This window comes from Microcystis sp. 0824 (assembly GCF_003112475.1).
GTDB lineage: Bacteria > Cyanobacteriota > Cyanobacteriia > Cyanobacteriales > Microcystaceae > Microcystis > Microcystis aeruginosa_C.
The window spans coordinates 1-57,671 of record NZ_BDSM01000023.1 but is presented as its reverse complement, the minus strand read 5'-3'; the positions used below and the strand labels follow the sequence as shown (position 1 = coordinate 57,671).

The window sequence follows — 57,671 nt, the reverse complement described above, 5'->3', positions numbered from 1 at the left end:
ATTATAATCTGGCTATTTCATACCAACCCGATCTAATTGAAGGCTATTATAATCGGGCCATAGCTTTAGAAAAAATAGGCGACAAAAGAGAAGCTTTTAAGGATTACAAAATCGTTTTAAAATGCTCACCTAACTTATTTTTAGCCAAGAATGCTCCTAGCAGTTATCAAAACCGTGCCAGAGTACAAATTGAAATGGCTGATGAGGAAGTAGAATTAGCCAATTTATCCAATAATTCCCTGCAAGGATATCAAAGAGCGATCGAGTATTATAATGGAGCCATCAAAGACTTAGCACTTGTCATCCGTATTAATCCCAACTACGATAAAATTCCCCATGCTAGAGCATTTCTTAAACGGGGTTATGCTCACCTAAGACTCAACAATAATCAAGGGGCAATTCAAGATTATAACCAAGCAATTTATCTGCAACCCCAAGACGCAAAAGCTTATGTATATCGGGGGTTAATGCGGGCCAATAAATATCAAGAATACGCAGGAGCTTTAGAGGATTTTACTGCGGCAGTTGCACGAAATCGTCATGATGCAGCCGCTCACTATCATCGGGGATTAGTGCTGTATAAATTGGGTCGTTATCAGGAGGCAGTAGATAATTATAATATTGCCTTAGACCAAGATGATCGGATCAATACACCTAGTTTTACTTCTCGCTCTGTCTGTAGCGAAAATATCCGAGAATCTGCCGACAGAAATTATTTTTATGACTCCAGAGAACCCGATTTTCGTCCTAATTATAACGTCTCTTGTCATGCTCAAGCGCGGGGAGATGCTTATTTTGCCTTGAAAAATTTTGCCGCGGCCGAAAGAGATTATACTACTTATATAGTTGCCCATCCTAACGATCCAGAAGGGTATCATAAACGGGCCAATGCGCGTTTTGAAAAAGGGGATAAACAGGGAGCGATCGAGGATTATAATGTATTCCTAGAAAAAGTCCGTGATGGGAGAATTTTCTATAGTCGTGGTAATAGTAGCGCTGACGTGGGAGATGACCAAGGAGCGATTACAGATTATCTGCAATCTTTGAGCATTAATCCTATCGATGTGACAGCGTATAGCAATCGGGGAAATGCACGCACTGATACCGCTACTATTCCCGATAATGTACAAGTAACACCGAGAATATCGGCCAATCCGATCGCCTATAATAATCGTGGTATTATTCGACGACAAACTGGGGATAAAGAGGGTGCTTTAGAGGATTTAGATAGGGCAATTAGATTGAATTCCAATAATCCGATCGCCTATAATAACCGGGGAGTTATTCGCTTTGATTTGGGAGATAATGCTGGTGCTTTGGAGGATTTAAATATCGCTATTGCTCTCCAGTCTAACTACGCTGAAGCTTACTATAATCGAGGTTTAGTTAAGGAAAAAATGGGCGATAAGAAGGAAGCGATCGCTGATTATCAATTAGCAATTACTTATCGACCTAATTATGGCGAAGCTTATTATAACTTGGCTCTTGCCACCTACGATGATAAAAATCCTAGTGGTCGAGTAGCGAGCCTTAACTATTTGCAAAAAGCCGCTAATGCTTTGATAAAAAACGGTAATTTAGAACTCTATGAACGGGCGGTAGAATGGATGTTAAAAATGCAGTAAGTAGTCGTGCAAAATTAATTTCCTAGTCGAGACTCCGAGACGGGAGACGGGATACAGCTATTAGGGATCGGATTTGAGTTTTCAGTTCTCTGTTTGCTCACATCATCAGAAGTCTGACAGAGTAGTGGCTTAGATGTGTAATTAATTGTGCTTAGATACTTAATTTCTCTAAAAAATAAGCTCAGGTTTGACAAAGGCTTCAAGACTTTATCATTGATTAGCTCCCTTGTATAATCAATTTTGGGGGGGTCAAAAGGCTCCCAGTCAAGAATCTGGCAATTCTCCCCCCGAAAAAGAAGGCTAGAAACTAAGTACATGAAAGCTTTTAGCTGAACAAATTAGGTTGTAGATACAGTCCTTGTTATCAGTTATCAGCTTTTTTCTCCCCCGCTCCCCGCTCCCCCACTGCCAACCCCCAACAGCTAACCCCCATTGAGGACCAGAACGGGCATATTAAAAAAAAACCTGTCCAGTGTTCCTGAGAAACGTTAACATAAATTAACAACCCCTTAACAACCGATAAGATCATCCTCAATTTATCAGGAGTTCGACAGCGTGAACAAAAACGGTAATAACAAAAAATGGCGCAATGCGGGACTATATGCCCTATTGTTAATCGTAGTCCTTGCCTTGGCCTCAGCTTTCTTCGATCGCCAGCCAGCAGTGCAACAGACTTGGAAGTATAGTGAATTTTTACAGGAAGTGCGGGAAGGTAAAGTAGAAACCGTGCGCTTAAGTGCCGACCGGCAACGGGCGATCGTACCCACCCAAGACGGTACAAATGTATTGGTCAACCTGCCCAACGATCCGCAATTAATCAACATCTTGGCAGAAAATAACGTTGATATTTCCGTACTGCCCCAAAGAGAAGAAGGAGTATGGGTAAGAGCCTTCAGTAGCCTATTTTTCCCTATATTGCTTCTTGTTGGTCTATTTTTCTTGCTCCGTCGCGCCCAAAGTGGTCCCGGTTCCCAAGCGATGAACTTCGGCAAATCGAAAGCAAGAGTACAGATGGAACCCCAAACCCAGGTTACTTTCGGTGATGTGGCTGGGATTGAAGGGGCAAAATTAGAATTAAACGAAGTGGTGGACTTCCTCAAAAATGCCGATCGCTTCACGGCAATTGGGGCAAAAATCCCCAAAGGAGTCCTTTTAGTCGGTCCTCCGGGGACAGGTAAAACCCTACTCGCTCGCGCGGTAGCCGGCGAAGCGGGAGTCCCGTTTTTTAGCATTTCCGGTTCGGAATTCGTGGAAATGTTCGTCGGGGTGGGTGCTTCTCGCGTCCGCGACCTATTTGAACAAGCGAAAGCGAATGCACCTTGTATCGTCTTTATCGATGAGATTGATGCTGTCGGTCGTCAACGGGGCGCCGGTTTAGGGGGTGGTAACGATGAAAGGGAACAAACCCTCAACCAATTATTAACGGAAATGGACGGTTTTGAAGGTAATACAGGTATTATCATTATCGCCGCCACTAACCGCCCCGATGTGCTGGATGCCGCTTTATTACGTCCGGGTCGTTTTGATCGCCAAGTGGTGGTAGATCGTCCCGATTACGCTGGCCGTAAGGAAATCCTTAATGTCCACTCTAGAGGCAAAACCTTGGCCCAAGACGTGGATCTCGATAAAATCGCCCGTCGTACCCCCGGTTTTACCGGTGCGGATCTGGCTAACTTGCTCAACGAAGCCGCAATTTTAGCGGCACGTCGCAATTTAACCGAGATTTCCATGGATGAGATCAACGATGCGATTGATCGTGTCCTAGCAGGTCCTGAGAAGAAAAATCGCGTCATGAGTGAAAAACGCAAAACTTTAGTTGCTTACCATGAAGCTGGTCACGCTTTGGTGGGTGCTTTAATGCCAGATTATGATCCCGTCCAAAAAATTAGTATTATTCCTCGCGGTCGCGCTGGGGGTTTAACTTGGTTCACTCCCAGCGAGGATCGCATGGAATCCGGGTTATATTCTCGCGCTTATCTGCAAAATCAGATGGCTGTAGCTTTGGGGGGTCGTTTAGCGGAAGAAATTATCTTCGGTGAGGAAGAAGTGACTACGGGTGCTTCTAATGACCTGCAACAGGTGGCACGAGTAGCGCGGCAAATGGTAACTCGTTTCGGCATGAGCGATCGCTTGGGTCCCGTGGCTTTAGGTCGTCAAAGTGGTAATGTTTTCCTAGGTCGTGATATCGCTTCTGATCGAGATTTCTCCGATGAAACTGCGGCAGCTATTGACGAGGAGGTGCGTAACTTAGTGGAACAGGCCTATCGTCGCGCTAAAGAGGTTTTAGTCAATAACCGCGCCATCTTGGACCAGTTAGCGCAAATGTTAGTGGAAAAAGAAACCGTGGACGCGGAGGAGTTACAAAATATCCTCGCTAATAACGATGTGAAAATGGCGGCTTTAGCTTAAGTTTTGTAACATTTTCTTGACAAACAGCATCCTTATGGGTGCTGTTTTTTTGTTAAACGAAAATTAATGACAAACTTAATAGCTGTTAATCGGGTGCATCTCAATTTTTGTCAATCCCACACAGAGAAAACGGGTTTCTCGGAGAAACCCGTTTTCTACTCATGTAATTTGGGATTTTTAAGCGGAAACTTTCTCCTAAAGTTGATTCAAGGTAGGGTTGATTCATGAATCAACCCTACCCAAACCCCGAAGCGCATTAGTTTTTCGGTGGGATGCTTACAGATAGCTGCTGATATATCTGTAATAATTTAAGAGTCACTGATAATTAATGTGGGATGCACCCCTGTTAATCAGCTTAACAATACCCAGTTTAAATGCGTCTTAGCTTAACAGTCCTGTCTTTTCACTGATTACTGTTCACTGTCATGTAGCATCGATGACTACTTCCTCTTTACCTATTTTAATTGTTATTTGTGGGGCAACTGCCACGGGAAAATCCAGTTTAGCCCTACAATTGGCCGAAAAGTTTAATTCAGTAATTCTCAGTGCCGATTCCCGACAAATCTATCGAGAATTTAATATTGGTACCGCTAAACCTAGCTTAGAAGAATGTCAGCGGATTCCCCATTATCTAATTGATATTTGTGAGCCTCAAGATAATTTTACCCTAGCACAGTACCAAGAACAAGCTGAGGATTTAATCAGCAATCTCCAGTATTCTCCTCTGTTTTTGGTTGGTGGTACGGGACTTTATATCAAGTCCATTGTCAAAGGTTTAAAAATACCGAGGGTTTCTCCTCAAGCGGATTTAAGACGGCAATTACAAGCTTTAGGACAATCCTATCTTTATCAAATTCTGATGCAGGTAGATGAGGAGGCTGCTAAAAAAATTCATCCCCATGATCAGGTCAGGACTTTACGCGCTTTAGAGGTTTTTTATCTGACAGGAAAACCTATTTCTAGTCAGCAGGGAGAAAATCCTCCCACTTATCCGATTTTACAAATTGGTTTAGATTGTTCCCCAGAAAGTTTAGACAAGCGGATCACTGTTCGTACTGATCAAATGATTGCAAAAGGATTAGTAGCAGAGGTGCAGAATTTGGGGGATAAATACGGTTGGGATTTGCCACTTTTGCAGACTTTGGGTTATGCAGAGATTAAGCAATATCTCCTCGGGGAAATTTCTTTAGAACAGGCGAACAATCTAATTATCCTCCACACCCGTCAATTTGCTAAACGTCAGCGCACTTGGTTTCGTGCCGATACTGATATTGTCTGGTTTCCCATCGATAAAGAAAATTTATTGAAATCGGTGGAACGAAAAATTATGTTGTTTCTTGAGGGGTTGTCAAGGCCCGATATAAAAACACATCATCCTGATTAAAGATTAACCGGAAGTTCTCATTTTGATTCAGTTTATTTAAGTGATCATCAATTAGTTCTGGTGAACTAGACCAACCGGGATGACGGCGATCGAGTAGGATATAATTAAATTGATTTAAATCTAGGGATTGGGAACCTTCGATCGCTAGTTTGATCATTTCTCGCTGGGTAAGATGGGGGGCAATTCTAGAAGTAGTCAAGACACTCTCACTGGTGGTAATTTGGGTGAGAGCTTTTTGGGTGGCGGACCAAGTATCGAGGGAATTTAAATACAGTGACCAAAAATAGCCGTATTTAGCTAAGGCAAAAAAGGCAATAATTGCCCAAGTAATTATCCATTTAGGCTGCTTCAACCAGTTACTATTATGGGCTAAAGTGGCGATAACCACTAGAAATAAAAAGGGTAAAATTGGCAGGGAATATTGAGTAGTTAAGTTTTTTTGTGGGGCATGATCTGCCAATAAATTTAAAGCGAGTGCGGGAATAGCGGCAATTATTGGGGCAGAATAGCGCCAGGATAAACCCCAAACTAAGGGAATAATTAATAGGATTAGGTATTCTAGATTAGGCGTTGCTGAATTAAGCTATGAATCAGTAAGGAATAGGCACTTCTTGAAACTTCAGATAATGAATTAATAAACGAATAGAGTATCCTAACATTTCTGTAGACTTAGAATAGCAGAGTGTTTGGCGATGCAATCGGGCTAGATAATGTCTTAAACGTGTGTTCTCACCCTCTACTCTGGTCATATAAGTCTTACTAATTATATGGTCGCCCTCTGCTATAAAACATGGATAAACTGACCATCCATCACTCACATAAAAATAGCATCCCCAAGACTTAACTAATTCCCATAATGGGCGAAACGTTTCGCTACTATGGTCTCCGATTACCCAACCTAAAATTCCTTTTTTAAAGTGGTCAACGGCTGTCCACACCCAGATTTTGTTTTTTTTGAGCCAACAAAGGTTTCCAATTCATCCAGTTCCCCTACTTCAGGAATTGTTTCTGGGTCATAGGCGACTGGCAATAATTCTCCCACAGATTTTACCCAATTAATTACGGTCGTATGATGAACTCCCTTTAGCCTTTCTATTCCTCTAAATCCCATCCCATTAACATAGGCAGTTAGGCATTCTCGCTTCGTTTTTTCGTCATAGCCTTTCTGTTTTTCATAGTTATTAATAAATTGACGGCCACAGGTTACACAAATATGATTTTGTTTACCTTGTTTATTGATGCCATTTTTACGGATATGGGTAGATTTACATTCAGGGCATTGCATTTTGATTTCCTCCATTCATATCTCTATTATGCAACGCCCTAGATTATTGCCAGTAAAGATTTTTCCCAAGACAAGATCGGGTTTGAGGAAAAGATTAAAGATAATTGCTGGTAAACTATCTCCTAGATAACTATATCGAGAATCAGCCATTTCAATAACTGCTGATTTTCCTGTCAGGAGAGGAATTAATAACTTCGTGGTGATAATAAACCAAAGAATGCCGCTAATCATAGCAATTATTCCGGGGATTTTTTTCTTTTCCCAGAGAAGTAACCAGATACCCATTCCCAACAATGTTAAAGAGAGAATTGCTTTACAACCGAGAATAATAATGATTCCTAGACAAAATCCCCAGAGATTATTTAATCTTGCTGCCAAAATTGTCCAAAAAATCGCTGGCACTGCGATCACTTCAGGATGAAAATCAAAGAGATTAACATTAAAAATTAGGGGATAGAGCAGATAAACTAAGGCTAATGTATAAGCTTGTTTTTCTTTTAATCCGGCTTCTATTGCCAATTGCCAGAGGGGAAAAGCGGCAAGGGAAAGGGAAAAAGCTTGTAAGAAAAGCAGCCAATAAACGCTCGGATAAATTTTATAAAGTAAGGCTATAGGATAGAGAATAAAAGCGATGTGATCGCCTAAAATATGGTAATCAACAAAAGATATAATCGGTGGTTTACCTTGAGAAATTAGGTAAACTCCTTGATCGAACCAACCAAGATCGAGAGCATTAGATTGAAATAAAATATGTCTGATAGCACTGCAAATAAACAGGGTTATTGTCGCGCAACCAATTAACCAAAATAAATCATTTTTTTTGTGCATAACCGTTAAGTTTTACTGGGATTTTTCGGGATTATTACGACAATACTGCCAGGTATGTATAAAATAGGAAGCAACTTCATTAAACCATGTTTTAAAAATATTTCTGTTCTCACTGGTGACGATAACCCCATTAATAAACTCTTGCCATTGGGGATCATTAGCGGGAAGAATAAAACCATAATAATCACAATTTAAAGGATTGCGCGGGATAAGTTGATAATCTTTTTCTAAGGATAAACCGAGAATGACAGCTTCTCCAATTAGCAGAATACCATCACTAGCAAAAGCATCTATTCTATTCCTTCTTAAACTTTGGATACCCCGCAGTCTTCCCGTCACTCCTTGAAATTCCTGATAGGTAGCAAGAGGATATTTTTGTCTTAATAATTCTTGAGTGCTGGTATCTCGCAAAACTCCAATACTTATACCTTCTAAGGACGAGGAAAAGTTAAAATTTTTCTGATTATCACTCCGAACTAAAAACTGAGTTCCGGTGACAAAAAAAGGACGAGAAAAACTGACACCATTAGGTATATTTTTTCTGATACTATTAGGACCACACTCGAAATCAACGGTTTTATTTTCCAATAACTGGAAGCGATTAAATAAAGTTGATTTATAAATTTTGACACTGATGATCTGGAGGTTTAATTTATACCTTAGTTCCTCTCTGAGCAATTGGATAAAATCTAAGCATAATCCCTGCAAATTATTATTACTATCTCGATAGCCAAACGGAATGGCATCTTCTCTCATCGCTACTTCTAATAATCCCGTGCGTTTAATTTTTTCTAGAACCGTTTCAGACTTAGCTGGGAGAGCAGCAAAAACATTAGATAAAATAACGAGAGTAATAATGATTAATTTCATGACTTTTGCCGAGATTATTTAAGATTTGTTATGGCCGTGATCCCATTGATCTAAAATGTCTTTGAATAATAATTCATCTAACCATGTTTTTACTACCACTGTCAAAGGTAAAGCCAACAATAAACCTAAGATGCCAAACATTTGAGCGAAGAAAATTTGAGCGATTAGGGTAATTGCCGGTAGTAAAGATACCTGTTTAGCCATGACAGTTGGTGTCAGCAAATAACTTTCGACATTTTGGATAATAAAATAGAGAATCAGAATAGCGACAATTTTCCAAGGCGCATCGATAACAGCAATAAGGATCGGAAAAATCACACTAGCAGTCGGTCCGATATTAGGGATAAAATTGAGCAATCCTGCTAGGATAGCATGAACGAGAACTAGATTAATTTGTAGAAGCAAAAGACCGAAACCACTTAATAATCCTACCATAGTTGAACTAATGGCAATTCCCAACAACCAATTACCCAAACCCGCTTCCGATAGGGTAAGAATTTCCTCAGCACGACGACGATAGAAGTTAGGAAATAATTTTAAGAAAGCTTGTCGATAGGGTTGGGGGTTGACTAACATCATCATTGCTAACACCAGCACGAATAATAATTGCAAAATGGCCGTAACTGAGTTAGAAAAGAAAGTAAAAAAGTTACTAAAAACAAAGGTTCCTAAAGGTTGTAACTGCTGGACTAAATCACTTAAATTAGGCAGCGATGGCAACCAATCAAATTGGAATTGTTGTCGCCATTGAATCGAGTTATTACGGACTAAATCCCAAGCTTGCGGTAAAAGTTCAATTAATTTTTGAAACTGTTCGATAAAGGGGGGAACAATAATTATAAAAAATAAAATCACAATTGCTAGACTCGTCAGCAGGGTGATTAAAATAGCCAACCCCCTTTTAATACCTAATCTCTGCAATCCTTTCACACATCTATTTAAGGCTACGGTAAACACGATCGCCATAAAAATCAATAATAACAGCTGTCGAATCTGCCACAATACATACAGAGCCATTATTAAACAGATAAACCCCAACCACTGACCAAATTTCACAACCTTGATTTATCCTATCGGGACAAGTTTTATCATACAGCAGTCAGGAGGCAGGAGGCGGTCGGCAGCTTTTTTCTCCTCACTCCCCACTTCCCACTTCATCATTCATAATTCATCATTCCCAACAGCATAAATTAAGTTTTGTATCAAAAATTTGCTAATTTTGCTGTTATGTGCTATACAGTTACACCACAAAACAGGATAGAAAAACGAGATTTTCTTAATTACCAGACATTTTCTCAAATTTTATGGCAACTCTCCCAGAGTCAAATTATCCTAAAAGAAATCCTCTCCTAGAAAATCCGACAAGACTCAGAGAAATTGTAGCCATTAATGCTTTTATCCTTGTATTAGGACTTCGATGATGAAAGAATTGGAGCGATACTATAAAGTTTTAGGGTTAGATCATGGGGCATCTCTCGATGAGATCAATCAAGCCTACAAGGATTTGGTGTTTATTTGGCATCCCGATCGCATTCCCAAAGATAATCAGCGTCTTTTGGAAAAAGCCACCGCTAAACTGCAAGAAATTAACCATGCTAGGGAACAATTGCGGCAAATTCATCAAAATTCTCCTAAACGCTCCAATTCCCCCCCTAAAACTGAAAAACAGCCCGCCCACGCTCATAAAACTGCCTCCCCCTATCAGCCTCACCCTAGCCAACCCGGCCAAAATTCACAAACCCACAGTCATAAAACCCATAGTCAACAAACCCATAGTCAACAAACCCATAGTCAACAAACCCATAGTCAACACAGCCACTCCCAGAATAACCATCAGGTCCACAATCATGGCACTGGGCGCCCTCACTATCGGGATTTAAACGGAGCCGATTTACAGGGGGCTAACCTGAAAGAAAAAGATCTCTCTAGTCGCAGTCTCATCGGAGCAGATTTAAGCCATGCCGACTTAAGCGATAGCTTCCTGCACAAAGTTAACCTAGAAAAAGCTAATCTGTATAAAGCTAATCTTTTTCGCGCCAATCTCCTCGAAGCGAACCTTAAAGGCGCAAATTTACAGGAAGCCAATCTCATCGGGGCGGATTTAAGTGGGGCGGATCTGTCGGCGGCGGATTTACGCGGGGCAAAAATTGGCTTTGGTAAGCGTATTATGGTGAAATTAACCAGGGCAATTTTAACGGGAACAATTCTCCCCGATGGTTCGATTCATCAATGAATAACCTCTTGCTAATTTGGATTTTTCTTTAATAGGAACTATCACCCGATGGGCATTTATTACACAATTGCTGCTGTTTTTCTAGGGATGCAATTAGCTGCAGGAGAAAATTTATCGGCGGCGAATCCTGATTTTTCACTGCTGCAAAAAACTTTAGAAAAACACAATTTTATCGTCAAAATTGCCCCGCCACCAGTGCGAGGAGCCTACGGTTTATTTGATAGTAAAACTAGAATTATTTGGATTCATCCCCTAGTTTTTGACTTAGGTATTGCCCGACCAACATTAATTCATGAAGCTGTCCATGCCGCTCAACTTTGTCATGGAGGCAAAACAGTTAAAGCTCTTAATTTAGGCATAGAACCCCCGGCAATGACCAGAAGATTTTTTATGAATTACGAGGGTTTTAGCAGACAAATTGAAGCGGAAGCCTATACTGTTCAAGTTCAGCCCGATGGTCTAGATTTAGTCATTTCTTTACTGCAAAAATATTGTCCTTAGAAAACCTGTTCATAAATCTACCAATCCCGTTCTAATTCTTCGGCTACACGACGATAATCGGCGCTGGCTTCTTGGGCATTTTTACCGCGCCAATTGGTAATAGCTACCCCGTCTAAAACGGCTTTTTCGTGAGCCTTATAATTTCTGACAAAAGCATGACAGGCGGGAATACCTAATTCTAATAGAGTATTTTGTGCTTCTAAAGTTTCCTTAAGACTACGGGAATCCACTTTCGTTAACAAAACCCGATAGGCAATTCCTAAGGGTTTAACTGCCGTGCGTACCGTGTCAATTAAAGCCATTAAATCCATCGGTGCGGGAGGAGTCGGTAAAATTAAATAATCTGATTCTGCTATTACTGCGGTAAGTAATTCGGAACGCAAAGCTGGTGGTGTGTCAATCACGATCAGATCATACTCGATAATTTGACGCAATTCTCCTAATTTCTCTGTATTAATTTGTTTGGCTAAATCAAATACCATACCCGCTTGATTTCTTTCTACCCACCAAGTGGAGGAACCCTGCGGATCCGCATCCACCAGCAAAACACGCTGATTCTGCCCCCAAATTGCCGCTAAATTGACCGCAGTGGTGGTTTTACCCACACCACCTTTACCGTTGACAACAGCGAGAATTTTTGGGCTATTAGGCTTTAATTGCGAGGTTGTTGGGGAATTTGGCATTTTCAGTTATCAGTTATTTTAGCTCTCAGGAGACAGGAGACAGGAGACAGGAGACAGTATTCGGGAGAGTGTTTTTATTTATTCTCCCCCCTCCCCAATTCATAATTCATGGCTCTTCGGTTTTTGTTATGCAATGGACGGGATTATAAGAAATGAAACCCTTATAGAGACAGACATTGCTGCTATTTTTGTCAACTGTTTTCGCTCTAGAGCGAACTAATCAATTAAATCTCTTGCCAGATAAGGATTGAGTCGATTTATGCCCCCCTATCGAACCATAGCAAGTAACGAAGAACCTAATTCATAATTCATAATTCATAATTCATAATTCATAATTCATAATTTCTACTGATTACTGATCACTGAATATAACTAACCAGAAAGTTTTTGATCTAAGATTTGGCTAGTTAATTTAGGATCGGCTTTACCGCCGCTTTTTTTCATGACTTGACCGACAAAAAATCCCTTAAGATTGGTTTTACCAGCACGGAATTTTTCTAACTCGCTTGGATGGGCGGCGATAATTTCCTCGATCAGTTTTTCGATGGCAGAAGTGTCAGAAATTTGTATTAATCCTTTCTTTTCCACCAGCGCTTTCGGTGAACCGCCCTGGGTGAGAAGTTCTGGTAAAATTTCCTTAGCAATTTTGCCACTAATTGTTCCCGTTTCAATCAGTTTAACTAATTCAGCCAAGTCTGACGCTTGCAGGGCAATTTCTGTGATCGTCAGCTTATTATTATTCAAATAAGCGGCGATATCTTGACTGATCCAGTTAGCGACTAATTTCGCATTTGCCCCCGCAATTACCGCAGTTTCAAAATATTCGGCCACGGTGCGATCATCGGTTAAAACCCTGGCATCGTAGGGGGAAAGACCAAATTCTTCTTCATAACGACGACGTTTACGAGCGGGTAATTCCGGTAATTCTTCCGCCCAAGCTTTTAACTGTTCGGGGGAGACTTCTAGGGGGGGTAAATCCGGTTCGGGAAAATAGCGATAATCGCTAGAACCTTCTTTTTTCCGCATACTAATCGTCCGTTGAGTAGCTTCTTCCCAAAGACGGGTTTCCTGTACGATCAATTCCCCATTTTCGATCGCTTCAATTTGTCGATCGATCTCGTATTCTATGGCTTTTTGGATAGCACTAAAGGAGTTCATATTTTTAATTTCTACCTTAGTCCCGAACTTTTCAGTGCCTTTTTTGCGAACGGAAATATTGACATCGCAGCGCAGGGAACCTTCCTGCATATTACCGTCACTGATGCCGAGATAACGCACTAAACGCCTTAATTCTTGGGCATATTCCGCCGCTTCGGCCCCAGTGCGTAAATCCGGTTCCGAGACAATTTCCAATAATGGTACACCTGTACGATTAAAATCCACGAGGGAATGGGTGGAACCGGAGAGACGTTCGCTGCCAGCATGAACCAGTTTTCCCGCGTCTTCTTCCATGTGCAGACGGGTAATGCCGATAATTTTGCGGCTAACTTCCTTAGTTTTTTTATCGACGATCTCGATTTCTAGTTGACCCTGTTCGACAATAGGGAGATCATACTGGGAAATTTGATAATTTTTCGGCAGGTCGGGATAAAAATACTGTTTGCGATCGAATTTGCTATGAGGTGTAATTTTACCATCGATAGCTAATCCCAGTTTAACGGCACTGGCTAGGACCTCTTGGTTAAGGACGGGTAATACCCCCGGATAACCCAAACAGACGGGACAGACGTTAGTATTGGGGGGACTATCGAAGTTGGTGGGACAGGGACAAAATATCTTGCTTTTGGTGTTGAGTTGACAGTGGGTTTCTAAACCGATAATTGCTTCGTATTCAGTGGCAGACATATTTTCTCGCTCTCGCCGACACAGGAATGATCTGTTTAATCATTATAGTCGCGATTCTGGAGCATTCCCTCCCTTCATAAAACTTAATACTGTAGTTACTAATCACTTTAGTCACCTTTAATATAGCTCAAAAAAGATAATTGATTCAACCAATGTCCGCCATTATTTTTAAGTTTATGGCCTAAAACAGGGAAGCTTATCGATAGTTTTTCACCGATAAACCTAGCTTTTCTAGTAGCGACCACCGACCAGCGAACCCCGAAAACCAAAACTTCCCACCTCACCATGAAGATAAACCCCATAAATCGCAGCAAAAATTAACTTCTAGAGACGGGATATTTGCTTAGTATAGAAACAGAGAGATTATACCTGAGAACTGACCCCATAACCGGCCAGAAGCAATATAAGCCGCAAAAGTGATCATTTTCTAGGCGAGTATTGCCTTAGTAATTGACGATTTTTACTTTTTACGCAATTTTATGTCTTTAACTCTCTCAGAACAACTCAAACGAGAACAATTATCCTACCCCCAAACTCTCCTCCATCATCTGCAAAGGTTACGGCATTTTGTGACAGTAGAAGGCGAGGAGAAATTGCAGCAGTGGAAAAACCTGATTGAAAAGGATAATTTTCAACCTAGCACCCGTAATTTAGCCTATTATCTCGCCCTTAGACAAGAAGATATCCGGGATTTACAATTAGCTTTAATGCCCTGGGGATTATCTTCCCTCGGCCGGATTGAATCGAAAGTTTTACCGACCCTCGATGCGGTAATTGCCACTTTAGGGGCGGTTTGTCATCAAGAAGCCTCATTATTGCCAAAACATCCCCCTTTAGAGGCATTTTTCCAAGGAGATAAACTTTTAGCCTCCCATAGCGCCGAAGTTTTCGGTCTGCCTTCCCCCCGGCGTCGGGTGCGAATTATGGTGACAATGCCGACGGAAGCGGCAACCGACCCCGATTTTATCGCTCAATTACTGCGTTGCGGGATGGACTGTATTCGCATTAATTGCGCCCATGATAGCCCGAAAGAGTGGCAGGGAATGATCGAAAATCTGCGCGAGGCGGTCAAAAATCCCGAAAATTTAGTCAATGGACATACCTGTAAGGTTTATATGGACTTAGCCGGCCCAAAAATCCGTTTAGAGCAGATTTTAGCCCCCCAGTCCCAAACCAGACTATATCAAGGGGATTTTCTCCTCTTAACCACCCAACCGCCCTATACTGCCCATCCTCAGTATTTTCAGGCTAATTGTTCCCAACCGGAAATTATTCCCCAAATTCCCGTCGGGGCGAAAGTTTGGATTGATGATGGTCATATCGGGGCTGAAGTTATTGCCATAATGCCGGAAGGTCTTTTACTAAAAATTACCCACGCCAGGGAGAAAGGGGAAAAACTCAAAGCAGATAAAGGACTAAATTTCCCCGATACCGTCTTAAATATCGATCCTTTGACCGCAAAAGACCGGCAAGATTTAGATTTTATTGCCGAAAATGCCGATATTATCGGTTACTCTTTTGTACAAAAAGCCAGCGATATCGAGACACTACAGCTAGAGTTACAAAGTCGTTTGGGGGATGCTTGGCGACAAAAAGCAATCGTGGCCAAAATAGAAACACCTTTAGCCGTGAAAAATCTACCGGAATTAATCATCCATGCCGCCGGTAAACAACCTTTTGGCGTGATGATTGCCCGGGGTGATTTGGCCGTAGAAATTGGCTATCAAAGACTAGCAGAAATTCAAGAGGAAATTCTCTGGTTATGCGAAGCAGCCCATATTCCAGTAATTTGGGCTACCCAAGTCCTGGAAAATCTGGTTAAGAAAAGTATTCCTTCCCGGGCCGAGATTACCGATGCCGCTATGGCCGAAAGGGCTGAATGTGTCATGCTGAATAAGGGGAAATATATCCGCGAAGCGGTGACAATTCTCGATGATGTTTTACAGAGAATGCAGACCCACCAAGCTAAAAAAACCCCCCAATTACGCGCTCTCCATTCTTGGGTTTAAGCAGTTTCAGTTATCAGTTATCAGTTATCAGTTATCAGGAGTCAGGAGTCAGGAGTCAGGAGTCAGGAGATTATTTTTATTTATTCTCCCCAGTTCATAATTCATAATTCATAATTCATAATTACTCACACCTTTTCAACAGGATTGAGAATCAGAGGCAAATTAACGCATATTATTGACCGCACCACTAACCAAACCAGCGCTAACATAGCGACCATAACCATCAAGACGGTTTTGTTGAGCGATTCGAGAGGGATTATTGACGAGATCGGCAACTCCCACACCCATCATCACCACGGAGATAACTGCGATTAAGTAGTTACGGACAAAAGTTGGATTTTGGTGGCTGACTAACATGGTTGTTACCTCTCTTTCCTGTCGATAACCTTAGAATACGAGAGGGTTTGGGGTGATGTCAGTCCCATAATTCCGGGTGACAGAAGTGGAAAAAAGTGGAATCCACAGACAAGCTATGATTTTTTGTCGATTAGAATCGGTAGATAGGGGATCGGGAACAGGAAAAGGGCAATATTCGTCATTAATGTGGTTAAATAATCAGTAAATTGCCTAAAAACTGACATATTCTCCAGAATATGACCTTAAAAACAGCGATTATGACCATAAAATTTTTCTGGCCCTTAGTTTTAGGATTATCTATTGTTATTATTGACAATGGGCAATATTTGAGAGCAGAAACGGTAACTTTGAGCGCCAGTCAACGCCAACAACTGCGATCGCTAGATGCTAAGATTATTTTACCTAACTATATTCCTCCCGGATTTCGGGCCAGCGAGATTAAAATCCTCGCAGAAGAGAGGAAAGAATACGCAATCCTTTTTGAAAATGCCGAGAATAGCTGTTTTTTGGTGGAAGGAATCGAAAACGCCAGGGGCGATGATGGTTTAGAATTAGAGGGAACCCTAGCGCTCAATTCCCCACTATTTGGAGAAGGATACTGGCTTAATTATGGTACACCCAAAGACTCGGAATTAAGGCAACAATTCCCTGAACCCGATTTGTATTCCGATTGGATGAAAATGGGAGAATATTTTTATCGTCTCAGTGGGGCATTAATTGCCCGGGAGGAGTATGATTATCCTAATTGCCGTCAAGATATTTCCCCATCGGAAGCAGTTAAAATAATCGAATCTTTTGGAGATAACAATTAAATTGAATTTATCTACAGTCATTTCTAATCTACAACAAAAAGGCAAGGAGCGGTTAGCTTGGTCTGATTTTTGTTGGTTAGGATTAGTAATAATTTTGGGACTGGTTATTAGGTTAACACAATTAACGAGCAAACCTCCCTGGACGGATGAATTTGCCACTATGGTTTTTAGTATTGGCAATAATTACCAGATAGTGCCGTTAAATCAAATAATCTCCCTAGCCACCTTATTAGCACCTCTCCAGAGTAACCATCAGGCAACTATTGCCGATGTAATTAAATTAGTTATTCAGGAGGACAATCATCCACCTTTGTATTTTATTTTCGCCTATCTCTGGAATAAATTATTCTTTGATCGGGGAGAATATGTATCTTTAGCAGGAATGCGATCGCTGGCAGTGTTTTGGGGAGTTATTTCGATTCCTCTAATTTATTTTATCAGTAAATTTGTCTTTAAATCTGGCTCGATCGCTTTTCTGGCGGCGATTTTAATGGCGGTTTCTCCCTACGCGGTTTTTATCTCCCAAGAAGCGCGTCATTATACTTTAGCGGTTGTATTTGCCCTCATATCTTTAGGCTGTTTTCTTAAGGCAAGCATCAAAATTATCGACTATAAGAGAATATCCCATACTTTGGTTTTTTTCTGGTTAATTGTCAACTGTCTAGGGTTATTAGTCCACTATTTTTTTAGTTTAACTATCCTAGCGGAAGCGATAACTTTATTATGGATTTTATTCAATCAAATCAAACAAAAAAACTTTTGGATAACTAATTGGTGGCGTTTAAGTTTAGTTTTTTTAGGTAACTTGAGCTTTATTATTATTTGGTTTATCACGTTTGTACCCAAAGATTATGGCAATCAGATGACTGGTTGGATTCAGAGAGACAATGATAGTTTTTTAGCCGTAATTAGCCCCTTTTTTCAATTACTGGGAACATTAATTACTATGCTTTCCCTGCTCCCCGTTGAATCAGAATCTTTAATAATTATCTTGACTTCTGGGGCAATAATGATCGGGTTTTTTCTCTGGATTATCCCACAATTAAAAACAGCGTGGCTAGACTCCTATAAACCAGAATTAGGCATTCTCTCGGCATTTTTTCTCAGTTCAATTGCTATTTTCTTTGTCATCACTTATCTGCTTTCGGTCGATATTACCCGGGGAGCTAGATATAGTTTTGTTTACTTTCCCTCGGTAATTTTAATTCTAGCAATTTTATTAGATAATTGTTGGCAAAGGCAGCAGCAAAAAATCGTAATTATTGTAATTATTATGGCTTTATTTAGTTCCCTAAGTGTTACTTTTAATTTAGGCTATCGTAAGTATTATCGGCCAGATAAATTAGTTACCACTATCGAAAATAATAGCCGTTATCCGTTAGTAATTGCCACCAGCTATAGGAGTTTGGTGCAGGTGGGAGAAATGATGGGAATTGCTTGGGAATTTAACCAAAGATTTCCCGATAAAAACCCTAAGTTTATCTTAGTTAACTCAGGACAAAAGCCAAATTTTAATCTGTCATCTTCTGCCCCTTTTGAATTATGGTTAATTAATTTCCATTCTTCAATAGATCGATCGGACTGTCAACTCTCAGAGTTATCCTCCAATTATGTAACAGGTTATCAATATCAAAAGTTTCTCTGTGGGCGATCGATGGATTATAATAATAAAGTTAAGTAGGGCTATTAACTATGATTATTTGGGTAAATGAACAGATTGATCCCTGTGGTTTAGTACAAGCTTGTATTGCCTGTCAAGACGAACAAGCAGCAAAAGATTGTCATCAAAGTTGGTTAACCAGTCTTACGGACGAGCAAAAACAAGCGGGGTGGGTAGCAGTTTTAAGAACCGTAGAGTCTTGGGATGATGTACCTGTAAATGCTCTGAAGTTAAGTTATTAACTAGGGTTTGCGGCAAAAAGTTTGGCGTGGGTGTGGGGTGTTTTTAAAGTTGAATAGGGAGTTAATCCCACTATTAACAACGTCAATCGATGACAAAATTTTGGCTGCCAGAGCTTTGAGAGCAAAAACAGGCGAAAAGACAGAAGAGAAAGGAGATATCTGGCTAAAATAACGTCAGTTCGGGTTAAGCAGATTGTGCCATGACTTTCAGGAAAGAATAGGACTGACTGGCTAAGGTAAAATTAGGGTTTCGGCTTATCTCGAACTGAGGTTAAAATAAAAAATATTTCAGTTATCAATAGTAAAGCCCACTAAAATGATAACTGGCCTTCATTCCTACTCAAAACAGTGGCTATTTTTCGTGAATATCAGAAAAGAAATCACTTTATTGATGATGTGCATGGCATTTTCGAGTACATTTTTCGGTGAGGTTTTCGCCGCTCCACGTCTTGACTGGCACAGTGCCGATTTTGAAGGTCTGCGAGTAATTGCCGAGTCAGCTTGGAAGACCGAATACGAAGCAAAGAAACGCGGGGAAGAACTACACTTCAAATATGGGTTTCAAAATCTGGGTATTCTTTGGATTCCCTACTATCGTAATCTATCGGGAAAATCCCTCTATCAAACAATTATCGTTCCAGAGGGCAATTGTGATCGATTTTTACAAGAGAATATTCGACGAATCAATCGCGATGCCTACTGCTTTACACCCAGTAATCGTGGTTTAGCCCCCAACCGTCGAGGTGGTCGGATTTTCTAATTTTATATCTCCACGGCCGTGGTAATTCTCAACTCAATTTTAGAGTGAGCAAGAAGGCTAAAGCCTAAAATAAAAAAGAGGGCAGGTTTTACCCCACCCTTTGGTTTTATTTTAAACGAATTACTAACCGGCGATCGGGTTCCACGCCGCGACTTTCTGTGGTTAAATCGTTTTCTTCCTGAAAAAAGGCGTGAATTTGGCGACGTTCCGCCGAAGATAGGGCTTTTAATTCTATTTCCTGTCCTGTTTGCCGCACTTGCGTCGCCGCTTGATTCACCCAGTCGAAGAGTTCTGACTGTCTTTGTTGACGATAGCCGTTGATTTCAACAATATAGAACTGATGTTCTGCCGAATCGACACCAATATTTAGAATCGTATTAGCTAGGGATTGAATCGCATCCAGTCCCTCACCCTTGTTAGCGAGGAGAAGTTCCACTTGTTGGGGACTCAATTGACTGCTATCAATAATTAACCAACAGGAGGAAGGTCCAGTTCCCAATTCCTGCACACCAATCTGGACATCTGTGGGCATGGCCATCAACTTTAGCAGTTTTTCCAGCCATTGTTTAGCTTTCTCGCTATTTTGCTCCCATATACTCATTACGATGTTTTTTCCTTTTTCTTGCTAGAACGTTTTTCAAAGGGGAGAGCATCGCGGGTTTTTTCCGTTTTTTCCTGTTCCGCTACCAATTTTTGCAGGTTTTCTGGTAACGGTTCCCGCATCAAAATCACCGTTTGAATAGTTTGGAAGATGTTCGCGGTTAAGATATACATCAATACCCCCGCCGGTAAGGGGAAAAACAGGAACATCATACTAAAAATTATCGGGGTGATTTTATTCACCGTTTGCTGTTGTTGGGCTGCTCCCCCCGAAGGCGCACCGGCGCCGGATAACTCTTGGTTAACATAGATACTAACGCCGAAAGCGATGACCATCGCCAAAATATCCCAGTGAATTTCACCATTGGCACCAGTTGCCCCAATTCTTCCCAGGGCCTCAATAAAGAGAAAACCCGTATTAGCGGCAATCCCCGGGACGATAACTTTAATACTGGCATCTCCGGGGGCTAAAGCGACGATGGAACCGTCTTCATTAACTTGCACCAGTTCTTGACCTTTAACCACCTCGTAGGTGGGTTTTAGGTTATTTTCGGGTGCTTCCGTGGCTAATTGGCCCAAAGACTTGCCCTGGTCGTTTTGCAGGTCGATTTTTAGCTGTTCTCCCGGGGCGATTTTATTGCCTTGGGGTAAAAAAGCGGTGATGGGATAGTGGAGAGACTCGTCAATATAAACGTTTTGGGGTTTGGTGCCATAGGGTTGGCGCTGCACGAGGGCGATTTGTTCGCTCGGCAACACCTGTAAATCGACGGTGTAGTTAATATCCGAGAAGGGGGAACCCCGCAGCGTCGCAAATAAAGCCAAAAGAATCGGCATTTGTAATAACAGGGGTAAACAACCGGCTAGGGGGTTGCCCAACTCCTGCATTAATTTGCCCATTTCCTCCTGTTGTTTTTGCGGGTCATTTTTGTAGCGTTGTTGAATTTCTGCCTGTCTTTCCTTCATCAAGGGTTGAGTGATTCGCATTTTTCTCATATTGCGAATCTGGCCGGCACTGAGGGGAAAGACGGCAAATCTCACCACCAGCGTTAAAGCAATGATGGCGAAACCGTAACTATGCACAATCCGAAAGAAAAAATCTAGGATTGGCAACATGATATTTGTGGAAATAAATCCGACTCCAAAATCCATGGGTTTAATCTATGCCTTCTCGTTTAATGGGGGTTCACTTGTAACAAATCTAATTTATCGAATCTCGGCGATCGATTATTTTGTTTTATTGACTTATGATCGATTCTAGGGGACGACCGGTTTTATCGGCGACTCTTTCGGCAATATAGTCATGAATTTCCCGGAATTTCGGCATCGCGCGCATTTCTAAACGACTTCTATCCTTGAGAGTTACGACAATATCCCCCCAAACACCAATTCCTCTCGGCATTTTTGCCACTTTTGCCACTTCTGAATAGATAATATCTGTGCGATCGCGTCCCATCCAACCCCCAGTGATCGAAATCCGCCGATCGGTTATCTTATATCTTAACCAGATTGCCCGTACCACTGCCCCAACGGTTAAAGGCAAACAAATCACCGTAAATCCTAGCAGGATATTGATGATTAGGTCGCCGATGTGCGGACCGCCTTCATAAAAAGTTTCTTCTTTAATGCCCATGAATTATATTCGCCTTCACTAACAACTGCTTTAATTCTCGCAAAAAATGTTCATAATTGCACTCGATCGCCTCGGGACGGATAATGATTATCCCTCGCCATCCTGCCGCTATTTCTGGCAATAACTGCCGAATTACCGCTCGTATTTGCCTTTTTAGTCGATTACGAACCACCGCTTTTTTACTAACTTTCTTGCTAATCGAGATACCAAAACGACTGGGGCCGGGGGCATCTGGGCAAGAATCCTCTAAACTAATTAAGGTTAAGTGGGAACCGTGATAACGCTTCCCTGTTCCATAGACAGCTTGAAAATCCTGTCGATGTTTTAAGCGATGAATTTGGGGTAGTCCCACGAAAATTAGTCGGTTCCCAGAATAACCTAAACACTTAAACGATAGCGCCCTCTTTTCCGACGAGCTTTAATGACTTTACGTCCGTTGACGCTACGCATTCTCGCTCTAAATCCAGAAGTGCGCTTCTGTTTGCGCGTGGTTCCTTCTAAAGTACGTTTACTCACTGCTGATTTTTCTCCTTAAGATAGAGTTACTCTATAGATATAAAGACACAATTTTCTATTATAACAAAATTACTAGGAATTGGGAAGCTCATGGTCAAGCTCCGTTTTGGTCGAGATATATGTAATTATCTTCCGGTGGCTGAAAAGCGCGAATGGTTAGTCACTAATGGTATTGGGGGTTTTGCTGCTGGAACTGTGGCTGGATTTCTAACTCGCTGTTATCATGGCCTCTTGATCGCTGCTTTGGCTCCACCGACGAAAAGAACACTTCTAGTGACTAAAATCGATGAATCGGTACAATATAACCAGAAACTTTATCATCTGGCCAGCAATCGCTGGTTAGGTGCTACGATCGAACCGCAAGGCTATATTAATATCGAAAGTTTTCATCTGGAAGGTGCGATTCCCGTCTGGACTTTTATCTGTGGGGATGCCTTACTAGAAAAGCGCATCTGGATGGAACAGGGAGAAAATACCACCTATACTCACTATACCTACCTTCGCGGTAATTCTCCCCTAACTCTCAATCTGACTGCTTTTGTCAATTATCGTGATTTTCACGGCAATACCCAGGGTTTTAACTGGCAAATGGATATTAGTCCTCTGGAAAAAGGAGTCAGAGTGATTGCCTATGACAATGCTGTACCTTTTTATCTATTAATCAGTCAGGGACAGGTTTTCCCCGCTCATATCTGGTATTATCGCTTTGATTTGGCCGTGGAACGTTATCGTGGTTTAATCGATCGAGAAAATCATCTCCATGCTGCTAGTTTTTCGGCTACTCTTAAAGTGGGAGAATCGGTGACAATTGCCGCTAGTACCCGTCCCGATCCCAGTTTAGACGGTCAATCTTCTCTAGAGTCTCGCTATCGCTACGAAAATAGTCTGATTAATCCCCAGCAGCCCGAATGGATTCAACAACTTACCCTCGCTGCCGACCAGTTTATCGTTAGTCGTCCTCTCCTGGATCAACCGGACGGCAAAACGATCATCGCGGGTTATCCTTGGTTTGGTGATTGGGGTCGCGATACGATGATCTCCCTAAGAGGATTAACTTTGACTACAGTCCGACCTGCGATCGCCCGTCAGATTTTACTAACTTTTTCCCGTTATCTAGACCGGGGTTTATTGCCGAATTTACTGCCCGATGGGGGAGAAATGCCCGAATATAACGCTGTCGATGCTATTCTTTGGTATTTTGAAGCCATTCGTTCCTATTTTAACCAAAGCCAAGATTTTGAGTTTCTCAGAACTATTTATCCCGCTTTAAAGGAAGTGATCGCTTGGTTTCGTCGCGGTACTCGCTACAATATTCACCTAGATGACGATGGTTTGATCTATGCCGGCGAAGCGGGAGTACAATTGACTTGGATGGATGCCAAAGTTGATGATCTGGTGATTACTCCCCGCATCGGCAAACCCGTAGAAATTAATGCCCTTTGGTTCAATGCCCTAAAAATAATGGTTCAATTTGCCCATTATTTGGGCATGGATGCCACTGATTACGAAAAAATGAGAAAAATGACCCTAAAAGGGTTCTCTCGCTTCTGGGATGATTCTCTGGGGTATTGTTACGATGTTTTAGATACGGACAAGGGTAATGATGCCAGTTTACGACCGAATCAACTTTTTGCCGTGTCTTTGTCGGTGGAGGAGTTATTAAATTCCCCACAGAAAAAGGCCATTGTCGATATTTGTGCTTTAAAATTGTTGACTTCTCGCGGTTTGCGATCGCTAACTGCCGATCATCCTGATTACCGTGGCGTTTACAGTGGCGATCGCTTAAAAAGAGATAGTGCCTACCATCAGGGAACAGTCTGGGGATGGTTATTAGGGGCATTTATCGAAGCCCATCTGAAAGTCTATCGCGATCCTATCCTAGCTGAGAGTTTTTTAACACCGATGATCGATCATCTTGGGGATAGCTGTATCGGTAATTTAAGCGAAATTTTCGATGGTAATGCTCCTTTTACCCCTAGGGGAGCTTTTGCCCAAGCATGGACGGTGGCAGAGGTATTAAGAGTTTGGCAAGTGATCCGAGAATTTCGGCCATAATCCTTTAAAATAAGCAATGGTTAGGTGTGTTAGGCCCCCAAAGGACCGACCCTAAAAACCTCAGTTCGACGGTTATAGACAAAACTCTCATGCAGAAACCGCAAGTTATTTTTCTCGATGCTGTGGGGACCATTTTTGGGGTAAAAGGCAGTGTCGGAGCAATTTATAGTCAAATAGCGGCGGATTTTGGGGTAGAGGTGGCGGCAGAGAGTCTAGAACAGTCTTTCTCGGCTATTTTCCCCACTTCTCCCCCCCTAGCTTTTCCTGACGTTGAACCGGCACAAATTCCTGAGTTAGAGTATCGCTGGTGGCGATCGCTGACTGGGGCAGTTTTTAATAATCTAGGTTATCTGGAACGATTTCCCGATTTTGAGGCTTTTTTTGGCGAACTTTATCATCATTTTGCCACTGCCGAGCCTTGGGTGCTGTACGAGGATGTCATTCCCGCTTTAAGACTCTGGCAGATTCAGGGGATCGAGTTGGGCATTATTTCCAATTTTGATAGTCGTATCTACCAAGTTTTGGCCGAATTAGGCTTAGAATATTTTTTTCGATCGATCACGATTTCTTCTCAGGCCGGAGCAGCTAAACCAGATGCTGAAATTTTTCAAATCGCCCTAGAAAAACATGATTGTCCCCCCGCGCAAGCTTGGCATATTGGCGATAGTAAAAAAGAAGATTACCAAGGGGCAAAAGCCTTGGGGATAGAAGCATTTTTAATTAAAAGATAAATCGGGCCTGCTGAATAAATCTAAAAACCTTGTTAGATAATATCTTTGGCTCTTGTGGGTAAAATCCTACACCCCACACCCCCACGAATAAATCGGTCAAGAGAGAAAAAGTCTCTGAGCGAGGATGAGGGATAGGAGATAGCGGGGGAATACAGACCCTACCGGCCAATACCTAACCCTCAAACCAGTTTAATCCCCATCGGGATTTTAGACTGATTCCTGGGATGGAATGGAAGTGGCTTCGGACTGATCAGCATTAGGGTCTGTCTCTTTGGGGGCGGCCACTTTTACCAAAGCATGACGCAAAACCTGTTCTCCGAGAGTGTATCCCCGTACTAACTGCTCCACCACTGTGCCTTCGGGATGTTCATCGGTGTACTCCCGCATCATCGCTTCGTGGTAGCTAGGATCAAAGGGTTGACCTTCCGGACGCATGGGGGAAACGCCTAAACGCTTGAGACTGTCCACTAAGGTTTTATAGACCCCTTGGTAGCTTTTGTGAATACCCATCTCACCATCATTAGCCGGTTTAATTTGAGTACGGGCGCGCTCAAAATTATCCACCACACCAAGAATTTCCATCAGGGTTTTGCCCTTGATTTTTGTTTCCAGTTCCTCTTTTTCTTTCTCTGTGCGTTTGCGAAAATTGTCGAACTCGGCTGCTAGAGTGATATAGCGTTTCTTGTAGGCATCAACCTGTTGGGTTTGTTCCTCTAACTGCTGTTTGAGAGTGTCGATTTCCTCTTTTAGAAAATCGATAGTCATTCCGTCTAGAAGGGAAAATCCCTCGCTAGAGGCGGCCTGGTCCGTCACCGTTTTGGCTTCATCGGTGACACTGGTTTCTGATTCGGTGGCAAGAGATTCAGGGGAATTAGAAGAGGATTCTTGGTTTTCGTCGAAAATTGCTGAGGTATTTGGTTCTGCACTCATGGTATAGGATTTTAGTGGGGAATTTGGCAATATATGACCATTTAATGCTGATTTTGGTCTTTAAGTACCAGCTAATAATCAAGGCTTAACCCTTAATGTAACATTTTGTGGACAAGATCCGTAACTGGATATAAGCGACCCCGATAGATAATCGGTGATCTAGAAAAATTTTTGCTAAGTAGCTGGTTATAATTAAATTAAGAATGGATTTTAGGTTCGATCCCCCCTGCCCCCCTTGATAAGGGGGGTGCCGATAGGCGGGGGGATATCCCCTTAATAAGGGGGCATCTGATAACTTTTAACGCCTACCTACTTAGAATGCAGTTTTCTCGGTAGAATTGGGAAGATTAAAGGGTAGTGGAGAGGTTAGGAATCGTCTATGACATTTTCTTCCAAGAAAACCCGTGCCGTTGCCCTACGCAATTACTTTTCCCCCTTTGGTAACAAGTTGGTGCAGTCGGGCTATATCGGTGCCGAGCAAATGCAACAGGCCCTGGTGGAAACACGGAAATCGGGACGATCGCTAGTAGAAATATTACAAAAACTAACCGGGCGACCTTTGCCCCCGGATTTACAGCGACAGTATAAGAAAAACCAGTTATTTGAACTAAAAATTCTCTACGGAGTCGAATCGCTCGACCCAGAATTGAGCGATGTGGATGGACTGGAAATAGCCAGATTGATCGATTCTTTGATTCCGATCGATCTTTGTCGTCGCTATCGTCTCATCCCCCTGCGTCGAATCGAAGGAGAGCCGGCTTCAATTTTGATAGCCATGGTCGATCCCGACAACCTAGAGGCTACGGACGATATTAATCGTATCCTCCGCCCCAGGGAGTTAGGTTTACAGCGTTTAGTGATTACCGGGGAAGATTACGAAAGATTACTGGAAAAATTCCACTGGGCCCAACCGGAACTAGAAAGGGAAAAAGCCAGACTCGAAAAAGAAAAAGAACTGGAAAAACTCTCGGATCTCACCGATATTGTCGCCAGTATTGAGGTAGTCTCTGGTGCTAACGATGAAGTGGCCGATGATCTCGGAGAAGGAGACGCGAATCAAGCCCCCGTCATCAACCTGGTCAATAAAATACTAGCTAAAGCTCTACAGGAAGGGACTTCCGATATTCACATCGAACCCCAAGAAGAATTCCTGAAAATTCGCTTTCGCAAAGATGGAGTTCTTCATCAAGCTTTTGATCCACTGCCGAAAAGAATTACCCCAGCGGTTACAGCCCGTTTTAAAATCATGGCCGATCTCGATATCGCTGAACGTCGTCTTCCCCAAGATGGTAAAATTCGGCGGATTTATCAAGGACGGAAAGTGGATTTTCGGGTTAATACCCTGCCCAGTCGCTACGGGGAAAAAGTCTGTTTACGGATTCTCGATAACTCCTCTACCCAGTTGGGTTTAGATAAACTAATCACCGATCAAAAAACCCTACAAATTGTCCGAGATCTGGCCAGTCGTCCCTTTGGTCTGTTGCTGGTGACGGGCCCGACCGGTTCGGGGAAATCCACCAGTTTATACTCGGTATTAGCGGAAAGAAATCACCCCGGAGTTAATATTAATACCGCCGAAGATCCGATCGAATATTCTCTACCAGGCATCACCCAGGTGCAGGTAATTCGCGAAAAAGGCATGGATTTCGCCTCGATTCTGCGGGCATTCATGCGACAAGACCCGGATGTGATTCTGGTGGGAGAAACTAGGGACAAGGAAACAGCTAAAACAGCGATCGAGGCCGCCTTAACTGGTCACTTGGTCTTAACTACCCTACACACCAACGATGCCGCAGGTGCGATCGCTCGTCTCGATGAGATGGGGGTTGAAACGTTTATGATTTCTGGTTCTCTGTTGGGAGTTTTGGCCCAGCGTCTGATGCGGCGCGTCTGTACCGAGTGTCGAGTCGCCTATCACCCCACCCAAGAGGAATTGGCCCGTTTTGGTCTTTCCGCCGCCAATGAACAGGAAGTGACCTTTTATAAGGCTAATACCCTGACCATAGAGGAAATTCAACAGGCGCGAAGAGAGGGCAATCTCTGCGTCAAGTGCAACGGCAGCGGTTATAAAGGTCGCATCGGTGTCTATGAGGTAATGCAGAATAGTGAACGACTACAGCAATTAATTAACCAAGGGGCAACCACCGATCGCATTAAGGAGGCGGCCGTCGATGAGGGCATGGTGACACTCCTAGCCTACAGTTTAAATCTGGTGCGCGAGGGTTACACCACCCTCGAAGAAGTGGAACGGGTGACATTTAGCGATTCTGGTCTGGAAGCGGAATTAAAAGCTAAACGGAAAAGCGGTTTAATCTGTAGTGGTTGTCGCGCCGAACTAAAACCAGAATGGCTCGATTGTCCCTATTGTATGAGACCGCGATTTAGTGGTTAAGACAGTTTTTCAGTGATCAGTTATCAGTTATGAGATTTGAGTTTTAAGTAAGGAGTATTAAGTGAGTAGTCTTAAATAGCACTTTCCCAATGTCTTTTCAATAGTTACTGGTTACTGTTCACTGATTTTACCTTATAGATGGAGTTTAACTTATGGACTTAATGATCGAAGATTTAATGGAACAATTGGTCGAGATGGGCGGTTCCGATATGCACATTCAGTCCAGGGCGCCGGTCTATTTTCGCATTAGTGGCAAACTCACCCCGATTAATGAAGAATCTTTAACCCCGCAAGATTGTCAGAAATTGATTTTTAGTATGCTCAATAATACTCAAATAAAAGAGTTAGAGCAGAATTGGGAATTAGACTGTTCCTACGGGGTGAAAGGATTAGCAAGATTTAGGATCAATGTTTATAAAGAAAGGGGAGCCTATGCAGCTTGTTTACGCGCTTTGTCCTCCAAAATTCCTAACTTTGAACAATTAAATTTACCAGAAGTAGTCCGAGAATTATCGGAAAGACCGAGGGGATTAATTCTCGTAACTGGACAAACAGGTTCAGGTAAGACTACCACTTTAGCATCAATTTTAGACTTAATTAATCGGACTAGGTCTGAACACATTTTAACTGTAGAAGACCCAATTGAATATGTTTTTCCTAATATAAAAAGCCTGTTTCACCAACGACAAAAAGGAGAAGATACCAAGAGTTTTGCTAACGCATTAAGAGCAGCTTTACGCGAAGATCCTGATATTATCCTTGTGGGAGAAATGCGGGATTTAGAAACAATTAGTTTGGCAATTACGGCGGCGGAAACCGGTCACTTAGTCTTCGGAACTCTGCACACTAGCTCGGCAGCGGGAACAGTCGATCGGATCATTGACGTTTTCCCCCCTAACCAACAGTCACAAATTCGCTCCATGTTATCCAATTCTTTACTAGCAGTTTTTAGTCAAACCCTAGTCAAGAAAAAAAATCCTAAACCAGGGGAATTTGGCCGGGCAATGGTACAGGAAATCATGGTGGTAACTCCAGCGATCGCTAACCTAATTCGCGAAGGAAAAGCCCCCCAAGTTTACTCAGCAATTCAAACGGGAATGAAGCTAGGAATGCAAACTATGGAACAGGGATTAGCTAATTTAGTTTTTAGCGGTGTTATATCCTTTGAAGAGGCAATTTCTAAAAGTGGTAAACCCGATGAATTACAACGTCTTGTCGCCGGATCTGGTGCTAACGTCAAAACTAAAGCCCGGATTTAATACTAAATCCTGTTTAAAAGATATAGGAGAGTGGGAAGTTTTTTGCTGTAAACAGTGAACTGATAACTAATAACTAATAACTAATAACTAATAACTAATAACTAATAACTAATTTGTCCTATGCCTACTTTTGTCGCACAAGTTAAAAGCAGATCTGGAAAAGTTTTCCAAGAGAAAGTTGAAGCTATGTCTCCCGATCATGCCCGAATGATGCTGAAGGCGAAATATGCTGCCGTCGGTAAAGTCAAAAAAGCGGGAGGAGAGATCGATCTTTCTGGTTTAGAGTTGATGTTTGCCAAGATTTCCATCAAAGATAAAGCGGTTTTTTCCCGTCAATTTTCGGTAATGATTAATGCTGGGGTGCCGATTGTGAGATGTTTGGGAGTTTTGGGGGATCAATCCGGTAATCCCAAGATGAGAAAAGCACTACAAGCGATTAGTGCTGACGTACAGCAAGGCAGTCCGTTATCGCAAGCGATGGCCAAACATACAGAATGTTTTGATGAACTTTATGTCAGTATGATCGAAGCTGGAGAGACGGGGGGGGTACTCGATGAAGTGCTGCTGCGTCTCTCGAAACTTTTGGAAGATATGGCCCGCTTGAAAAACCAGATTAAATCAGCGATGACCTATCCAGTAGCGGTGGGAATTTTGGCGGTAATTGTGTTTTTCGGGATGACGATCTTTTTAATTCCCGTGTTTGCGAAAATTTTCACCGATTTGAAGGTGCCACTACCAGCTTTAACGCAATTTATGCTCTTTTTAAGTAGTCTGATGCGTAGTTGGTTGATTTTAATTCCGATTGTCACCATTACTGCCACAGTTTTTTTACTGCGTCGCTATTACAAAACCCCGATGGGTCGTCTGCAAATTGACCAGTTTTTCCTTAAAATGCCTCTTTTTGGTGATTTGAATGAAAAATCGGCTGTGGCTAGATTTTGCCGGGTTTTTGGGACTCTGACGCGTTCTGGTGTCCCGATTTTGAGTTCCCTTGATATCGTTTGTAATACGGTGGGTAATCAGGTAATTGCCAATGCGATCATCGGTGCCAAGGCGGAAATTCAGCAGGGGGGAATGATGAGTTTAGCCATACAAAAAGCCAATGTTTTCCCAGCTTTGGCCATTCAAATGATTAGTATTGGTGAGGAAACGGGAGAATTAGATGCCATGATGATGAAAGTGGCCGATTTCTACGAAGATGAGGTGGAACAGGCTGTTAAAGCTTTAACCAGTATCATTGAACCCTTGATGATGGTCGGTATTGCCGGGATAGTGGGAACTATTCTTCTGTCCATGTACTTGCCCATGTTTAAAATCTTCGAGGCGTTAGGATAAGTTGAGACTAAATCCTATTTAAAAGGCATAGGAGAGCGGGGAGCAGGGAGAAACAATCCATAACTGGGTTTCTAGGCTTGAATTGGGAGTTAATCACACTATTAAAAACGGATTTGGCATGACGGTTGACAATGGTTAAGTCCCTAAAATCAAGCGCTGACGATGGCAATTAAGCAGCGAAATTTCCTGCCCAGAGACCCGTTCTAACATCTCGACGATATGATCGGGCTGCAGTAAAGTGCCATCATTGCGACAACTGCCCACATAGCACAAAACGGCTTGTTTGTCAACAGTTTTTAACTCTAATTCATATAATTGTTCTCGCAGATTAATCGTGACTTTTTTGCCGGATTTGGTGGTTTTTTCCCGTTCCATCACCGTTGCTTGCTTAATTGCCTCGATCCAATTTTGCCACTGTTGACAGTCAATTCCCTCACTATTAAAAGTGAGCAAATACTCGGCTTTTTCCAACAAACGGGTGGCAGCTGGAGCATTTAAGGGAATTTCTTCCACCTGATAAACTGGTAAGTCTGCGGGTAATTGTGCGGTTAATTGCTGTTTAAAAGTCTCTAAATCGATCACTTTTGTCAATTCAAAATCGACAATCTCACCGCTACTGGTTGCTCCCAAGGATAAAGCATTGGCGATCGAAATGCGCGGACCGGGGTGAAATCCACCGGTAAAGGAAATAGGAATAGCAGCCCGACGGACGACGCGATCAAATAAACGCACCAGATCCAAGTGGCTAACTAGGGCCATTTCGCCAATTTTGCCAAACCAAACCCGAATTCTTTGGGCGCGTTCTTGATTGGGTTGAAAATGTCCAGCAAAAGCGGGAATCGGGGGCGCTTCAATGACGATATTATGACCAAAATCGACGCTACAAACGCCACAATGGGAACAACCCTCAAAAGAACAATCGGGGACCGTTGCCGCGTCTAGGGCGCGTTTTAAGTCCTCCTCTAGCCATTTTTTATCGATACCGGTATCCAGATGATCCCAGGGCAAAGGACGCTCTAAAATATCTTTGTCTGCATCGGCAAAAATATTCCATTCTCCCTGTTCTACCTGACGATATTTCCAGGTTAAACCAGATTCTTCGATCGCCTGTGACCATGCTTGATAGGCTTTCTCTGTATTATCCCACCAAGCATCCATCCCGGCTCCCAATTGCCAAGCGCGCAGCACCACTTTCCCTAAACTTCTGTCACCGCGACCGATAAAATCTTCCATAGCCGAGATGCGGACATCGGTATAATTGACTTTTACCCCTCTCATGCCTTGGAATTCCTGTCTTAATAACTCCTGTTTGCGGATAAATTCGGCCGTCGAGACGGAATGCCACTGGAAGGGGGTATGGGGTTTAGGCGTAAAATTCGAGATAGTTAGGGTAAAATCCAGGGGTTTCCGCTTTGGTAAACGACATTCCCGACGCAACCAGCGCACCGTTTCCACGATACCGATGACATCCACATCGGTTTCCCCCGGCAAACCGATCATAAAATAGAGTTTGACCTTATCCCAACCCTGTTCGACAGCAGTTTTTATCCCTCTGAGTAATTCTTCGTTGGTTAACCCTTTGTTAATCACATCGCGCATTCGTTGGGTTCCCGCTTCTGGTGCAAAGGTTAAACCCGATTGACGATTGCCCCCAATTATGTTAGCAATATTTTCGTCAAAGCGATCGACTCTTTGACTGGGTAAGGATAGAGATATATTCTCATTCTGGAGACGGTTTTTAATCTCCATACCCACGGCAGGTAAAGCTAGATAATCGGAGCAACTGAGAGATAATAAAGAAAATTCGTTATATCCCGTCGCTCGCATTCCTTTTTCAATCGATTCGATTACTGCTTCCGGTTGCACATCCCGCGCGGGACGGGTTAACATCCCCGGTTGACAGAAACGACATCCCCTCGTGCAACCGCGACGAATTTCCACCACCAGGCGATCGTGAACCGTTTCCACGAAGGGAACTAAACCGATAGAATAGGCTGGGATAGGAGTAGCTACCCGGCGTAAAATTCTTTTCGGTACATCGTCACGATTGGGGATAACTGCACCGATTGGGGTGACATCGTAGAAACGCGGCACATATACCCCCGGAATTTGGGCTAAATCTAGTAATAGTTCTTCTTTGCTTAGATTAGCTAGTTTACCCTCTTCTAAAATTAAACCGATTTCTGGCAATAATTCTTCGCCATCACCAAGGGCGATAAAATCAAAAAAGTCGGCGTAGGGTTCGGGGTTAGAGGTGGCAGTTTGTCCCCCGGCAAAAATTAGCGGATAGTTACCCGAGTCTCTTTCTCTCCAAGTCAAGGGAATTGTGGCTAGGTCGAGCATTTCTAAAATATTGGTAGCTCCTAGCTCATAACTGAGACTAAAACCCAGAATATCAAAATCTGTGAGGCAACGACGGGATTCTAGGGCAAATAAGGGGGTTTTTGTCTGTTTGAGTTTTTGGGCTAAATCCGGTGCGGGTAAATAAGTGCGATCGCAGAGTTGGCGGGGTTGAGCATTGAGGATATTGTAGAGGATAATATGACCGAGATTAGATGCCCCCACTTCGTACACTTCCGGATAGGTTAACACCCAACGAACCACAGCACTTGCCCATTCTTTATGTTTAGCGCCTAACTCGTTGCCCAAATAACGCGCCGGTCGAAAAATGTCGGGGGTGAGCAGTTGGTCTAAAGCAATAGTCACGGCAATCTACCTCAGATATCGTCAGCAATGGGTGCTTTTCTACTATAGCAGCCAGAATCGAGTCGGGAGGCAGGAGACTCCGAGACAGGAGACACGAGATTATGTTTATTTGTTCTCCCCACACCCCACACCCCACACCCCACACCCCACATCCCACACCCCGCACCCCACTTCCTAATTCATAATTCATAATTCATAATTTCCACTTCCCCATCTCCCTAAAATTCCAGAGGTTATTAGGATAATTAAGCGACGATGAAAGAACCGTTAATTGAATTGAGAGGAGTATCGAAAAGATTCGGGGATAATGTTATTCTCGATGGTTTAGATTTAACCATTTATCGAGGGGAGGCCCTGGTAATTATCGGGCCGTCGGGAACGGGAAAATCAACGGTTTTACGGTTAATTGCGGGATTAACGGGGATAAATGCTGGAGAAATTCGTATTAAAGGCCAATTGCGTCAGGGATTGCTAGAAGATGGTCGGGAAGCGATGCGAACTTCCTTAGTTTTTCAACAAACGGCCCTGTTTGATTCTCTCACCGTCGGGGAAAATGTCGGTTTTTATCTCTATGAACAAACTAAGTTAAAAAAAGCCAGAATTAGGGAATTAGTGGAAAAAAGCCTGGAAATGGTCGGTTTACAGGGAATTAGTGACCTTTATCCTTCGGAACTATCGGGGGGAATGCGTAAACGGGTGGCTTTTGCCCGCGCTATTATCACTAATCCCGATAATCCGGCCGATAATCCCGAATTACTGCTGTATGATGAACCTACCGCCGGATTAGACCCGATAGCTTCCACAATTATCGAGGATCTAGTGCGGACTCTCCATGAAAAATCAGGGTCTGCGAACACTTATGTGATGGTTTCTCACCAACAAAGTACCATCCGACGCACCGCCGATCGAGTAGTATTTCTCTATCAGGGAAAAGTGCAATGGCAGGGAGTGGTGGCAGATATCGATCGTACCGATCATCCCATGATCCGGCAATTTTTTAGCGCCAGCATTGAAGGCCCGATTAGGACAATCGTTTAAGCTAGATTAAGCTAAATTAAGAACTATCGAGAATGAGAGAAAAATCATGCAGAGTTCGCGAGCTTTACGGGAAGGAAGACTAGGTTTGTTTGCCCTAGGCGGATTATTGGTCTTTGGGGCGCTCGCTATCTGGGTTCGCGGGGGGGGATTTGGTCAAAGAACTTATCAATTAATCTTCGAGTTTGCCGACGTGGAAGGGTTACAAGTCGGGGCGCCGGTACGTTTTCGCGGGGTGAGAGTGGGAAGAATTACGAGTTTTATCCCGGGGAGTAATCAAGTGGAAGTTATTGCCGAGATCGCTTCTGCTACTTTAGTTATGCCTAGGAAGGTAACTGTTACTACCAATCTTTCTGGATTAATTGGGGAGGCAGCCATCGATATCACTCCCTTAGTTTCTTTAAGTGCTGAGGCCAAAAATCTCGACCCTCTGGGTCCCGACTGTGATCAACAGTTAATTCTCTGTAATAATAGCCGTTTACAGGGGACAACAGGAACACAATTAATGTCTAGTATTGGTCGTTTAGTGGATACTTTTACCAGTCCTGAATTTGTGGGTAATCTCAATGATGTCACCAAAAATACCGCTATAGCGGCCCAAAAAATCGCCCGTTTATCCGATGATACCTCCCAGACTATTCGTAATGCCCAAAGAGAAATCTCTCGTCTATCTTTGGAATTAGCTACCACCAGTCGCTCGGTCACTAATACAGCTAATAATGCCTCCCGTTTTGTCAATACTTTAGATAGTACCGTGCAGGAAAATCGCAGTCAAATCAGCCGGACTTTTCAACAATCTTCTCAATTAGTCGCTAATCTCAATGCTGTTCTCAGCGAAAATCGCGGACAAATTGTTAATACTCTCGGTAATATTAATCGAGCTAGTTTAGGTATTGGCAGTCTTGCTAATAATCTCAATAATACCGCCCTGAGGTTGAATGCTGGTTTAGATGAAATTGATACTAAACAAGTCATGCAAAATATCGAGACTATTTTGAATAATGCGGTGGAAACATCAAATAATTTACGAGAAATTACTAAAACTATTAACGATCCTGCTACAATAGTCCTGCTGCAAAAAACTCTCGAATCCGCTAGGGTGACTTTTGAAAATACTCAAAAAATCACCTCGGATATTGATGAGTTAATCGGGGATCCCCAATTTCGCGAGAATTTAAGACGTTTAATTGATGGCTTAAGTAATCTGCTTTCTTCCGGGGAACAATTAGAATATAATTTGCGTATCGCTCAAACTTTAGATACCATGACCCAAGAGTTAGCTAAACAAAAAGTTTTGACCATCTCTCGACCTTCTTTAAATCCTCAGCAAATGCAACTCTATCCCCAATTTATTGTTCAACAACCCCCCACGAGTGAAAAATGACAAAACAGCACAATTCAAGCGATGAATTATGAATTATGAATTATGAATTAGGGAGAATAAATAAAAATCATCTCCTGTCTCCTGTCTCCTGACGGCTAAAATAACTGATAACTGATAATAATATGTCGAAATCAATTTGTATTACTCTTGGAACTCGTCCCGAAGCGATTAAATTAGCTCCCGTTATTCGTGCTTTTCAAGAATCGGAACAGTTTCAAACCCATGTAATTCTGACGGGACAGCATAAAGAAATGGTAGCGCAGGTGATGGAATTATTTGCTTTAAAAGCAGATGAAAATCTGGATATTATGCAAACCCGTCAAACCTTAACTGATATTACTTGCCGCAGTTTACGCGGTTTAGAAACAGTTTTTGAGCGCATAAAACCAGATTTAATTATTGTGCAAGGTGATACTACCACTGCTTTTGCTGCTGCTTTAGCGGCTTTTTATCAACAAATTCCTATCGCTCATGTAGAAGCAGGATTAAGAACTAATGATATCTATAATCCCTATCCCGAAGAAGCTAATCGCCGCCTAATTTCTCAACTGACTACCCTACATTTTGCTCCCACTACTTTAGCCGTGGAAAATTTACAAAAATCTGGGGTGACAGGAAATATTCACCACACCGGCAATACGGTTATTGATGCTTTATTAACCGTAGCCCAAACCGCGCCAGAATGCCAAATTGCGGGCTTAAATTGGTCAGATTATCGGGTTTTATTAGCCACGGTTCACCGCCGGGAAAATTGGGGCGAACCCTTACAGGATATTATCAAAGGATTCACTTTGTTGTTAGAAAAATATACCGATACAGCCCTATTATTACCCCTCCATCGCAATCCCACCGTCCGAGAACCAATTCAGTCTGCTTTGGGCAATCATCCCAGGGTATTTTTAACTGAACCTCTCGATTATGCCGAGTTAGTGGGGGCGATTCAACGCTGTTATTTATTATTAACTGATTCCGGGGGCATTCAAGAAGAAGCCCCCAGTTTAGGAAAACCAGTTTTAGTATTGCGAGAAACCACAGAAAGACCAGAAGCAGTAGAAGCGGGAACAGCGAAATTAATTGGGACTAATCCGGAGCAAATTTTAGCCGCAGCGGGAGAATTATTAGGGGATAAAATCGCCTATGATCGTATGGCTAATGCAATTAATCCTTTTGGAGATGGACAAGCATCCCAAAGAATCCTCCAAATCGTCCAAGATTTTTTGGCTTAATCTATGACTACTTGGTTGGGTATCGACCCCGGATTAGCGATTGTCGGTTGGGCTATTCTCCGGGATAATAGTGAGTTAATGCCGATTTTAGTCGATTACGGCACGATCGAAACTTCTAAAAATCTTTCTACTGCCCAGCGTTTGATTGAAATTGAACGGGATTTAAAGGAGTTAATCGCAGAATATAAACCGGGAGAAATTGCCGTAGAAATGCCCTTTTTTAACCGGCAAATCAAGGCAGCCGGTGGAGTCCTGCAAGCATTGGGAATTATCAATCTGGTTAGCTGCCGCGATGGGGGAATTGAACCGATTTTCCTCCATCAAGCTAGTTGGAAATGTCATCTGGGCCATGGTAGGGCCACTAAAGCTGAGGTGGCCGAACAAATTAAGTATTTATTCGGATTGACAAAAATGCCTATTAATGATGCTGTAGATGCTATAGCGATCGCCTATGCCGCTTTTAGTGGCGTTCGCAATCAAATCTCTTGAAGCAATTTGACCCAATTGGTCAAAAAATTTAGCTGACAACTAAAAGCCATCTTTGGATTTAGTATAATGGGGCTTGACAGGTGGTATCAGTTATATCACCATAAGCGAATGCGTAATACCCGTCCTATATCTTGGATTAAAGCGGCACGGAAAGATTTTCAAAAGTTTCCCAAGGAAGCCCAAGAAATTGTACTTGACGCTTTAACTATTGCAGCAGAAGGGGCAAAATCATCCCTAACCAAGCCTTTTAAGGGGATAGGTTCTGGTGTGTTCGAGATTGCTCTACCTTTCAAGGGGGATGCCTATCGAACTATTTATGCTGTCCAGTTAGGTGAGGCTATCTGGGTGATTCATGCCTTCCAGAAAAAATCCCCAAAAGGGATCAAAACACCACAGCAAGAAGTCGAAGTTATCAAAGCACGGCTCAAGCGATTGAAGGAGGAACTCTCATGAGTGAAGAACAATTTGAACTGGTACAAGGTAGCGGGAATGTGTACCGCGATTTTGGCGATGTAGATGCGGACGTGCGACAAGCGAAAGCACTGCTTGCTGCTGAAATTATCAAGGTTCTGGAGAAGGAAGACTTATCAACCCGCGATGCTCAAGTGCGAACTGGAATTAATCACAGTGAATTTGTTCAGATTCGCCATGCTAATTTGGAACGCTTTACTATTGACCGTTTGATATCAATTTTGGGTCGTCTCAATCAACAGGTTGAAATTACTATTACGACCTATCCAAGACCGACTGATTCTTCACCAATGGCATCCTAACTGTAATTGAGTGTGGGTCGATGGGAACGACCGCGCCACCAAGCTAGTAGGGTACTAGCGATAAAAATACTCGAATAGGCCCCCGCTACAAAGCCAATAATTAAAGCTAGGGCAAAATATTTTAAGGTGGTGCCACCAAAGAGAAAAATCGCCACCAGAGGCAATAAAGTGGTCAGGGTGGTATTAATTGAACGACTTAGGGTTTGACTCACCGCATTATCGACAATTTCATCCACGGATAATTCGGGGGTATTAGCAAAATTTTCCCGGACGCGATCATAAATTACCACTGTGTCGTTAACAGAAAAGCCCACAATTGTCAAGAGGGAAACCAAAAATAAACTATCCACTTCTACCCCCGCAATTAAGCCTAAAACCGCAAAGACCCCTAAAGTGATCAAAACGTCGTGCAGCAGGGCGACAATGGCAAAAAAAGCGTAATCCCGTTGAAAACGGAAGCTGAGATAGACGGCAATGCCAAAAAATGACACTAATAAAGCTAAAAATCCCGACCTAAATAATTCTTGACCGATGGTGGGCCCGACGGTATCGATTTGACCGGTTTCGGGGTCAAAGGTGCCAATTTTCTCATTTAAGGTGTCGAGTAATTTTGTTCTCTGTTCTTCTGCCAGGGTTTTAGTCCGCACCGATAAAGTATATTTATCCAATACCTGCACACTACTGTTACCCAATCCTTCCTCTTCTAAAATTGCTTGCACTTCGGCAGTAGTTAAGGGTTTCTCACAGGTATTCTTTTTAGCACAGGCTAATTCTATCTGAATTCTCGTCCCACCAACAAAATCTAAACTCGGTCGTAAAGGCGCTTGAATAGTGAACCAAGAAATCACCATGGCCAAAATACTGCCAATCGTCAGCAAGGCCGAGACTGTCCACCAAAAATTACGCTGTTTTGTAACGTTAAATGCCATATCGATTAAGTAACAAGGAACAAAGGAGACAGGAGTAGGGATATTTTTCAGTTATCAGTAAGCAGTAATCAGTGGGAGAATAACTGGTAACTGATAACCGATTAACACTGTTAACTTAAAACTCCAATCTGATAACTGGTAACTGATAACTGATAACTGATAACTGAATTATTGGTTTACCGGTAAATTAGGGCAGAAAAGTTGCGGTTTTTGACGGACGCTGGGGACGTTTAACACGGTGATTAACAGGAGAGTGCGACTACAGGTTAAAGCAGTAAACATACTCACAGCTACCCCAATGGCTAAAGTTAAAGCAAAACCCTTGACTAATCCTGAACCCAACCAAAATAAGGCAGCACAGGCGATTAAAGTAGTGACATTACTATCAAGAATACTGGAAAAAGCCCGATAAAATCCCGACTCTACTGCCCGAAATAGGGATTTTCCGGCCCTTAATTCTTCCCGGGTACGCTCAAAAATCAGTACATTTGCATCAACTGCCATACCGATACTGAGGATAAATCCAGCAATACCGGGTAACGTCATCGTGACTCCCACTAGGGCAAAAGCCCCCAGAGAGAGAATAGTATAGATAATCAGGGAAATATCGGCAATAATACCGGGTAAACGGTAATAAACCGCCATGAAGATTAAAACTAACAGTAAACCCACTAAACCAGCGTAGATACTGCGACGGATGCTATCCTGGCCTAAAGTTGCCCCAACGGTGCGAATTTCTTCCACTTTGACGGGAAAAGGTAGGGAACCACCGCGCAATTGAATCGCTAGATCGTTGGCAGTTTCGGCGGTAAAATTACCAGTAATCACGGCCCGGCCTCCTGTGATTCCCGTTTGGGCAAACTCCACACCAACTACAGGGGCGCTAATTAATTCATTATCGAGGAAAATCCCAATACTGCGACCAGTACCCGCGATCGCTTTAGTCAGTTCGGCGAATTTACTGCCCCCTTCCGAGTCGAAAGTAATGGCCACTTCCCAGTTAGTGCCTTGGGTGGAACTAATGGTGGCATTTTGCAGATTTTTTCCGGTTAAGTCCACCGATTCAAATAAATTTAAAATTGCCTCTTTAGATTTTTGCAGAGATTGTTCTAGTTCGGCAATTTTAGCGGCATTTTCGGGTTTATTCTCGGCTTTGAGGGCGGTTAATTCCGCCTTTTTTTGTTGAAAAATCGAGTATTCAGCTCGAAATTCTCCTTCTGTACCTTGTTTTTGCTGACGAAATTCTAATTGGGCCTGAACATTTAGGTTTCTCTCAGCTTCTTTGGGATCTGTGACCCCAGGTAGTTGCACGATTACCTGATTTTTACTGTCCACAGTCTGCACTAATGATTCAGAAACACCGAGGGCATTAACGCGATTTTCAATCACATTTTGTACGGCTTTTAAATCATTAGGTTGAATGGTTGTCACGGTTTCAGTGGGTTTAACCTGAATGGTTAATTGACTACCACCGCGCAGGTCTAAACCTAATTGTAGGGGCAACTTAATCAGGATAAAGATCGAGGCAACAACTAGGCCGATGATCAGTAAGAATAACCAATTTTGTCTCTGCATAACTTCAGTATCAAAAGGAGAATTTGTTAAATGCGATCACCAACCATTTTTTGGACAGCTTCGACAATTTGATTAGGTTGAATAATCGTCAATCTTTCTAGATTACCGTTATAAGGTGTGGGGATATCTTGGGAAGATAATCTTAACACGGGGGCATCCAATTCATCGAATAACTGCTCGTTAATTAAAGCAATTAACTCAGAAGCAATTCCCGCCGTTTTCATACATTCTTCCACGATAATCACCCTGTGAGTCTTGCGAATCGAAGCGGCGATCGTCTCCATATCAAAGGGTTTCAGGGAAATTAAATCGATAATTTCCGGATCATAGCCATCTTTTTCTAACTGTTTTAATGCCTGTAAACAGTGATGACGCATCCGCGAATAGGTGAGAATAGTTATATCTTCTCCCTTGCGAACGATTTCCGCTTTATCGAGGGGTAAAAGATACTCGCTATCAGGTAAATTTTCCTTGAGATTATAGAGAAGAACGTGTTCAAAGAAAAGCACGGGGTTATTATCTCTAATCGCCGATTTTAATAAACCTTTGGCATTGTAGGGAGTGGAACAAGCGACAATTTTTAGGCCGGGTACCGCGTGAAAATAGGCCTCTAAACGTTGGGAATGTTCCGCCCCTAATTGTCTCCCCACACCCCCCGGACCGCGGATAACCATGGGGATTTTAAAATTACCGCCGGAAGTATAACGTAACATCCCAGCATTGTTGGCAATTTGGTTAAAGGCAAGCAAAAGAAAACCCATATTCATGCCTTCAATAATCGGACGTAATCCCGTCATGGCTGCCCCCACTGCCATGCCCGTAAAACTATTTTCAGCGATGGGAGTATCTAAAACCCTTAAATCGCCATATTTTTTGTAGAGATCTTTGGTAACTTTGTAGGAACCACCGTAATGACCCACATCTTCACCCAAAACAAATACTGTCTGGTCGCGGCCCATTTCCTCATCGATCGCCTGTCGCAAAGCATTAAATAATAGGGTTTCTGCCATATCAAGTCCCCGCTTACAATTCGGTCATCTTATCACTAAACTTATTATCTTACCCCTTTTCTGACCCGAAGGGGGAGGGAATTATGAATTATGAATTATGAATTATGAAGTGGGGAAGTGGGGAGAGGGAATTATGAATTATGAATTATGAATTATGAATTATGAAGTGGGTAGATAGGGAGTAGGTAGGTGGAGGACGTAGGTTGGGCTTCGGCCGTGAGCTTTTGCCGAACGGTTAAAGCATGAAACCCAACGCCCGCATGGGTTACGCTACTGCTCCTACAAATAATTGTGCCTCCCTACTTCATAGATAATAGTCTATTCTGGTTCCCGACAATCGGCCAGCAAAGAACTAAGATCAAGATCAAGGAATCCCCTACCGTTAAAGCTGTTGACATCCTCGCCGCCGTAAAACGGACGGTGATTCCCAAACCTCACGATTTGGGTTTCTGCTTCTTTCTCTTGCGGGGTTCCGCACCTGCCTTAACAGATTTACTCTGTTCTGGTCTTATGGTCGCTCTACAGACTGACACCGCAAGCCCTGCGGCCAAAATGTTTTTACTAGCGTTAACATCTCGGTCATGGTGAGTCCCACAGTCTGGACAATCCCACTCTCGAATATTTAACGGCATTTTCAAGGGCAATATACCCGCAATTACTACACCTTTTAGAACTAGGAAACCATCTATCTATTTCGATGTAGTTTCTCCCATACCAACGGCATTTATAGGCTAACTGTCGAGTGATTTCTCCCCAACTAACATCAGATATTGCCTGAGATAATTTCGGGTTTTTGACTATATTCTTGACGGCTAAATTCTCAACTACAATCGTTTGGTTTTCCCGAACTAATTGAGTGGTTAGCTTATGTAAATGGTCTTTTCTGCTATCGGTGATTTGAGCGTGAATTTTGGCTACTTTGATTCTTGCTTTTTCCCGATTTTTTGACCCTTTCTGTTTTCGAGAAAGATTTTTTTGTGCCTTTCGCAACCTCTGATAATGTTTCTTAAAATGCTTAGGATTAGACACTTTATCGCCATCGCTGGTAATCACGAGGCTACTAATTCCTAAGTCAATTCCAATGGCTTTATCTGTTACTGGTAATGGCTTAATTGTTGGGTCATCAAATCTAATTGATATATGCCAACGTCCAGAAGGATGTAATCTGACTGTTACTGTGCTTGGTTCACAGCTTTCTGGTATTTGTCTTGACCATCGAATCGCTAAGGGTTCCGTGCATTTGGCTAAATAGATTTGTCTGTCTTTAAATTTAAAAGCAGATTTGGTAAATTCGGCACTTCCTCCTTGATGTTTTTTCTTGAAGTTAGGATACTTAGTACGACCAGCAAAGAAATTAGTGAAAGCTGTTTGTAGGTGTCTTAACCCTTGTTGTAAGGGTACACAGCTTACTTCATTGAGAAAGTTTAATTCTTCTTGCTTTTTCCAATCAGTTAGCATTGAAGAAGTTTGAGCGTAGCCTACTCTTTCTTGTCTTTCATACCATGCTTGTGTTCTGAGATGGAGTGCCTTATTGTAAACCAATCTTACACAGCCCAAAGTGCGCCGCAATAGCGACTCTTGTTCGGGTGTGGGGTAAAATCGGTAAGAATAGGCTTTTTCCATGTCTCACATTTTAGCATATATTTCGTAAATGTGCTAATATTTAACAGTAAAGCCGTCGTAGAACGACGGGGTTTCAGACCCAAAATTTCCGATGAAATTACCCCGTCTTGCCACTTTAATCATTGGTCTGAGCTTTATTTTCGGATTAATGTTGTGGTTAGTCAACTCTATCTATCGTCTTTACATCCAGATCGCCTTTACCGCTCCTATCTTAGCTAATATTCTGCTTTTGCTCATTATCGGACTGCTGGGCTTGCTGATATACGTTCTTTTGTACTACTTTTATCTGCTGCCCCAGCGCCCAAAAAGTCGCCGCGGGTTGCATTCTTCCTCCCGTCCACCCCTAAAATTACCAGTAGAAAAAACCGAGGCCGCCGGGGAAACCTTAAAAGCTATCCGACAACAGGTGGAGCAAATTCAAGATAAAGTAACTCAACAGGTTTTTATTAATCGTTCCCAAGAAATTGAGCGAAGTTTAGCCAGAAAAGAAGTTAAAATCATCGTTTTCGGCACAGGATCGGCGGGAAAAACCTCCCTAATTAACGCCCTCATCGGTCAAATGGTGGGCAATGTGGAGGCAACCATGGGAACCACGGAAAAAGGGGAAACCTATAGTTTAAAAATGAAAGGTGTGAATCGGGAAATTCAAATTACCGATACCCCCGGCATTCTCGAAATTGGTGCAGCCGGAGGTCAAAGGGAACAGTTAGCGCGACAATTAGCCACGGAAGCAGATTTACTTTTATTTGTCATCGATAACGATATTCGACAATCGGAATACGGCCCTTTATTGCGTTTAATTGATATTGGTAAACGTTCTCTCTTAGTCTTTAATAAAATCGATCTCTATAGCGACGAAGATCGAGAAATGATTTTAAAACAATTACGAGAACGGCTAAAAGGAGTGATCCTTTCCGCCGATATTATTGCCGTCGCCGCTAATCCCCAACCAGTACAGTTAACCGGTGGACAAATCATCACACCAGAACCAGATATTTTAGCTTTAATTAAACGTTTGGCTTCAGTTTTACGGGCCGAAGGGGAGGATTTAGTGGCGGATAATATCCTCTTACAATCCCAAAGATTGGGGGAAGAAGCTAGGAAAATTATTGATCGCCAACGTCGTCGCCAAGCTGATAAAATTATCGATCGCTATCAGTGGATCGGTGCGGGAGTGATTGCGGTGACTCCCTTACCAGTGTTCGATCTGTTAGCAACGGCGGCGGTTAATGCTCAAATGGTCAGGGAAATTGGTCAAGTTTATGGCTGTGAAATTAACAGCGATCGAGGCAAAGAATTGGCTGTATCTTTGGGTAAAACTCTAGTTAGTTTGGGAGTGGTGAAAGGAGCAGTAGAATTATTAGCCAGAATCCTACAATTAAATTTTACTACCTATATAGTCGGTAAGGCAATTCAAGGGGTCAGTGCCGCCTATTTAACCCGCATTGCTGGCAAAAGTTTTATTGAATATTTCCGTCAGGATCAAGACTGGGGCGACGGTGGTATGACGGAAGTGGTACAAAGACAATTTCAACTCAGTCGCAAGGAAGAATTTATTAAGTCTTTTGTGGCCGATGCGATCGGTAAAGTGGTACAACCTTTTCAGGATGATTGGCAGCAAGAAGAAGTTTTAGAAGCTACTCGCGAGGATGATTGGTAAAGATCGAACCTTGAAGCGATAGGCAAAATTGTATAGTAATTGTTACAATCGTTTTGGGGTTCCACAAGGGCAAAAAAAAGATGCGACAGCAAGTTATCGACTGGTTAAAAGAAAACGTCAACGAACACCGTCTGCGCCATATTCTCGGTGTCGAGACCATGTGTATTGATTTAGCTCGTCATCACGATCTCGATGCCGTCCAAGCAGGGCAAGCTGGGTTAATGCACGATCTGGCTAAATTTTTCAAGCCCAAAAAACTGTTAAAAATGGCGGAATCGGCGGGAATAGACGTGGATAATATCTGTGCATCCCATCCCCACTTACTCCACGCCGATGTCAGTGCAGTTGTCGCCCAAAAAGAATTTAACGTTACCGATGAGGAAATTCTCGAAGCAATTCGCAATCATACCCTCGGTAAACCCAATATGAGCGATCTTAGCTGTATAGTCTTTATTGCCGATGCCTTGGAACCCAATCGCGGCGATACACCCGAATTAAACGCCCTACGACAACTCAGCTATCAAAATCTCCATAAAAGCGTTCAACAAACCTGCGATTATTCCCTAAAATATCTTTTAAGTAGCCATTGTCCCATTCATCCCCGCACCGTGCTAACGCGCAACTGGGCGTTACAAATTGTTAAAGAACAACCAACGGAAACTAAAACCATTGATTAACATAATCTCAAGACTCCCTTACAACCACCTCAGCCAAAGGATAACCACAACCTGAATGACCAATCCCACTGGAATTATTACCCCCATCGCCGAAAATCTCAAGACCGAAAAATTTCTAGAGACAATTGTCACCGCTGCCGAGGACAAGAAAGCAGGGGACATCGCCATCCTGAAAGTCGCCGATATCTGTTATTTAACCGATTATTTTCTGATTATTACCGGCTATTCTACCACTCAAGTGCGAGCGATCGAGGATGCGATCGAAGCTGCTATGGAACTAGAATGGCAACAATCCCCCCGACAAGTGGAAGGAAAAAGCGAAGGTAGCTGGATCCTGATGGATTATGGCGCTATCATTGTCCATATCTTTTTACCAAAAGAGCGAGAATTTTATAATTTAGAAGCATTTTGGGGTCATGCTCAACGGATTCCTCTACCTAGCGACCATTTGGAGGAGTAGAATCCATGAAATCCTCCCTTGATTTCTGTCCCGTCCCGGAAGAACAGCAACCGGTTAACGAGTACGAACAATTAAAAGAATCTTGGTTTTTCCGTTGGGCAACGCTAGATGTAGCCTCTTATACAAAAAAAATTGTCTGGTTATGGTTGTGGACATGGTTAATTGTCGGACCGATTGCCGCCGCTAGTTTTCCCCTCAAAAAAGCCCCTTTTCTCTTCTTCTGCGCGGGGATTTTTGGCTCGACAATTTTGGTAGGATTGGTGTTATTGCGCTTGTATTTAGGCTGGATTTACGTCTATGATCGCTTGCAATCGGAGAAAGTATTTTATGAAGAGTCGGGCTGGTACGATGGCCAAATCTGGACAAAAACCGCCGCCATTTTAACCCGCGATCGTTTAATCGTCTCCTATCAAATCCAGCCCATTCTCCGCCGTTTACAAAAAACCGCCCTGATTTTAGGGGCAATTGTCGCTATCAGTGGTCTTTTCTGGCTATTTTTCACTCACTAACCGCAACCAATCACCAATCTGAATGAATAGGGTAAAACGTTCACCAACCCACCGCTTAGAAATTCATCTCCTCCGGGAAGGTATTATTGAATCGGTCCATCATGTCGAGGCCGCTATTTGCGATGACCGCGGCCGGGTATTATCCACCGCCGGCAGCGCCGAAACTAGCGCCTTTATTCGTTCGGCCCTGAAACCTTTTCAAGCACTGGCTGTCATCAGTACCGGCACCCTCGAACGCTACGATCTCAACGATAAGGATCTAGCCATTATCTGTAGTTCTCACCAAGGCACGGTGGAACACGCCCGTCAAGTCTTTAATATTCTCTGGCGCGCCGATATCGATCCCAATGCCCTGCAATGTCCCCTCCCCGAAGGCAAACCCAGTCGCTTGCAGTACAATTGTTCTGGTAAACACGCCGGGATGTTAGCGGTGTGTCAACAGCGTGGCTGGCCGTTAAATACCTATCTGCGGCGTTCTAGTCAGATACAAAAGCTAATTTTAAGCAAAATTGCCGAATTATTGGGGATGCCGGGGGATGAATTAATCAGCGCCCACGATGACTGCGGTGCGCCCACCTATTCAATGCAGTTGGGGCAAATGGCCCATCTCTACGCCCAGTTAGCCTCTGGCAACCGTTTAGACTTAGAAAGAATCGTCCGGGCTATGACCTATCATCCCCGCATGGTAGCCGGAGAAGGGGCTTTTGATACGGAATTAATGCAGGTTAGCCAAGGGGAAATCGTCAGCAAAGCCGGGGCCGAAGGAATTCAATGTATTGGGCGCGTCGGTGAGGGTTTAGGATTAGCAATTAAAGCCCTAGATGGTTCCAAACGGGCTAAATATGCCGCCGCTTTGCAAATTCTTAAACAGTTAGGCTGGATTACTCCCAATGTGGCCGAATCTCTCTCGGAAAAATTCCTCAAAATCGGCAGTTATACCCGCTTGGAAGTGGTGGGAGAAATGGCTTTATTGTAAATAGTGGGTAGCTGTTAAAAATTGTCAGATACCCCCCTTATTAAGGGGGGACTAAGGGGGGATCGAACCCAAAATCTATCTTCAATTTAATTATAACCAGCTACTTAGAACAAAAACTTTTCTTTTTGGTGTGTTAGGGCAGTATTTATATCTTGATTTTTTTACCTAAAAACAAGGCATTGCCTAACCCAACCCAGTTAACTCAAATTATAGCCTATAAAAATCCCCCTCAATTCTGTAAAATTAAGGGGAATGGGTTATATTAATGGGCAATTTAACCTATTTTTGTGGTTTCTTTTTCGATAGAATGATTGCGTTTTACTTGGCGTTTTATGGTTGCACCAACACCGAGTATTCCTAGAGAAAAGAGTCCTAAAGTTGAAGTGGGTTCGGGAACTTGTATAAGGCGTGTATAAACTACCTCAACATCAACAGGTAAATCTATAAAGCCTACCTCTATAAGTCCTGGTGATTCTTCTTGTCTTTTACTAGAACTTGCAACAACGTTAACGGAATCCGTAAAATATGGAATATAAAATACATCTGTTCCTAAAGATTCAAATGACAGATTTTCAGATACATTAGTAATATAAAAGTTTATACCCTGAGCAGAAGCATTCATTGCAGCTAAAGCATCTTCTTCAGTAAACACATCAAATAGTGGAGGTGTACCATAGATATCATTTACCGTTCCTCGTTCAAGAATAACATTGTAGGTTCTTGAGATACCCGTACTTGGCAAAGTAAAAGACACTCCATTTATACCTTTGATCACACCAGGACTTGAAAATACAAGTTCAACGGCCTGACTTGGTAAACTAACAATACAGGTTGTTATCCCTGCTGTAGCAATAGGTACAGAGAACTGGGCGCAAAAACGAAGAAATTTCATAAAAAAAATCTATCAGTAAAATAATTAATGAAAGTGTAAATAAATCAAAATTTACTTTCAAGACCCATAAAAGCCCCATAAAGAAATATAAAGACACTAAATTTGCATTTTGCGCTATGATATCAGATAATCCTGACTTAACTCACTGTTTAAAATCATCCTATGAACTCCTTCGATATTCAATCTTTTATAATAACTATTGATGAGCTTGTTTTCTCCCATACAGGAGAACATTTAGACGATCTTCAGCATGAAATCTTAGAGGGAGTTGTCAATCATCAAAAATACGCCGAAATCGCTCAAAAAAACCATCGTTCTCAGAAATATATCAAGGAAACAGCAGGGAAATTATGGAAAACCTTATCAGAAATATTAGGAGAAGAAGTCAATAAGGCTAACATTAAATCTAGTTTACAAAGATATTATCATTCTAATGTTTTTTATTCTAGTAAAATCAGAGATGTTGTCCAAATCAATAAGGGAAATGATTGTCAAGAGAAAATAGAAAATAATTTACACTCATCTAAAATTTATCAACAAGCTAAATTAGAAACCATTCCCGAATTAATCAAAGAAGGATTAACTATAGAACAAATTGCTAGAGTTTTAAAACTTCCCCTAGAATTGGTGCGATCGCAACTAGAAGGATTTGAGTAACTCCCCAGCAACATCACTTATAATATAGTTAAGTAGCTGGTTATAATTAAATTAAAAATGGATTTTAGGTTCGATCCCCCCTGCCCCCCTTGATAAGGGGGGTGCCGATAGGCGGGGCATCTGACAACTTTTAACACCTACCTACTTAAGTGATTTTAACCAAAAAACTCAACAAGTCATTCAGAATATTGAAGAACAAAAAAACTTAACTGTTTGCCAAGATCAAGTTGAACTATATCAGCAGCTAGGAATTTAATGTTATTAACCATTTATAATCTATAATCGCCATATATTAAGGAGAATAATTAACTATGACCGAAAATAGAGGCCCGATTCCCGTAGTTGTCAACGGTGCAGCCGGCAAAATGGGACGGGAAGTCATTAAAGCCGTTGCTCGTGCCGACGATATGATCCTAGTGGGTGCAGTGGATCGAAATCCAGCTTTTCGAGGTCAGGATGTGGGGGAAGTGGCCGGTTGTGAACCCCTAGAAGTGCCGATTCTCGACGATTTACAGAGTGTTTTAGTCCTGGCAACTCAGGAAAAAGTGCAGGGGGTGATGGTGGATTTTACCCATCCCGATGGTGTTTATGACAATACCCGCAGTGCGATCGCCTATGGAGTGCGTCCGGTGGTGGGAACTACGGGATTATCGGCGGCACAACTGCAAGATTTAGCCGAATTTGCCGAAAAAGCCAGCACCGGCTGTTTAGTTATCCCCAATTTTTCCATTGGCATGGTTTTACTACAACAGGCTGCCGTGCAAGCATCCCGCTACTTTGATCATGTAGAAATTATCGAACTGCATCACAATCAAAAAGCAGACGCACCCAGTGGCACAGCCATTAAAACCGCCGAATTACTGGCAGAATTAGGTAAAACCTTTAATCCTGCTCAAGTTTCCGAAAAAGAAATCATCCCCGGTGCTAGAGGCGGTTTAACTGCTGAGAACATCCGTATTCATAGCGTGCGTTTACCCGGTTTAATTGCTCACCAGGAAGTCATTTTCGGTTCCCCCGGAGAAATCTATACCCTTCGTCATGATACCAGCGATCGCTCCTGTTATATGCCGGGGGTTCTCCTTTCTATCCGCAAAGTTACTCAGCTGCAATCCCTCGTTTACGGTTTAGAAAAAATCCTCTAAATCGAGATATTTTAGACGAAGGAGAGGAAAAGGGCAAAGAAGAGAAATCTTGACAAATTGCCCTAAAAATGCTATCCGCTGGCTTTCCTATCCCCAAGCTTTAGACTTAGAGATTGAACAAGTACCAGAAGTCAATGAGGGACAAAATTGAGTGAAAACGGACAGTATTTTCTATCGTCTCTTTGAAACTTTTCCCGAAAGTTTCTTTGACTTGCTCAATCTTCCCCCAGAAACCGTCAATCATTATCAATTTTCCTCCCTAGAAGTTAAACAACTGGCTTTTCGTTTAGATGGGGTCTTTCTTCCCGATAACCTTAATGATCCGATTTACTTTGTCGAGGTACAATTTCAAAAAGATGGTTCTTCCGAACTTACACTGTAGAAAAGTCCCCAAGCTCCCTCTCTGTCCAGCAATGTTCTAAAGTTGATAAATATCAATCTAACAAAAACTCAAAGCCTTATTGTACAAGCTTTACAAGCATAAGTTGTTGATAGTTTTGCATGACAGGTTCGGTAGAGCCAGAATTAATTGAGACAATTCTCATTTATAAATTGCCCAAATTAAACCGTAAGGAGATAGAAAAAATGTGGTTCTTCCGAACTTACACTGTAGAAAAGTCCCCAAGCTCCCTCTCTGTCCAGCAATGTTCTAAAGTTGATAAATATCAATCTAACAAAAACTCAAAGCCTTATTGTACAAGCTTTACAAGCATAAGTTGTTGATAGTTTTGCATGACAGGTTCGGTAGAGCCAAAAATGTTTAGTTTAAGTGATTTAAGAGAAACTAAAGTCTATCAAGAAGCTTTAGAAGAAGGAGAGGAAAAGGGTAAAGAAGAGAAATCTCGACAAATTGCCCTGAAAATGCTATCTGCTGGTTTTTCTATCCCAGAAATCGCCCGATTTACCGATTTATCCCCCGCAACCATCGAGGAATTACAAAGGCAAAACGCTCACGATGTTTGATAATATTTGTAAATTTATCGCCGAAAACTTCTCCGATGATCTAGCCACTTGGTTACTGGGTTTTCCCCTCCCCTTAACCGTCCTCGACCCGACGGAATTACAATTAGACCCCATTCGTGCCGATTCTCTGATTTTTTTGCAGTCAGAGGAATTAATTCTTCATACCGAGTTTCAAACCGACCCCGACTCCAAAATTCCCTTCCGAATGCTCGATTATCGCATTCGCGTCTATCGTCGTCATCCCCAAAAACAAATGCGTCAAGTGGTAATTTATCTGCGACGCAGTGATTCCCCCCTAGTGCAAGAAAATACTTTCCGTCTGGGGGAAACCTTTCATTCCTTTCAAGTCATCCGTCTTTGGGAAGAAAATACACCGCAATTTTTCCATCATCCCGGTTTATTACCCTTTGCCGTCCTCAGCAATACCGATGATCCCGAACAGGTGTTAAGTCTGGTGTCCCGTTCTCTGGAAACTATCTCCCAAAAACAGGTGCAAAGCAATCTCGCTGCCGCTACCAGTATTCTCGCCGGGTTAGTATTAAATCGAGAGACGATTAAAAAAATCCTTCGGAGTGACATTATGAGAGAATCCGTCATCTATCAAGATATTTTAGAGGAAGGCGAGGAAAAGGGACTACAAAAAGGACGACAAGAAGGACGACAAGAAGGTAAAGAAGAAAAAGCCCGACAAATTGCCCTAAAAATGCTATCTGCTGGCTTTTCTATCCCAGAAATTGCCCGATTTACCGATTTATCCCCCGCAACTATCGAGGAATTACAATCGAGAGACGATTAAAAAAATCCTTCGGAGTGACATTATGAGAGAATCCGTCATCTATCAAGATATTTTAGAGGAAGGCAGAGAGGAAGGCGAGGAAAAAGGACGACAAGAAGGACTGCAAGAAGGACGACAAGAAGGTAAAGAAGAAAAAGCTCGACAAATTGCCCTGAAAATGCTATCTGCTGGCTTTCCTATCCCAGAAATCGCCCTATTTACCGATTTATCCCCCGCAACTATCGAGGAATTACAATCGAGAGACGATTAAAAAAATCCTTAAAGGGTGGCGAATTGGCAAAATTTTGGCTCATCCCCCCACCCCAAGCGCGGTTAACGACGTTTAGCGAGGCGACACACCACTAAACCGCTCCCTAGTATGCCTAGTCCGATAATACTAGAAAGTTTGGGAGTGGACACATTACCAATATCACCCGGAATATCAGCAGCAACAAGGCGAAAGTTATCGATTGCAGCATAACTACTGCTGAGAATATCGGTTTTATCCCAAAAAAGCCCCAATTTTCTCCACGGCAGCCTCTAGAATATCGGGATCGTGAACTAAGGCAAAACGCACATAACCCTCGCCACCCTTGCCAAAACCGGAACCGGGGGAAACAGCGACACCGGTTTGGGCCACCAATTGCCGACAAAAATCGACGGAATTACCCGGCCAACTGGGGGGAATTTTCGCCCAAACGTACATAGTGGCGGCCGGGGTGGCAACTGGCCAACCGATGCGATTTAGGGCATTAATAAACACATCCCGGCGTTTTTGGAAGATAGCGACGGTTTCTTTGACCGAATCTTGATTACCGGTTAAAGCAGCGATCGCGCCGTTGAGTATGCCCAAATACTGATTAAAATCAACCATGGCTTTAATCTGTCGCAAAGCCATAATTAACTGCGGGTTGCCAATGGCGAAACCGATGCGAAAACCGCCCATATTATAGGACTTAGAAAAGGTAAAAAACTCGATCGAATTAGTTTTATCTCGATCGGCCTGTAAAATTGACGGGGGGGGCGATGTTCCCTCAAAAAAGATGTCTAGATAGGGAAAATCGTGGATTAAGACTAAATTATGCTGACGGCAAAAATCAACCGCTTTTTGAAAAAATGCCAAAGGTGCGATCGCTGTAGTGGGATTATGGGGATAACTCAAGACCATCAGCTTCGATTGTGTCAGCACTGCCTCAGGAATGTCCTCTAAAACCGGCAGAAAGTCATTTTTTGCCAAAATTGGCATTCCGTACATTTGACCGCCAGCAAGGGCAACACCGCCCAAATGGGAGGGATAACCCGGATCGAGGAGCAGAGCAAAATCCCCGGGGTTGAGAAGGGCCAAAGGTAGATGGGCCGTGCCTTCCTGAGAACCAATTAGGGGTAAAACCTCCGTTTCCGGATCGACGGGGACACCAAAGCGATCGCTATACCAGTTAGCGGCAGTTATTCGGAAGTCTCTGGTCCCATTATGGAGTAAATAGCCGTGGGTGTGAGGATCGTGGAGAGATCGCTCTATAGCATCGATAACATGGGGAGCAGCCCCAAGATCGGAGGAACCGAGCGAAAGATCGATAATGGTATTACCCGCTTCTCTACTGGCAGCTTTTGCCCGATCCATATCGGCAAAAACGTTGGATTCCAGTGCCTGTAAGCGGTGTGCTAGGGTTAAGTTACTCATAACCACAGATACCTAATTAGCTGACATAGGTATCGATAAAAGATTGTAATTGTGGTTTGCCGATCGCCCCTTCATGAGTGGCAATAAGTTTTTTATCTTTAAAGATGCGTAAAGCGGGAACACCTTTCACATCACATTTAGCCACCGAGTTGGGGTTAGGGTCCACCTCTAGTTTAACTACTTTTAGCCGTTCGCCGTAGGTGTTGGCTACCCAATCGATCGAGGGGGACACCAAACGACACGGACCGCACCAACTCGCCCAAAAATAGACTAAAACGGGTTTTTCGACCTCAAAAACCTCTTGGTCAAACTTCTGATCGCTAATGACAGTTACGCTACTCACAGTATTTATTTCCTCACCATCGTTACTGATCATCATAGGGGTTCTGGGTAATTTTCGGCAATTATCCACTTCCACAATTCCTTAAACATTAGGATCAAAGACATCGCGTAAACCATCACCGATAAAATTAATACTTAACACCGTGATCACGATAGCCAGAGCGGGAAAAATGACCAAGTGGGGGGCAGTTGTCAAGTAATCTTTAGCTTTAAATAACATTTGTCCCCAAGTCGGCACATCGGGGGGGAAACCCAAACCCAAAAAACTCAGGGTTGACTCGGTAATAATCGCATTACCCACCGCTAAAGTGGCCGCCACGATAATCATTCCCAAAACATTAGGCAATAAATGCACCCAGATTAAACGGAAAGGAGTGGCCCCCAAAGCTTTTGCAGCCAAGATAAATTCCATCTCTCGTAATTTTAAGAAATTTCCCCGCACCAATCGCGCCACCGACATCCAATTTAAACCCCCGATCACCAAAACCACGAGGATAAAAATACCCGTTTCTGGTCCGGCGATTTTTTTGATGCTATCGCGAAATAGATAGACAATCAGTAAAAGTAGGGGTAATTGGGGCAAAGATAGGAATAAATCCGTTAATCGCATCAATAAGCCATCGATTGCGCCCCCGTAAAACCCGGAAATAGCTCCGATCGCCGTCCCTAGAATAATCGCGACTATCATAGCAGCAATCCCCACCGCTAGGGAAATTCGACCCCCCACCAACATTCTCGCCAATTGATCCTGGCCCAGATCATTAGTGCCGAAAAGATGTTTTAAACTAGGGGGAGCAGTGGTTTGACTAAAATCAATGGTATCGATAGGGACCCGATAAAAAATCGGACCGAATAGGACGGCAATAATAATTATCATTAATGCGATCGCTCCTATTGTTGCCAGGGGATCTCGGTAAAAACGTCGCCAAGTATCGATAATTGCAGAAGACAGGGGAGACATAATTAGGGTTTGCTGAATTACCAATTATCACTTATGAATTATCAATTATGAAGTGGGAAGTGGGCCTTTATCCATTTTCAGGGAAAAATGCCTGAATTTTCCCCCCGATCATCGGGCCCGCACTTTTTGATCTCAAAAAAGCCTAAAGACATTATCCAACCAAGTTTTTAGATTTATTCAGCCAACCCTAGTCAAGTCAACAGATGATTAAAATTTACACGGAAATCGAACGGGGGCAAAATTGGTTAGAGCGCCATCAAAAATCTTCTCCGATATTTGCCCTAGTTTTAGGCTTTACCGAGACGGGATTAATCCCCGGAATCTCCACCGCCGGTGCTACCCCGGAAGATAGAAAATACACAGCGATCGCCGATGCCGAATTTATCGTTAAAGGAGTTTCTCCCCATCCCCGTTATCCCCTACCCCCCCTAACGGTGGGAGCCTCCCCTGCCTATATTACCCGGGCCGTGGTGGAAAAATTAGCCATTCCCGTCCGGGTTTTTAACGCCGGTTTACCCTTGCCCCCAGCCGTCGATTATATCGAACTGGGGGGACAACCGGCCCGTTGTCTCTCCACCGGCCGCGCCCTAGATATCCCCATAGTAAAACACCTGTTCGCCCAAGGACTAACCTGGGGAGAAAAATTAGCCCGGGAGTCTAGTTATCTAATTATCGGCGAGTGTGTGGTGGGGGGCACCACCACCGCCCTCGCCATCCTCACCGGATTGGGTTATCGAGCCAACGGCAAAGTTAACAGCAGCCATCCTCATTGCAATCATGCTCAGAAACAGGCAATAGTTGAGCAGGGATTAGCCCGAAAAGAAATTTTTGATCCTTTTGAGGTAATCGCCGCCCTAGGCGATCCTCAGCAGATTTTCGTCGCTGGCATGGCCATCGCCGCCAGTCGCCAGGGTGGGGTACTCCTCGCTGGAGGAACCCAAATGTTAGCCGTTTCTGCCCTAATTCAAGCTCTAGTGACCAAATATGCCTATCCGGTTAACTGGGAAAATATCATCGTCGGCACAACTCGCTGGGTAGCGGAAGATAAAACGGGGGATACGATGGGATTAGCCCGAATGATCGGAAAAGTGCCTTTATTAGCCACACAATTAGACTTTTCAGCCTCTAAATACCCAGTTTTGCAAGCTTATGAACAGGGTTTCGTCAAAGAGGGAGTCGGTGCGGGGGGATGTGCGATCGCCGCTTATCTGTACCAAAATTGGACTAATCAAGATTTGGTCAAAGCGATCGAAAATTTAATCGGGTTTCAATGATAGCATTTGTCTTAATGATTTCGTTTGGGGGAGTCGGTAGTCGGATGTGAGTTTTTTAAATTTTATCTAGCTCTAAACTTTTATTTATCCTCTCCTACTACAGATTGATAAAATCTTTCTAGACTTTCTACAGAGGTTTGATCGTTAAATACTGTATCGATATTCACTTTAGTATAATCTTTGATTGTTTGTCGCCATTGATTATCTAAACCTAAACGGATAGCAATTTCAATATAGTGATTTTTATCCGTAGCAATTGTCTCGGTTATGCCCAACTTTTTCAAGATAGCATAGGAATGTCTTCCGCGCATAAATTCCCCCGGACAGGTAACAACTGGAAGCTGACAGGCAATTGCTTCCAGGGTGGTATTTCCTCCCGACCAACTTAAGTTATCTAAATAGATGTCTGCTAGTAAGTTAAGCTGAAAATAATCATTTTGTTCTAATTGTGGCATCATTACCCCGTAATCTTGCCAATTGAGTCCATACTTATCAAAAGCTTGACTTAATCTCGACTGAAAGCAATGGGTCACAAATTCGCTACGATGACAGATAAAAATAAAGTGGCTGTGGGGAACTTGTCGGGCAATTCTAGGAAAAATATCGTCATTTTCTGGCAGATATTTAAATAAACTCTGACAGTTTAAATAGATGATTTTATCCTCGGCTAATCCCATCTCTAAACGAGTTTTTCTCTGGGGAGGAAGCGAGGGTTTAGCATAGGCAATACCTAAATTGGATAAGCGAATTAATTTTTCACTGTAGTGATTATAGCACTTCTTGGAGCTATGAGGTACAATGAAAAGCAAATAGACAAATAATAGAACTCGCCAGCTTCCTATGAGACCCTATTCCGTAGATTTTCGCCAAAAAATTATCGATGTCTGGAAGAAAGAAAAAATTTCTATTCGAGGACTAGCCCAGAGATTTGACGTGGCTAAAAGCTTTATTCAGAAGTTATTGAAGCAACATAAAGAAACAGGAGATATCCGTCCTCGTCC

The 57,671-nt window shown here is 42.8% G+C and carries 53 protein-coding genes and 6 pseudogenes (1 of these 59 running past the window's edge); 34 read left to right on the top strand and 25 right to left on the bottom strand.

Annotated features, from left to right (window positions below):
• From N0824_RS08900 to miaA, 3 genes are all read left to right on the top strand, one after another.
• On the top strand, nt 1-1,625 hold the 3' portion of the coding sequence (locus tag N0824_RS08900) for a tetratricopeptide repeat protein (RefSeq protein ID WP_108936534.1). 703 nt of this gene lie to the left of the window's left edge; the window shows 1,625 of its 2,328 coding nt (coding positions 704-2,328); its start codon lies off the left edge, out of view; the stop codon is at nt 1,623-1,625.
• 555 nt (nt 1,626-2,180) lie between these two features.
• The gene (gene ftsH3, locus N0824_RS08895; protein ID WP_108936489.1) at nt 2,181-4,034 is read left to right on the top strand and encodes an ATP-dependent zinc metalloprotease FtsH3; all 1,854 of its coding nucleotides are present in this window, start codon (nt 2,181-2,183) and stop codon (nt 4,032-4,034) included.
• A gap of 436 nt (nt 4,035-4,470) precedes the next feature.
• Complete coding sequence (gene miaA / locus N0824_RS08890) at nt 4,471-5,418, top strand: tRNA (adenosine(37)-N6)-dimethylallyltransferase MiaA (RefSeq protein ID WP_108936488.1); 948 nt, start codon at nt 4,471-4,473, stop codon at nt 5,416-5,418.
• Here miaA and N0824_RS08885 read toward each other — a convergent pair.
• From N0824_RS08885 to N0824_RS08865, 5 genes and pseudogenes are all read right to left on the bottom strand, one after another.
• Nucleotides 5,360-5,983, bottom strand: a pseudogene (locus tag N0824_RS08885) (DUF2079 domain-containing protein); the annotation flags it as partial. The gene miaA and the pseudogene N0824_RS08885 sit on opposite strands and share 59 nt — an antisense overlap.
• 25 nt (nt 5,984-6,008) lie before the next feature.
• A protein-coding gene (locus tag N0824_RS08880; RefSeq protein WP_108936533.1) for an IS1 family transposase occupies nt 6,009-6,703 on the bottom strand; the annotation gives its coding sequence in 2 pieces (ribosomal slippage) (nt 6,009-6,361 and nt 6,361-6,703; 696 coding nt in all).
• A gap of 24 nt (nt 6,704-6,727) precedes the next feature.
• Nucleotides 6,728-7,531: pseudogene (locus N0824_RS08875) on the bottom strand (DUF2079 domain-containing protein); the annotation flags it as partial.
• 12 nt (nt 7,532-7,543) lie between these two features.
• A complete protein-coding gene (locus N0824_RS08870; RefSeq protein WP_108936487.1) occupies nt 7,544-8,401 on the bottom strand; it encodes an amino acid ABC transporter substrate-binding protein in 858 nt (285 codons plus the stop codon).
• A gap of 18 nt (nt 8,402-8,419) precedes the next feature.
• Nucleotides 8,420-9,457: an AI-2E family transporter gene (locus tag N0824_RS08865; RefSeq protein ID WP_108936486.1), complete on the bottom strand. Its 1,038-nt coding sequence runs from the start codon at nt 9,455-9,457 to the stop codon at nt 8,420-8,422.
• Nucleotides 9,458-9,821: 364 nt separating this feature from the next.
• Here N0824_RS08865 and N0824_RS08860 point away from each other — a divergent pair, with 364 nt between their 5' ends.
• Nucleotides 9,822-10,634 (top strand): pentapeptide repeat-containing protein, encoded by an 813-nt coding sequence (locus N0824_RS08860; protein WP_066029677.1) that lies wholly within the window; start codon nt 9,822-9,824, stop codon nt 10,632-10,634.
• A gap of 48 nt (nt 10,635-10,682) precedes the next feature.
• Nucleotides 10,683-11,135 (top strand): hypothetical protein, encoded by a 453-nt coding sequence (locus N0824_RS08855; protein ID WP_108936485.1) that lies wholly within the window; start codon nt 10,683-10,685, stop codon nt 11,133-11,135.
• A gap of 17 nt (nt 11,136-11,152) precedes the next feature.
• Here N0824_RS08855 and N0824_RS08850 read toward each other — a convergent pair whose 3' ends face one another.
• Both N0824_RS08850 and gatB read right to left on the bottom strand, forming a co-directional pair.
• Complete coding sequence (locus N0824_RS08850; RefSeq protein ID WP_002739071.1) at nt 11,153-11,818, bottom strand: ParA family protein; 666 nt, start codon at nt 11,816-11,818, stop codon at nt 11,153-11,155.
• 372 nt (nt 11,819-12,190) lie between these two features.
• Complete coding sequence (gatB, locus tag N0824_RS08845) at nt 12,191-13,663, bottom strand: Asp-tRNA(Asn)/Glu-tRNA(Gln) amidotransferase subunit GatB (protein ID WP_108936484.1); 1,473 nt, start codon at nt 13,661-13,663, stop codon at nt 12,191-12,193.
• Nucleotides 13,664-14,142: 479 nt separating this feature from the next.
• Here gatB and N0824_RS08840 point away from each other — a divergent pair, with 479 nt between their 5' ends.
• On the top strand, nt 14,143-15,672 hold the full coding sequence (locus N0824_RS08840) for a pyruvate kinase (RefSeq protein WP_108936483.1): 1,530 nt from the start codon (nt 14,143-14,145) through the stop codon (nt 15,670-15,672).
• A 162-nt stretch (nt 15,673-15,834) separates the two neighbouring features.
• On the opposite strand, the gene N0824_RS08835 is transcribed toward N0824_RS08840, so the two are convergent.
• A complete protein-coding gene (locus N0824_RS08835; RefSeq protein ID WP_002738625.1) occupies nt 15,835-16,029 on the bottom strand; it encodes a hypothetical protein in 195 nt (64 codons plus the stop codon).
• 236 nt (nt 16,030-16,265) lie between these two features.
• Between N0824_RS08835 and N0824_RS08830 the strand changes: the two genes are divergently transcribed.
• The 4 genes from N0824_RS08830 to N0824_RS08815 all read left to right on the top strand — a co-directional run bounded on the left by N0824_RS08830 (nt 16,266) and on the right by N0824_RS08815 (nt 19,503).
• Nucleotides 16,266-16,841 (top strand): hypothetical protein, encoded by a 576-nt coding sequence (locus tag N0824_RS08830; protein ID WP_108936482.1) that lies wholly within the window; start codon nt 16,266-16,268, stop codon nt 16,839-16,841.
• A 1-nt stretch (nt 16,842) separates the two neighbouring features.
• The gene (locus N0824_RS08825) at nt 16,843-18,522 is read left to right on the top strand and encodes a glycosyltransferase family 39 protein (RefSeq protein WP_108936481.1); all 1,680 of its coding nucleotides are present in this window, start codon (nt 16,843-16,845) and stop codon (nt 18,520-18,522) included.
• 11 nt (nt 18,523-18,533) lie between these two features.
• On the top strand, nt 18,534-18,743 hold the full coding sequence (locus N0824_RS08820) for a hypothetical protein (protein ID WP_002739214.1): 210 nt from the start codon (nt 18,534-18,536) through the stop codon (nt 18,741-18,743).
• 361 nt (nt 18,744-19,104) lie between these two features.
• On the top strand, nt 19,105-19,503 hold the full coding sequence (locus tag N0824_RS08815) for a hypothetical protein (RefSeq protein ID WP_108936480.1): 399 nt from the start codon (nt 19,105-19,107) through the stop codon (nt 19,501-19,503).
• A gap of 106 nt (nt 19,504-19,609) precedes the next feature.
• Here the strand turns inward: N0824_RS08815 and N0824_RS08810 are convergent, their stop codons facing one another.
• The 5 genes from N0824_RS08810 to rpmH all read right to left on the bottom strand — a co-directional run bounded on the left by N0824_RS08810 (nt 19,610) and on the right by rpmH (nt 22,249).
• The gene (locus N0824_RS08810; protein ID WP_108936479.1) at nt 19,610-20,104 is read right to left on the bottom strand and encodes a R3H domain-containing nucleic acid-binding protein; all 495 of its coding nucleotides are present in this window, start codon (nt 20,102-20,104) and stop codon (nt 19,610-19,612) included.
• On the bottom strand, nt 20,104-21,252 hold the full coding sequence (gene yidC / locus N0824_RS08805; RefSeq protein ID WP_108936478.1) for a membrane protein insertase YidC: 1,149 nt from the start codon (nt 21,250-21,252) through the stop codon (nt 20,104-20,106). Before yidC ends, N0824_RS08810 begins: the two co-directional genes overlap by 1 nt.
• 85 nt (nt 21,253-21,337) lie before the next feature.
• Nucleotides 21,338-21,733 (bottom strand): PH domain-containing protein, encoded by a 396-nt coding sequence (locus N0824_RS08800; protein ID WP_002784373.1) that lies wholly within the window; start codon nt 21,731-21,733, stop codon nt 21,338-21,340.
• Nucleotides 21,723-22,085: a ribonuclease P protein component gene (gene rnpA, locus N0824_RS08795; protein WP_108936477.1), complete on the bottom strand. Its 363-nt coding sequence runs from the start codon at nt 22,083-22,085 to the stop codon at nt 21,723-21,725. The genes N0824_RS08800 and rnpA overlap by 11 nt, the downstream gene beginning before the upstream one ends.
• A 26-nt stretch (nt 22,086-22,111) precedes the next feature.
• Complete coding sequence (rpmH, locus tag N0824_RS08790; protein ID WP_002739276.1) at nt 22,112-22,249, bottom strand: 50S ribosomal protein L34; 138 nt, start codon at nt 22,247-22,249, stop codon at nt 22,112-22,114.
• A gap of 90 nt (nt 22,250-22,339) precedes the next feature.
• Between rpmH and N0824_RS08785 the strand changes: the two genes are divergently transcribed.
• Together N0824_RS08785 and N0824_RS08780 are read left to right on the top strand one after the other, a co-directional pair.
• Nucleotides 22,340-24,304 carry an amylo-alpha-1,6-glucosidase gene (locus N0824_RS08785; RefSeq protein ID WP_108936476.1) on the top strand — a complete coding sequence of 655 codons (1,965 nt, stop codon included), beginning with the start codon at nt 22,340-22,342 and terminating at the stop codon, nt 24,302-24,304.
• 89 nt (nt 24,305-24,393) lie between these two features.
• Nucleotides 24,394-25,035, top strand: coding sequence for an HAD-IA family hydrolase (locus N0824_RS08780; RefSeq protein ID WP_108936475.1), 642 nt, complete (start codon nt 24,394-24,396; stop codon nt 25,033-25,035).
• Between the two features lie 207 nt (nt 25,036-25,242).
• Here the strand turns inward: N0824_RS08780 and grpE are convergent, their stop codons facing one another.
• The gene (grpE, locus tag N0824_RS08775) at nt 25,243-25,965 is read right to left on the bottom strand and encodes a nucleotide exchange factor GrpE (RefSeq protein ID WP_108936474.1); all 723 of its coding nucleotides are present in this window, start codon (nt 25,963-25,965) and stop codon (nt 25,243-25,245) included.
• Nucleotides 25,966-26,344: 379 nt separating this feature from the next.
• Between grpE and N0824_RS08765 the strand changes: the two genes are divergently transcribed.
• The 3 genes from N0824_RS08765 (at nt 26,345) to N0824_RS08755 (ending at nt 30,951) form a co-directional block, all read left to right on the top strand.
• Complete coding sequence (locus N0824_RS08765; RefSeq protein WP_108936473.1) at nt 26,345-28,357, top strand: GspE/PulE family protein; 2,013 nt, start codon at nt 26,345-26,347, stop codon at nt 28,355-28,357.
• A gap of 152 nt (nt 28,358-28,509) precedes the next feature.
• A complete protein-coding gene (locus N0824_RS08760) occupies nt 28,510-29,616 on the top strand; it encodes a type IV pilus twitching motility protein PilT (protein ID WP_108936472.1) in 1,107 nt (368 codons plus the stop codon).
• 120 nt (nt 29,617-29,736) lie between these two features.
• Complete coding sequence (locus N0824_RS08755) at nt 29,737-30,951, top strand: type II secretion system F family protein (protein ID WP_108936471.1); 1,215 nt, start codon at nt 29,737-29,739, stop codon at nt 30,949-30,951.
• A gap of 135 nt (nt 30,952-31,086) precedes the next feature.
• Here N0824_RS08755 and N0824_RS08750 read toward each other — a convergent pair whose 3' ends face one another.
• Complete coding sequence (locus tag N0824_RS08750) at nt 31,087-33,657, bottom strand: TIGR03960 family B12-binding radical SAM protein (RefSeq protein ID WP_108936470.1); 2,571 nt, start codon at nt 33,655-33,657, stop codon at nt 31,087-31,089.
• Nucleotides 33,658-33,912: 255 nt separating this feature from the next.
• On the opposite strand from N0824_RS08750, the gene N0824_RS08745 reads away from it, so the two are divergent.
• The 6 genes from N0824_RS08745 (at nt 33,913) to N0824_RS08720 (ending at nt 38,564) form a co-directional block, all read left to right on the top strand.
• Nucleotides 33,913-34,695, top strand: coding sequence for an ABC transporter ATP-binding protein (locus tag N0824_RS08745; protein WP_108936469.1), 783 nt, complete (start codon nt 33,913-33,915; stop codon nt 34,693-34,695).
• 46 nt (nt 34,696-34,741) lie between these two features.
• A complete protein-coding gene (locus N0824_RS08740) occupies nt 34,742-36,076 on the top strand; it encodes an MlaD family protein (RefSeq protein WP_108936468.1) in 1,335 nt (444 codons plus the stop codon).
• 122 nt (nt 36,077-36,198) lie between these two features.
• Complete coding sequence (gene wecB, locus N0824_RS08735) at nt 36,199-37,302, top strand: non-hydrolyzing UDP-N-acetylglucosamine 2-epimerase (RefSeq protein WP_108936467.1); 1,104 nt, start codon at nt 36,199-36,201, stop codon at nt 37,300-37,302.
• Between the two features lie 3 nt (nt 37,303-37,305).
• On the top strand, nt 37,306-37,791 hold the full coding sequence (locus N0824_RS08730) for a crossover junction endodeoxyribonuclease RuvC (RefSeq protein ID WP_002763127.1): 486 nt from the start codon (nt 37,306-37,308) through the stop codon (nt 37,789-37,791).
• A gap of 108 nt (nt 37,792-37,899) precedes the next feature.
• A complete protein-coding gene (locus tag N0824_RS08725) occupies nt 37,900-38,244 on the top strand; it encodes a type II toxin-antitoxin system RelE/ParE family toxin (protein WP_232306098.1) in 345 nt (114 codons plus the stop codon).
• Nucleotides 38,241-38,564 carry a helix-turn-helix transcriptional regulator gene (locus tag N0824_RS08720; RefSeq protein WP_008196506.1) on the top strand — a complete coding sequence of 108 codons (324 nt, stop codon included), beginning with the start codon at nt 38,241-38,243 and terminating at the stop codon, nt 38,562-38,564. The genes N0824_RS08725 and N0824_RS08720 overlap by 4 nt, the downstream gene beginning before the upstream one ends.
• Here the strand turns inward: N0824_RS08720 and secF are convergent.
• The 4 genes and pseudogenes from secF to N0824_RS08700 form a co-directional block, all read right to left on the bottom strand.
• Complete coding sequence (gene secF, locus N0824_RS08715) at nt 38,561-39,493, bottom strand: protein translocase subunit SecF (protein ID WP_108936466.1); 933 nt, start codon at nt 39,491-39,493, stop codon at nt 38,561-38,563. The genes N0824_RS08720 and secF overlap by 4 nt on opposite strands.
• A 168-nt stretch (nt 39,494-39,661) precedes the next feature.
• Nucleotides 39,662-41,068 carry a protein translocase subunit SecD gene (gene secD / locus N0824_RS08710; RefSeq protein WP_108936465.1) on the bottom strand — a complete coding sequence of 469 codons (1,407 nt, stop codon included), beginning with the start codon at nt 41,066-41,068 and terminating at the stop codon, nt 39,662-39,664.
• 26 nt (nt 41,069-41,094) lie between these two features.
• On the bottom strand, nt 41,095-42,078 hold the full coding sequence (locus tag N0824_RS08705; RefSeq protein WP_002742584.1) for an alpha-ketoacid dehydrogenase subunit beta: 984 nt from the start codon (nt 42,076-42,078) through the stop codon (nt 41,095-41,097).
• Nucleotides 42,079-42,512: 434 nt separating this feature from the next.
• Nucleotides 42,513-43,701: pseudogene (locus tag N0824_RS08700) on the bottom strand (RNA-guided endonuclease InsQ/TnpB family protein).
• Nucleotides 43,702-43,792: 91 nt separating this feature from the next.
• Here N0824_RS08700 and N0824_RS08695 point away from each other — a divergent pair.
• The 5 genes from N0824_RS08695 to N0824_RS08675 all read left to right on the top strand — a co-directional run bounded on the left by N0824_RS08695 (nt 43,793) and on the right by N0824_RS08675 (nt 47,983).
• Nucleotides 43,793-45,361: a YcjF family protein gene (locus N0824_RS08695; RefSeq protein ID WP_108936464.1), complete on the top strand. Its 1,569-nt coding sequence runs from the start codon at nt 43,793-43,795 to the stop codon at nt 45,359-45,361.
• Nucleotides 45,362-45,441: 80 nt separating this feature from the next.
• The gene (gene yqeK / locus N0824_RS08690) at nt 45,442-46,038 is read left to right on the top strand and encodes a bis(5'-nucleosyl)-tetraphosphatase (symmetrical) YqeK (protein WP_108936463.1); all 597 of its coding nucleotides are present in this window, start codon (nt 45,442-45,444) and stop codon (nt 46,036-46,038) included.
• Between the two features lie 55 nt (nt 46,039-46,093).
• Nucleotides 46,094-46,498, top strand: coding sequence for a ribosome silencing factor (gene rsfS / locus N0824_RS08685; protein WP_108936462.1), 405 nt, complete (start codon nt 46,094-46,096; stop codon nt 46,496-46,498).
• A 5-nt stretch (nt 46,499-46,503) separates the two neighbouring features.
• The gene (locus N0824_RS08680) at nt 46,504-47,007 is read left to right on the top strand and encodes a CGLD27 family protein (RefSeq protein ID WP_002752122.1); all 504 of its coding nucleotides are present in this window, start codon (nt 46,504-46,506) and stop codon (nt 47,005-47,007) included.
• Between the two features lie 22 nt (nt 47,008-47,029).
• Nucleotides 47,030-47,983: an asparaginase gene (locus tag N0824_RS08675; RefSeq protein ID WP_008197132.1), complete on the top strand. Its 954-nt coding sequence runs from the start codon at nt 47,030-47,032 to the stop codon at nt 47,981-47,983.
• 274 nt (nt 47,984-48,257) lie between these two features.
• Here N0824_RS08675 and N0824_RS21295 read toward each other — a convergent pair whose 3' ends face one another.
• Nucleotides 48,258-48,875 carry a PEP-CTERM sorting domain-containing protein gene (locus tag N0824_RS21295; RefSeq protein WP_233256393.1) on the bottom strand — a complete coding sequence of 206 codons (618 nt, stop codon included), beginning with the start codon at nt 48,873-48,875 and terminating at the stop codon, nt 48,258-48,260.
• A gap of 162 nt (nt 48,876-49,037) precedes the next feature.
• Between N0824_RS21295 and N0824_RS08665 the strand changes: the two genes are divergently transcribed.
• The 6 genes and pseudogenes from N0824_RS08665 (at nt 49,038) to N0824_RS08625 (ending at nt 52,683) form a co-directional block, all read left to right on the top strand.
• On the top strand, nt 49,038-49,532 hold the full coding sequence (locus N0824_RS08665; protein WP_108936461.1) for an ATPase: 495 nt from the start codon (nt 49,038-49,040) through the stop codon (nt 49,530-49,532).
• Between the two features lie 311 nt (nt 49,533-49,843).
• Complete coding sequence (dapB, locus tag N0824_RS08660) at nt 49,844-50,674, top strand: 4-hydroxy-tetrahydrodipicolinate reductase (RefSeq protein WP_002800820.1); 831 nt, start codon at nt 49,844-49,846, stop codon at nt 50,672-50,674.
• 151 nt (nt 50,675-50,825) lie between these two features.
• A pseudogene (locus tag N0824_RS08655) lies at nt 50,826-51,032 on the top strand (DUF2887 domain-containing protein); the annotation flags it as partial.
• A gap of 398 nt (nt 51,033-51,430) precedes the next feature.
• Nucleotides 51,431-51,637 (top strand): hypothetical protein, encoded by a 207-nt coding sequence (locus tag N0824_RS08635; protein WP_108936459.1) that lies wholly within the window; start codon nt 51,431-51,433, stop codon nt 51,635-51,637.
• Nucleotides 51,630-52,433 carry an Rpn family recombination-promoting nuclease/putative transposase gene (locus N0824_RS08630; protein ID WP_108936458.1) on the top strand — a complete coding sequence of 268 codons (804 nt, stop codon included), beginning with the start codon at nt 51,630-51,632 and terminating at the stop codon, nt 52,431-52,433. The genes N0824_RS08635 and N0824_RS08630 overlap by 8 nt, the downstream gene beginning before the upstream one ends.
• Before the next feature lie 22 nt (nt 52,434-52,455).
• Complete coding sequence (locus N0824_RS08625; protein ID WP_233256396.1) at nt 52,456-52,683, top strand: hypothetical protein; 228 nt, start codon at nt 52,456-52,458, stop codon at nt 52,681-52,683.
• A gap of 62 nt (nt 52,684-52,745) precedes the next feature.
• Here the strand turns inward: N0824_RS08625 and N0824_RS08620 are convergent, their stop codons facing one another.
• Genes N0824_RS08620 through N0824_RS08605 form a run of 4 tightly spaced genes read right to left on the bottom strand, consistent with a single transcriptional unit; the run spans nt 52,746 to nt 55,396 of the window.
• Entirely contained in the window at nt 52,746-52,934 is a 189-nt protein-coding gene (locus tag N0824_RS08620; RefSeq protein WP_108936457.1) for a hypothetical protein, read from the bottom strand.
• The gene (locus N0824_RS08615; protein ID WP_108936456.1) at nt 52,915-54,093 is read right to left on the bottom strand and encodes an LL-diaminopimelate aminotransferase; all 1,179 of its coding nucleotides are present in this window, start codon (nt 54,091-54,093) and stop codon (nt 52,915-52,917) included. The genes N0824_RS08620 and N0824_RS08615 overlap by 20 nt, the downstream gene beginning before the upstream one ends.
• Nucleotides 54,094-54,109: 16 nt before the next feature.
• Nucleotides 54,110-54,472 (bottom strand): co-chaperone YbbN, encoded by a 363-nt coding sequence (locus N0824_RS08610; RefSeq protein WP_002801133.1) that lies wholly within the window; start codon nt 54,470-54,472, stop codon nt 54,110-54,112.
• 45 nt (nt 54,473-54,517) lie between these two features.
• Complete coding sequence (locus N0824_RS08605) at nt 54,518-55,396, bottom strand: ABC transporter permease (protein ID WP_108936455.1); 879 nt, start codon at nt 55,394-55,396, stop codon at nt 54,518-54,520.
• 203 nt (nt 55,397-55,599) lie between these two features.
• Between N0824_RS08605 and cobT the strand changes: the two genes are divergently transcribed.
• Nucleotides 55,600-56,670 carry a nicotinate mononucleotide-dependent phosphoribosyltransferase CobT gene (cobT, locus tag N0824_RS08600; protein ID WP_108936454.1) on the top strand — a complete coding sequence of 357 codons (1,071 nt, stop codon included), beginning with the start codon at nt 55,600-55,602 and terminating at the stop codon, nt 56,668-56,670.
• Between the two features lie 80 nt (nt 56,671-56,750).
• Here cobT and N0824_RS08595 read toward each other — a convergent pair.
• Nucleotides 56,751-57,440: pseudogene (locus tag N0824_RS08595) on the bottom strand (hypothetical protein); the annotation flags it as partial.
• A gap of 70 nt (nt 57,441-57,510) precedes the next feature.
• Between N0824_RS08595 and N0824_RS08590 the strand changes: the two are divergent.
• A pseudogene (locus N0824_RS08590) lies at nt 57,511-57,671 on the top strand (IS630 family transposase); the annotation flags it as partial.

Coding starts and splice junctions, on each gene's coding strand:
- grpE (WP_108936474.1), bottom strand. CDS start 25,965: ATGAGTGCAGAACCAAATACCTCAGCAATTTTCGACGAAAACCAAGAA.
- N0824_RS08680 (WP_002752122.1), top strand. CDS start 46,504: ATGAAATCCTCCCTTGATTTCTGTCCCGTCCCGGAAGAACAGCAACCG.
- N0824_RS08745 (WP_108936469.1), top strand. CDS start 33,913: ATGAAAGAACCGTTAATTGAATTGAGAGGAGTATCGAAAAGATTCGGG.
- N0824_RS08665 (WP_108936461.1), top strand. CDS start 49,038: ATGAACTCCTTCGATATTCAATCTTTTATAATAACTATTGATGAGCTT.
- yidC (WP_108936478.1), bottom strand. CDS start 21,252: ATGGATTTTGGAGTCGGATTTATTTCCACAAATATCATGTTGCCAATC.
- N0824_RS08740 (WP_108936468.1), top strand. CDS start 34,742: ATGCAGAGTTCGCGAGCTTTACGGGAAGGAAGACTAGGTTTGTTTGCC.
- N0824_RS08675 (WP_008197132.1), top strand. CDS start 47,030: ATGAATAGGGTAAAACGTTCACCAACCCACCGCTTAGAAATTCATCTC.
- N0824_RS08785 (WP_108936476.1), top strand. CDS start 22,340: ATGGTCAAGCTCCGTTTTGGTCGAGATATATGTAATTATCTTCCGGTG.
- N0824_RS08800 (WP_002784373.1), bottom strand. CDS start 21,733: ATGGGCATTAAAGAAGAAACTTTTTATGAAGGCGGTCCGCACATCGGC.
- N0824_RS08765 (WP_108936473.1), top strand. CDS start 26,345: ATGACATTTTCTTCCAAGAAAACCCGTGCCGTTGCCCTACGCAATTAC.
- N0824_RS08830 (WP_108936482.1), top strand. CDS start 16,266: ATGACCTTAAAAACAGCGATTATGACCATAAAATTTTTCTGGCCCTTA.
- N0824_RS08850 (WP_002739071.1), bottom strand. CDS start 11,818: ATGCCAAATTCCCCAACAACCTCGCAATTAAAGCCTAATAGCCCAAAA.
- N0824_RS08780 (WP_108936475.1), top strand. CDS start 24,394: ATGCAGAAACCGCAAGTTATTTTTCTCGATGCTGTGGGGACCATTTTT.
- cobT (WP_108936454.1), top strand. CDS start 55,600: ATGATTAAAATTTACACGGAAATCGAACGGGGGCAAAATTGGTTAGAG.
- secF (WP_108936466.1), bottom strand. CDS start 39,493: ATGGCATTTAACGTTACAAAACAGCGTAATTTTTGGTGGACAGTCTCG.
- wecB (WP_108936467.1), top strand. CDS start 36,199: ATGTCGAAATCAATTTGTATTACTCTTGGAACTCGTCCCGAAGCGATT.
- N0824_RS08840 (WP_108936483.1), top strand. CDS start 14,143: ATGTCTTTAACTCTCTCAGAACAACTCAAACGAGAACAATTATCCTAC.
- N0824_RS08730 (WP_002763127.1), top strand. CDS start 37,306: ATGACTACTTGGTTGGGTATCGACCCCGGATTAGCGATTGTCGGTTGG.
- dapB (WP_002800820.1), top strand. CDS start 49,844: ATGACCGAAAATAGAGGCCCGATTCCCGTAGTTGTCAACGGTGCAGCC.
- N0824_RS08760 (WP_108936472.1), top strand. CDS start 28,510: ATGGACTTAATGATCGAAGATTTAATGGAACAATTGGTCGAGATGGGC.
- N0824_RS08855 (WP_108936485.1), top strand. CDS start 10,683: ATGGGCATTTATTACACAATTGCTGCTGTTTTTCTAGGGATGCAATTA.
- N0824_RS08615 (WP_108936456.1), bottom strand. CDS start 54,093: ATGAGTAACTTAACCCTAGCACACCGCTTACAGGCACTGGAATCCAAC.
- N0824_RS08725 (WP_232306098.1), top strand. CDS start 37,900: ATGCGTAATACCCGTCCTATATCTTGGATTAAAGCGGCACGGAAAGAT.
- N0824_RS08820 (WP_002739214.1), top strand. CDS start 18,534: ATGATTATTTGGGTAAATGAACAGATTGATCCCTGTGGTTTAGTACAA.
- N0824_RS08755 (WP_108936471.1), top strand. CDS start 29,737: ATGCCTACTTTTGTCGCACAAGTTAAAAGCAGATCTGGAAAAGTTTTC.
- gatB (WP_108936484.1), bottom strand. CDS start 13,663: ATGTCTGCCACTGAATACGAAGCAATTATCGGTTTAGAAACCCACTGT.
- N0824_RS08695 (WP_108936464.1), top strand. CDS start 43,793: ATGAAATTACCCCGTCTTGCCACTTTAATCATTGGTCTGAGCTTTATT.
- miaA (WP_108936488.1), top strand. CDS start 4,471: ATGACTACTTCCTCTTTACCTATTTTAATTGTTATTTGTGGGGCAACT.
- N0824_RS08810 (WP_108936479.1), bottom strand. CDS start 20,104: ATGAGTATATGGGAGCAAAATAGCGAGAAAGCTAAACAATGGCTGGAA.
- N0824_RS21295 (WP_233256393.1), bottom strand. CDS start 48,875: ATGAAATTTCTTCGTTTTTGCGCCCAGTTCTCTGTACCTATTGCTACA.
- yqeK (WP_108936463.1), top strand. CDS start 45,442: ATGCGACAGCAAGTTATCGACTGGTTAAAAGAAAACGTCAACGAACAC.
- N0824_RS08705 (WP_002742584.1), bottom strand. CDS start 42,078: ATGGCAGAAACCCTATTATTTAATGCTTTGCGACAGGCGATCGATGAG.
- N0824_RS08835 (WP_002738625.1), bottom strand. CDS start 16,029: ATGTTAGTCAGCCACCAAAATCCAACTTTTGTCCGTAACTACTTAATC.
- N0824_RS08630 (WP_108936458.1), top strand. CDS start 51,630: ATGTTTGATAATATTTGTAAATTTATCGCCGAAAACTTCTCCGATGAT.
- N0824_RS08720 (WP_008196506.1), top strand. CDS start 38,241: ATGAGTGAAGAACAATTTGAACTGGTACAAGGTAGCGGGAATGTGTAC.
- N0824_RS08605 (WP_108936455.1), bottom strand. CDS start 55,396: ATGTCTCCCCTGTCTTCTGCAATTATCGATACTTGGCGACGTTTTTAC.
- N0824_RS08625 (WP_233256396.1), top strand. CDS start 52,456: ATGAGAGAATCCGTCATCTATCAAGATATTTTAGAGGAAGGCAGAGAG.
- N0824_RS08635 (WP_108936459.1), top strand. CDS start 51,431: ATGTTTAGTTTAAGTGATTTAAGAGAAACTAAAGTCTATCAAGAAGCT.
- rsfS (WP_108936462.1), top strand. CDS start 46,094: ATGACCAATCCCACTGGAATTATTACCCCCATCGCCGAAAATCTCAAG.
- N0824_RS08610 (WP_002801133.1), bottom strand. CDS start 54,472: ATGATGATCAGTAACGATGGTGAGGAAATAAATACTGTGAGTAGCGTA.
- secD (WP_108936465.1), bottom strand. CDS start 41,068: ATGCAGAGACAAAATTGGTTATTCTTACTGATCATCGGCCTAGTTGTT.
- N0824_RS08870 (WP_108936487.1), bottom strand. CDS start 8,401: ATGAAATTAATCATTATTACTCTCGTTATTTTATCTAATGTTTTTGCT.
- N0824_RS08860 (WP_066029677.1), top strand. CDS start 9,822: ATGAAAGAATTGGAGCGATACTATAAAGTTTTAGGGTTAGATCATGGG.